Annotated in this window: 45 protein-coding genes (1 of these 45 only partly in view); 27 read left to right on the top strand and 18 right to left on the bottom strand. The window is 72.0% G+C overall.

The annotated features are described in order from the left end of the window. The 3 genes from AC0682_RS10345 to AC0682_RS10335 form a co-directional block, all read left to right on the top strand. On the top strand, positions 1-50 hold the 3' portion of the coding sequence (locus tag AC0682_RS10345; protein WP_478532149.1) for an HtaA domain-containing protein. Its footprint begins 1,450 nt before the window's first position; the window shows 50 of its 1,500 coding nt (coding positions 1,451-1,500); the start codon falls outside the window, past its left edge; the stop codon is at positions 48-50. Positions 51-135: 85 nt separating this feature from the next. Beyond that, complete coding sequence (locus AC0682_RS10340) at positions 136-1,839, top strand: HtaA domain-containing protein (RefSeq protein ID WP_478532148.1); 1,704 nt, start codon at positions 136-138, stop codon at positions 1,837-1,839. Between the two features lie 141 nt (positions 1,840-1,980). After that, entirely contained in the window at positions 1,981-2,697 is a 717-nt protein-coding gene (locus AC0682_RS10335) for a PhzF family phenazine biosynthesis protein (RefSeq protein ID WP_478532147.1), read from the top strand. Positions 2,698-2,735: 38 nt separating this feature from the next. Here AC0682_RS10335 and AC0682_RS10330 read toward each other — a convergent pair whose 3' ends face one another. Then, positions 2,736-3,401, bottom strand: coding sequence for a biliverdin-producing heme oxygenase (locus tag AC0682_RS10330; RefSeq protein WP_254812670.1), 666 nt, complete (start codon positions 3,399-3,401; stop codon positions 2,736-2,738). 206 nt (positions 3,402-3,607) lie between these two features. After that, the gene (map, locus tag AC0682_RS10325) at positions 3,608-4,465 is read right to left on the bottom strand and encodes a type I methionyl aminopeptidase (protein ID WP_254812671.1); all 858 of its coding nucleotides are present in this window, start codon (positions 4,463-4,465) and stop codon (positions 3,608-3,610) included. Positions 4,466-4,523: 58 nt separating this feature from the next. On the opposite strand from map, the gene AC0682_RS10320 reads away from it, so the two are divergent. After that, entirely contained in the window at positions 4,524-4,760 is a 237-nt protein-coding gene (locus AC0682_RS10320; RefSeq protein WP_478532146.1) for a hypothetical protein, read from the top strand. Positions 4,761-4,951: 191 nt separating this feature from the next. Here the strand turns inward: AC0682_RS10320 and AC0682_RS10315 are convergent, their stop codons facing one another. Then, on the bottom strand, positions 4,952-6,250 hold the full coding sequence (locus AC0682_RS10315) for an MFS transporter (protein ID WP_478532145.1): 1,299 nt from the start codon (positions 6,248-6,250) through the stop codon (positions 4,952-4,954). A 138-nt stretch (positions 6,251-6,388) separates the two neighbouring features. Between AC0682_RS10315 and npdG the strand changes: the two genes are divergently transcribed. From npdG to AC0682_RS10300, 3 genes are all read left to right on the top strand, one after another. Beyond that, positions 6,389-7,102, top strand: coding sequence for an NADPH-dependent F420 reductase (npdG, locus tag AC0682_RS10310; protein ID WP_478532144.1), 714 nt, complete (start codon positions 6,389-6,391; stop codon positions 7,100-7,102). Positions 7,103-7,329: 227 nt separating this feature from the next. Beyond that, entirely contained in the window at positions 7,330-7,512 is a 183-nt protein-coding gene (locus tag AC0682_RS10305; protein ID WP_478532143.1) for a hypothetical protein, read from the top strand. A gap of 142 nt (positions 7,513-7,654) precedes the next feature. Then, positions 7,655-8,764 (top strand): ABC transporter permease, encoded by a 1,110-nt coding sequence (locus tag AC0682_RS10300; RefSeq protein WP_478532142.1) that lies wholly within the window; start codon positions 7,655-7,657, stop codon positions 8,762-8,764. 33 nt (positions 8,765-8,797) lie between these two features. Here AC0682_RS10300 and AC0682_RS10295 read toward each other — a convergent pair whose 3' ends face one another. Next, positions 8,798-9,607 carry a site-2 protease family protein gene (locus tag AC0682_RS10295; protein WP_478532141.1) on the bottom strand — a complete coding sequence of 270 codons (810 nt, stop codon included), beginning with the start codon at positions 9,605-9,607 and terminating at the stop codon, positions 8,798-8,800. 146 nt (positions 9,608-9,753) lie between these two features. On the opposite strand from AC0682_RS10295, the gene AC0682_RS10290 reads away from it, so the two are divergent. Further along, positions 9,754-13,317: an AfsR/SARP family transcriptional regulator gene (locus tag AC0682_RS10290; RefSeq protein WP_478532139.1), complete on the top strand. Its 3,564-nt coding sequence runs from the start codon at positions 9,754-9,756 to the stop codon at positions 13,315-13,317. 73 nt (positions 13,318-13,390) lie between these two features. Here AC0682_RS10290 and AC0682_RS10285 read toward each other — a convergent pair whose 3' ends face one another. From AC0682_RS10285 to panB, 3 genes are all read right to left on the bottom strand, one after another. Then, complete coding sequence (locus AC0682_RS10285; RefSeq protein ID WP_478532138.1) at positions 13,391-14,257, bottom strand: ABC transporter permease; 867 nt, start codon at positions 14,255-14,257, stop codon at positions 13,391-13,393. Continuing rightward, on the bottom strand, positions 14,254-15,276 hold the full coding sequence (locus tag AC0682_RS10280) for an ATP-binding cassette domain-containing protein (protein ID WP_478532137.1): 1,023 nt from the start codon (positions 15,274-15,276) through the stop codon (positions 14,254-14,256). Before AC0682_RS10280 ends, AC0682_RS10285 begins: the two co-directional genes overlap by 4 nt. A gap of 178 nt (positions 15,277-15,454) precedes the next feature. Continuing rightward, positions 15,455-16,336: a 3-methyl-2-oxobutanoate hydroxymethyltransferase gene (gene panB / locus AC0682_RS10275; RefSeq protein WP_478532136.1), complete on the bottom strand. Its 882-nt coding sequence runs from the start codon at positions 16,334-16,336 to the stop codon at positions 15,455-15,457. A 182-nt stretch (positions 16,337-16,518) separates the two neighbouring features. Here panB and AC0682_RS10270 point away from each other — a divergent pair, with 182 nt between their 5' ends. From AC0682_RS10270 to AC0682_RS10260, 3 genes are all read left to right on the top strand, one after another. Next, complete coding sequence (locus tag AC0682_RS10270; protein ID WP_478532135.1) at positions 16,519-18,177, top strand: MFS transporter; 1,659 nt, start codon at positions 16,519-16,521, stop codon at positions 18,175-18,177. Positions 18,178-18,339: 162 nt separating this feature from the next. After that, a complete protein-coding gene (locus AC0682_RS10265; RefSeq protein WP_478532134.1) occupies positions 18,340-19,029 on the top strand; it encodes a TetR/AcrR family transcriptional regulator in 690 nt (229 codons plus the stop codon). A 198-nt stretch (positions 19,030-19,227) separates the two neighbouring features. Next, complete coding sequence (locus tag AC0682_RS10260; protein ID WP_478532133.1) at positions 19,228-20,253, top strand: endonuclease/exonuclease/phosphatase family protein; 1,026 nt, start codon at positions 19,228-19,230, stop codon at positions 20,251-20,253. A gap of 516 nt (positions 20,254-20,769) precedes the next feature. Here the strand turns inward: AC0682_RS10260 and AC0682_RS10255 are convergent. The 4 genes from AC0682_RS10255 to AC0682_RS10240 form a co-directional block, all read right to left on the bottom strand. Continuing rightward, positions 20,770-22,524, bottom strand: coding sequence for an NAD+ synthase (locus AC0682_RS10255; RefSeq protein ID WP_478532132.1), 1,755 nt, complete (start codon positions 22,522-22,524; stop codon positions 20,770-20,772). A 135-nt stretch (positions 22,525-22,659) separates the two neighbouring features. Beyond that, positions 22,660-24,246, bottom strand: coding sequence for a multicopper oxidase family protein (locus tag AC0682_RS10250; RefSeq protein WP_478532131.1), 1,587 nt, complete (start codon positions 24,244-24,246; stop codon positions 22,660-22,662). Positions 24,247-24,313: 67 nt separating this feature from the next. Further along, positions 24,314-24,757, bottom strand: a complete 444-nt coding sequence (locus tag AC0682_RS10245; protein WP_478532130.1) for a hypothetical protein — start codon at positions 24,755-24,757, stop codon at positions 24,314-24,316. A gap of 96 nt (positions 24,758-24,853) precedes the next feature. Further along, positions 24,854-25,279: a CBS domain-containing protein gene (locus AC0682_RS10240; protein ID WP_478532129.1), complete on the bottom strand. Its 426-nt coding sequence runs from the start codon at positions 25,277-25,279 to the stop codon at positions 24,854-24,856. 302 nt (positions 25,280-25,581) lie between these two features. On the opposite strand from AC0682_RS10240, the gene glnA reads away from it, so the two are divergent. The 3 genes from glnA to AC0682_RS10225 all read left to right on the top strand — a co-directional run bounded on the left by glnA (position 25,582) and on the right by AC0682_RS10225 (position 28,465). Continuing rightward, positions 25,582-26,943: a type I glutamate--ammonia ligase gene (gene glnA / locus AC0682_RS10235; RefSeq protein ID WP_254812672.1), complete on the top strand. Its 1,362-nt coding sequence runs from the start codon at positions 25,582-25,584 to the stop codon at positions 26,941-26,943. Between the two features lie 282 nt (positions 26,944-27,225). Beyond that, positions 27,226-27,642 carry a hypothetical protein gene (locus AC0682_RS10230; protein ID WP_478532128.1) on the top strand — a complete coding sequence of 139 codons (417 nt, stop codon included), beginning with the start codon at positions 27,226-27,228 and terminating at the stop codon, positions 27,640-27,642. Between the two features lie 148 nt (positions 27,643-27,790). Beyond that, positions 27,791-28,465, top strand: coding sequence for a hypothetical protein (locus AC0682_RS10225; protein WP_478532127.1), 675 nt, complete (start codon positions 27,791-27,793; stop codon positions 28,463-28,465). 91 nt (positions 28,466-28,556) lie between these two features. Here AC0682_RS10225 and AC0682_RS10220 read toward each other — a convergent pair whose 3' ends face one another. Continuing rightward, positions 28,557-28,853, bottom strand: coding sequence for a hypothetical protein (locus AC0682_RS10220; RefSeq protein WP_478532125.1), 297 nt, complete (start codon positions 28,851-28,853; stop codon positions 28,557-28,559). Positions 28,854-29,005: 152 nt separating this feature from the next. Continuing rightward, positions 29,006-29,344, bottom strand: a complete 339-nt coding sequence (locus tag AC0682_RS10215; RefSeq protein ID WP_478532319.1) for a hypothetical protein — start codon at positions 29,342-29,344, stop codon at positions 29,006-29,008. A 156-nt stretch (positions 29,345-29,500) separates the two neighbouring features. On the opposite strand from AC0682_RS10215, the gene AC0682_RS10210 reads away from it, so the two are divergent. The 3 genes from AC0682_RS10210 to AC0682_RS10200 all read left to right on the top strand — a co-directional run bounded on the left by AC0682_RS10210 (position 29,501) and on the right by AC0682_RS10200 (position 34,583). Continuing rightward, a complete protein-coding gene (locus AC0682_RS10210; protein ID WP_478532124.1) occupies positions 29,501-30,265 on the top strand; it encodes a GntR family transcriptional regulator in 765 nt (254 codons plus the stop codon). 448 nt (positions 30,266-30,713) lie between these two features. Next, positions 30,714-31,550, top strand: coding sequence for a putative protein N(5)-glutamine methyltransferase (locus AC0682_RS10205; RefSeq protein WP_478532123.1), 837 nt, complete (start codon positions 30,714-30,716; stop codon positions 31,548-31,550). 39 nt (positions 31,551-31,589) lie between these two features. Further along, positions 31,590-34,583 carry a bifunctional [glutamine synthetase] adenylyltransferase/[glutamine synthetase]-adenylyl-L-tyrosine phosphorylase gene (locus tag AC0682_RS10200; protein WP_478532121.1) on the top strand — a complete coding sequence of 998 codons (2,994 nt, stop codon included), beginning with the start codon at positions 31,590-31,592 and terminating at the stop codon, positions 34,581-34,583. A gap of 124 nt (positions 34,584-34,707) precedes the next feature. On the opposite strand, the gene AC0682_RS10195 is transcribed toward AC0682_RS10200, so the two are convergent. Beyond that, positions 34,708-35,676 carry a phosphatase PAP2 family protein gene (locus AC0682_RS10195; protein ID WP_478532119.1) on the bottom strand — a complete coding sequence of 323 codons (969 nt, stop codon included), beginning with the start codon at positions 35,674-35,676 and terminating at the stop codon, positions 34,708-34,710. Positions 35,677-35,773: 97 nt separating this feature from the next. Next, positions 35,774-36,817 (bottom strand): LacI family DNA-binding transcriptional regulator, encoded by a 1,044-nt coding sequence (locus tag AC0682_RS10190; protein WP_478532118.1) that lies wholly within the window; start codon positions 36,815-36,817, stop codon positions 35,774-35,776. A gap of 374 nt (positions 36,818-37,191) precedes the next feature. Between AC0682_RS10190 and AC0682_RS10185 the strand changes: the two genes are divergently transcribed. The 9 genes from AC0682_RS10185 to AC0682_RS10145 all read left to right on the top strand — a co-directional run bounded on the left by AC0682_RS10185 (position 37,192) and on the right by AC0682_RS10145 (position 54,081). After that, positions 37,192-38,463, top strand: coding sequence for an extracellular solute-binding protein (locus AC0682_RS10185; RefSeq protein ID WP_254812680.1), 1,272 nt, complete (start codon positions 37,192-37,194; stop codon positions 38,461-38,463). 19 nt (positions 38,464-38,482) lie between these two features. Further along, the gene (locus AC0682_RS10180; RefSeq protein WP_254812681.1) at positions 38,483-39,502 is read left to right on the top strand and encodes a carbohydrate ABC transporter permease; all 1,020 of its coding nucleotides are present in this window, start codon (positions 38,483-38,485) and stop codon (positions 39,500-39,502) included. Continuing rightward, complete coding sequence (locus AC0682_RS10175; protein WP_254812682.1) at positions 39,499-40,377, top strand: sugar ABC transporter permease; 879 nt, start codon at positions 39,499-39,501, stop codon at positions 40,375-40,377. The genes AC0682_RS10180 and AC0682_RS10175 overlap by 4 nt, the downstream gene beginning before the upstream one ends. A gap of 110 nt (positions 40,378-40,487) precedes the next feature. After that, on the top strand, positions 40,488-42,164 hold the full coding sequence (locus tag AC0682_RS10170) for a glycoside hydrolase family 13 protein (RefSeq protein ID WP_254812683.1): 1,677 nt from the start codon (positions 40,488-40,490) through the stop codon (positions 42,162-42,164). Further along, positions 42,149-43,210, top strand: a complete 1,062-nt coding sequence (locus AC0682_RS10165) for a LacI family DNA-binding transcriptional regulator (protein ID WP_478532116.1) — start codon at positions 42,149-42,151, stop codon at positions 43,208-43,210. Before AC0682_RS10170 ends, AC0682_RS10165 begins: the two co-directional genes overlap by 16 nt. A 445-nt stretch (positions 43,211-43,655) precedes the next feature. Further along, positions 43,656-45,392, top strand: a complete 1,737-nt coding sequence (locus AC0682_RS10160; protein WP_478532115.1) for a carbohydrate-binding module family 20 domain-containing protein — start codon at positions 43,656-43,658, stop codon at positions 45,390-45,392. Between the two features lie 82 nt (positions 45,393-45,474). Beyond that, positions 45,475-50,793 (top strand): pullulanase-type alpha-1,6-glucosidase, encoded by a 5,319-nt coding sequence (gene pulA, locus AC0682_RS10155; RefSeq protein WP_478532113.1) that lies wholly within the window; start codon positions 45,475-45,477, stop codon positions 50,791-50,793. A gap of 204 nt (positions 50,794-50,997) precedes the next feature. Continuing rightward, positions 50,998-53,214, top strand: coding sequence for an ATP-binding protein (locus AC0682_RS10150; RefSeq protein WP_478532112.1), 2,217 nt, complete (start codon positions 50,998-51,000; stop codon positions 53,212-53,214). Between the two features lie 162 nt (positions 53,215-53,376). Further along, positions 53,377-54,081, top strand: coding sequence for a DUF2470 domain-containing protein (locus AC0682_RS10145; protein WP_478532110.1), 705 nt, complete (start codon positions 53,377-53,379; stop codon positions 54,079-54,081). An 8-nt stretch (positions 54,082-54,089) separates the two neighbouring features. On the opposite strand, the gene AC0682_RS10140 is transcribed toward AC0682_RS10145, so the two are convergent. From AC0682_RS10140 to AC0682_RS10130, 3 genes are read right to left on the bottom strand one after another with little or no spacing between them, the layout of a single operon-like run. Further along, on the bottom strand, positions 54,090-54,824 hold the full coding sequence (locus tag AC0682_RS10140; protein ID WP_478532109.1) for a TetR/AcrR family transcriptional regulator: 735 nt from the start codon (positions 54,822-54,824) through the stop codon (positions 54,090-54,092). A 35-nt stretch (positions 54,825-54,859) separates the two neighbouring features. Next, on the bottom strand, positions 54,860-55,936 hold the full coding sequence (locus AC0682_RS10135) for a PDR/VanB family oxidoreductase (protein ID WP_478532108.1): 1,077 nt from the start codon (positions 55,934-55,936) through the stop codon (positions 54,860-54,862). Positions 55,937-55,939: 3 nt separating this feature from the next. Beyond that, positions 55,940-56,845, bottom strand: coding sequence for a metal-dependent hydrolase (locus AC0682_RS10130; protein WP_478532106.1), 906 nt, complete (start codon positions 56,843-56,845; stop codon positions 55,940-55,942). A 193-nt stretch (positions 56,846-57,038) separates the two neighbouring features. Here AC0682_RS10130 and AC0682_RS10125 point away from each other — a divergent pair, with 193 nt between their 5' ends. After that, on the top strand, positions 57,039-57,536 hold the full coding sequence (locus tag AC0682_RS10125) for a hypothetical protein (protein ID WP_478532105.1): 498 nt from the start codon (positions 57,039-57,041) through the stop codon (positions 57,534-57,536). Positions 57,537-57,671 lie beyond the last annotated feature (135 nt).

Here is a 57,671-nt window from a genome sequence, read left to right as displayed (position 1 = left end):
AGGCCGCCGAGGCCGCCACCACGGGCTCCGACGCCCCTCAGACCTCCTGACGCCCCCCATGAGCGCTTTACGGTTTCTCACCCCCGCCCCCCACGCCTCCCTTCCTCCCCCTGTTCCATTAGGAGAACCACCGACATGGCAGCAACTCGCCGCCCCATAGCCCTCGCGGCGGCCGTCGCCACGGCCGCGGCCCTGGGCGCCACCTTCGCTCTCCCCGCCTTCGCGAACGACGGAGCGCCCGCCGAGGCCCCGGCCGCGACCGGGGCCCCGCAGGCGATCCAGCTGGAGTCGGGCACCCTGGACTGGGGTGTCCGGGCGTCCTTCCGCTCGATGATCGACCGCATGGGCGGTACGGCCACCCTCGCCGACGGCGCCACCAAGAACGAGGACGGCACGTACAAGTTCCCCCTGCTCCAGGGTGAGTACGACCGCGGCACCCACAGCGTGACGACCGGCTTCAAGGGCAGCGTCCACTTCGAGGCCCACGGCGGCGTCCTCGACATCGAACTGGCCGACTTCAAGGTCGTCACCGCCGGCGAGAGCGGCAGGATCACCGTCGACGTGACCACCAAGTCGCCGGGCAAGGACGCGGTCGTCAGCGACGACCTGGAGATGGCCAAGCTGGACCTCACCGCCGTCGCGCCCTCGAACGGCGCCGACGGCATGAAGTTCGCGGGCGTCCCCGCCACCTTCACCAAGGAGGGGGCGGCGGTCTTCGGCTCCGCCTACAAGGAGGGCGATGCCATGGACCCCGCCACCCTGACGGTCAAGCAGGCCACGCCGACCGCGCCTCCCACCACCGCCCCGCCCACCACGCCCCCCGCGACCCCGCCGGCCACGCCCCCGGTGACCGGTGAGCCCACCGCGAAGCCCACGCCGACCGGGACGCCCGAGCCGACGCCCACCGGGACCGCCAAGCCGACCAGCGGCCCGGTCGTCGACGGCACGCTGGACTGGGGCGTCAAGGAGAGCTTCCGCTCGTACGTCGTCGGCCGTATCGCGCACGGCAGGATCGAGACGACCGACGGCGCCACCGCCAACGACAACGGCTACCGCTTCACCAAGGCGACAGGCCACCTCGACGCCGAGAAGAACAGCCTCAACGCCCGGTTCGAGGGCAAGGTGCGCTTCCTCGGCCACGAGACCGCGGGTGCCTACAAGCTGGACCTCTCCCTCAGCAACCTGAAGGTCGACGTCCAGGGCACCACCGGCAAGCTAGTCGCCGACGTCTCCACCAAGGACATGGCTTCCGGCAAGGCCAGCACCTACACCGGCCTGGCCTTCGCCGACCTGAAGGTGCCCGCGGGCGCCCTGGTCGCGAAGGAGGGCGTCGTGAACCTCAAGGACATCCCGGCGACCCTCACCGAGGACGGGTCCAAGGCCTTCAGCCGCATGTACCACAAGGGCGACGAGCTGGACGCCCTGACCGCCGCCGTCTCCCTCGACAAGGACGCGACGCTGCCTCCGGGCGGTTCGACGGAGTACAGGAACTGCGCCGAGGCCGAGGCGGCCGGCGTGACGCCCATCGAGAAGGGCGACCCTGGTTACGCGGCCCACCTCGACCGCGACGGTGACGGCATCGCCTGCGAGGCCGGCGAGTCCACCGGCGGCTCCGGTTCCGCGGGCGGCTCCACCACCGGCGGCGGCACGGTCGGCGGTTCGACCACCGGCGGTTCCACCGCGGGCGGTTCGGTCGGCGGCTCCGGCGCCCTGGCCTCCACCGGCTCGGACGTCCCGACCGGCCTCCTGATCGGCGCCTCCGGCCTCGTCGTGGCGGCCGGTGCCGGTGTCATGATCGCGGCGCGTCGCCGCCGTGACGCCGGCGACGCCATCGCCTGATCACCCAGCACCACCTGAAGCACCCGCACCACCCGCGGGGCCGTACCGGCAGCAGCGAGCTCGACCGGTACGGCCCCGCGGTCGTCGCCCTCGGCCTCCCCTCAACGCCCGTCCCGCCCCGGGTGATGCTTGAATGCGCACGTGAACCACGACGACGTACCCCGGGGCATCGACGTCCTGCGGGTGTTCTGCGGACCCGACGGACGCCACGGCAACGCCCTCGGTGTCGTACGCGACGGACGCAGCCACCCCGACGAGGCGTCCCGGCAGCGGCTGGCCCGGCAACTGGGCTTCAGTGAGACCGTGTTCGTCGACGACCCGGAGCGGGGCCGGGTGGACATCCACGCCCCGGGGCTGCGGCTGCCGTTCGCCGGACACCCGCTCGTCGGCGCCGCCTGGCTACTGGACCTGGAGATCCTGGAGCTGGCCGTCGGGGACGTCTTCGCCCGCCAGGACGGGGAGTTCACCTGGATCACCGCCCGCCCCGAATGGGCCCCGCCGCGCACGCTCCAGCAGTACGCGACGGCAGAGGAGGTGGAGGCGCTGCCGGGGCCGCCGCCCGGGGAGGGCTGGCTCTACGTCTGGGCCTGGGAGGACGAGGCGGCGGGGCGCGTACGGGCGCGGGCCTTCCCGAGGCGTGTCGATGAGCGCGGCGACAACCGCTCCGACGGGGCCGGGGCTCGCACCGGGGGGATCGTCGAGGACGAGGCCACGGGCGCGGCGGCCATGCTGCTGAGCGCACATCTCGGCCGGGCCCTGAACATCACACAAGGACGCGGCTCCCAGATCCTCACAGCTCCCGCGCCGGACGGCACGGTGGAGGTAGGGGGCCGCGTCCTGATGGCCGCCCGGGGCTGAACCAAGGGCGGCCGCGAGCCGTAGGAGCGGTGCGGGTACTACGCGCTGAGCGGGAACACCTCGCCCAGCTCCCGGAAGACCGCGGTGTTCAGCGCGAAGGCGCGCTTGCACTCCTCGATGATCCGCTGCTTCTCCAGGTCGTCCGCGTTCACCGCGTCCAGCAGCTCGCGGTAGTTCCGCTTGAAGGCCGCGGGGTTGCCGATCTCCTCGAAGACGTAGAACCGCACACCGTCGCCCTTGCGCTCGAAGCCCCAGGTCTTCTCCGCCTTGTCGCGGATGATCTGGCCGCCCGAGAGGTCGCCGAGGTAGCGGGTGTAGTGGTGCGCGATGTACCCGGCGGGCCAGGTGCGGGCGCACTCGGTGACCCGGGCGGCGTACGCGGCGGTGGCGGGCAGCGGCTCCAGGCCCTCGCGCCAGTCCTCCCCGCGCAGGTGGGCGAGGTCGCGCTCCAGCTCGGTGGAGCGCATCAGCTCGGACTGTATGAAGGGGCCCGCGACCGGATCGTTCCGCAGGGCCTCCGCGCCCTCCTCCAGTGCCCGGTAGACGAACCACAGCTGCTCGGTGTAGCGCGTGTACGCGTCCACGCCCAGCCGTCCGCCGAGCAGGTCACCCATGAAGGTCGAGGTCTCGGCCTCGGTGTGCTGTTCGTGCGACGCGGTGCGGATGAGCGTCGAGAAGGGAGTGACGGTGGCGGTTGCGTCCAAGGCGGGCCTCCGGGGCCGAGGGGACGGGAAGTCCAGAAACAGACGGAGATATCGGCAAGCGACCGCCGCGACGCTGCGGCGGTGCGTGCCAGTACGCCCGATCCTCCTACTTAGGTTTACCTAAGTCAACTGGTTCCCGACTGCTTGTCGGTAAAAAAATACGCGACAAAGGGGAGGGTGGCCCCCTCAAGGATGTTTTGTCCCGATTACGGCAGAGTGAGGATCTCCGCCCCGGTCTCCGTGACGACGAGCGTGTGCTCGAACTGCGCGGTCCGCTTCCGGTCCTTCGTCACCACGGTCCAGCCGTCCTCCCACATGTCGTACTCGTGGGTGCCCAGCGTCAGCATCGGCTCGATGGTGAACGTCATGCCGGGCTGCATCACGGTGGTGGCGTGCGGGCTGTCGTAGTGCGGGATGATCAGCCCGGAGTGGAACGAGGAGTTGATCCCGTGCCCGGTGAAGTCGCGCACGACGCCGTAGCCGAACCGCTTGGCGTACGACTCGATGACCCGGCCGATGACGTTGATCTGCCGCCCCGGCCTGACCGCCTTGATGGCCCGGTTCAGCGACTCCCGGGTGCGCTCGACGAGCAGCCGCGACTCCTCGTCCACGTCACCGCAGAGGTAGGTGGCGTTGTTGTCGCCGTGCACCCCGTTGATGTACGCGGTGACGTCGAGGTTCACGATGTCCCCGTCGCGCAGAACGGTGGAGTCGGGGATGCCGTGGCAGATGACCTCGTTCAGCGAGCTGCACAGCGACTTCGGGAAGCCCCGGTAGCCGAGGGTGGAGGGGTACGCGCCGTGGTCGATCATGAACTCGTGGGCGACCCGGTCCAGCTCGTCCGTGGTCACGCCGGGGGCGATGTGCTTGGCGGCCTCCTCCATCGCCCGGGCGGCGATGCGGCCGGCGATCCGCATCCGCTCGATGGTGTCGGCGTCCTGGATCTCCGGGCCGGTGTACGGCGTCGGGGCCGGCTTCCCCACGTACTCGGGGCGCCGGATGTTTCCGGGTACGGAACGGACGGGAGTGATCTCCCCTGGTACGAGAAGCGACTGGCCAGACATGCCAGCGAGTCTAACCAGCGGCCCCGGGGCACCATGGCGATAAGGAAAGGAGCTGTCGATGGCCCTGTTCAAGAAGCGCACGGTCGGCAAACCGGGCGAATGGTACTACTGCCTCCAGCACAAGAAGGTCGAGGAGGGCCCCGAGTGCCCCGCCCAGAACCGGTTCGGTCCCTACACATCCCGTGAGGCCGCCCAGCACGCCATGGACACGGCCAGGGAACGCAACCTGGAGTGGGACACGGACCCCAAGTGGCACGACGAGGACAAAGGCAGATCCAGCCCGTCCGACGACTGAGGCCGCACCCCCGCCCGTCCGGCGCCTGAGGCCCGCGCCGTCGGCCGTCCAACGCTAGAGGCCACGCCCCCGGCCCGCCCGGCGGACGAGGACGTCTTTCCCGGCCCTTCCGGCTTCCCAGCCCCTTCGGCGTGTGAGGAGCGGGGTACGGGGCGGAGCCCCGGGAGCCCGGCCGCCCGGCCGGCCCCGGGTCACGCCTCCACCCGGGCCTCCCGCCTGCGCACCGCATCCTCATCCGTCTCCGAGTCGTACCGCACCAGCTTCGGCAGCGCGGCCGTCAGCAGCGCCACCGACGCCACGCACGCCACCCCGCCCGTCCAGATCGCCGACCTGGTCCCGGTCCACCCCGCCATCGCCCCGGCCCGCACCTGCCCCAGCTGCGGGCCGACGCTGTACGACAGCACCTCGATGCCCGCCAGCCGCCCCCGCAGCTCCTCCGGAATGGTCTGGTTCCAGATGGTCGAGCGCCCCAGCCCGCTCAGCATGTCGCCCGCCCCGGCCACCCCCAGGCAGAGCAGCACCACCCACACGCTGGAGAACCAGCCCGCCGCGGCGATCGCCAGCCCCCACACCGCCGCCCCGAACACCACGAACAGCCCGTGCCGCCGCACCCGGGAGGTCCAGCCGCTGGTCAGCCCCAGGGCGAGCGAGCCGACCGAGCCCGCCGCGTACATCAGCCCCAGCGACCACTCCGCGTCCAGCTCGTCCGCCAGGAACGGGAAGATCGTGTTCGGGAAGGCGAAGAACATCGCCGCCAGGTCGATCGCGTACGTCCCCAGCAGCACCGGCCGGCTCCAGGCGTACCGGGCCCCCTCCACGATCCCTCGCAGCGACGGCTTGGCCGCGTCCCGGGCGGGCGGCGCGGGGGAGAGCCGCAGACAGAGCACCACGGAGGCGGCGAACGTGCACACCGTCACCGCGTACGCCGTGCCGTGACCGGCGTACGCCACCACCAGACCGGCCAGCGCCGGGCCCGCGATCGCCCCGATCTGCCAGCGCAGCGAGTTCAGGGCGGCCGCCGCCGTCTGCTGGGCGTGCGGCACGATCCGGGCCATCAGCGAGTCCAGCGCGGGCCGCTGGAGCCCGGCCAGTGCGGCGACCCCGCCGGCCACCACGTACAGCGGCCACAGCAGCGGTTGCGGCAGCAACGCGTTGACCAGCAGGATCGCGGCGAGAGCGCCCAGACCCGCCTCGGTGAGGAGGATGACCCGGCGACGGTCCACGGAGTCGGCGAGCGCCCCTCCGTACAGCCCGAAGACCACCAGCGGCACCAGCTCCACCGCCCCCATCGCCCCGACCGCGAGCGGCGAGCCGGTGAGGTGCTTGATCTGGAGCGGCAGCGCGATGAGCGCCATGAAGCTGCCGAAGTACGTGATCAGACCCTGGAGCCACAGCAGCCGGAAGTCGGGCGAGGAGCGCCACGGCGCCAGATCCGGCAGCAGGGCGCGGAGCCGGGACGGGGGAGGAGCGGGGGGAGCTTCGTCGGTCACGAGGGGCCATGATCGGTACAGCGGGCCACTCCGGGCAAACCGATTTTCGAACCGCCCGGGACCGCTCGGGACGGCTCCCGGCCACCCCGCCCCGCCCGGGAGGGCATACCCGCCCCTACCTGGCAGTAGGGTCGGCCCATGACTACACAGGACAGCAGCGGCAGCGCGCCCAGGCCCCCCGCCAAGGACCCCTGGGACCTTCCCGACGTCTCCGCCCTGAGCGTCGGCGTACTCGGCGGGACCGGCCCCCAGGGCCGTGGCCTCGCCTACCGCCTCGCCCGCGCCGGTCAGCGGGTCACCCTCGGCTCCCGGGACGCCGAACGCGCCGCCGGCGCCGCCGCCGAACTCGGCCACGGCGTCGAGGGCACGGACAACGCCGAGTGTGCGCGGCGCAGCGACATCGTGATCGTCGCCGTGCCGTGGGACGGCCACGCCAAGACCCTGGAGTCCCTGCGCGAGGAGCTGGCGGGCAAGCTCGTCATCGACTGCGTCAACCCGCTCGGCTTCGACAAGAAGGGCGCCTACGCCCTCAAGCCGGAGGAGGGCAGCGCCGCCGAGCAGGCCGCCGCCCTGCTGCCGGACTCCCGGGTCACCGCCGCCTTCCACCACCTCTCGGCGGTGCTGCTCCAGGACGAGTCGATCGAGGAGATCGACACCGACGTCCTGGTCCTGGGCGAGGCGCGGGCCGACACGGACATCGTGCAGGCGCTGGCGGGCCGCATCCCCGGGATGCGCGGCATCTTCGCCGGGCGGCTGCGCAACGCCCACCAGGTCGAGTCCCTGGTCGCGAACCTGATCTCGGTCAACCGCCGCTACAAGGCCCACGCCGGACTCCGCACCACCGACGTCTGACTCCGACGTCTGACTCCGACGTCTGACCCCGACGTCCGTCACCGGAATCCGACCCCGGCGTCCGATCCACCGGCGGCACCCGACCCACCGGTGCCGCGCGGTCCGGGCCCCGGGGGCACCCGAGGCGGGGCACAACGGGGCATGGGGGACACTGGACGGGACGGGTCGGGACTGCAGGTTCCCGACCGCCCGACCGCCCGACCGTTCACCGACAGGAGCCGACCCCCATGCCCCGCCTCGCTCTCTACGCCCTCGTCGTCTGCGTCCTCGCCGTCGTGGCGGCGGTGGTCTCCTTCGTCCAGGGCAGCCTGCTCGGGATCGTCTGGGTGCTGATCGCGGGGCTCTCGTCGAACATGGCCTGGTACTACGTACGCAGGCAGCGCACGCGGACCGCCGCCGACGCGGGCTGACCCTCCCCGCCGTACCCCTTCCCTCCGCCGTTCGGGTCGAAGGACCACCCTCACGGGCGCGTCCCGGAGACCGGCTGCCGCCCGGGGCCGACCATGTGACGGCCTCGCCACGGCCGTGGCGAGGACGACGAGGGAGGACCGCGTGGCAGACGCGAGGGACGACGGGTACGGCACCGGGACCGGCTCGACCGTACGGGCGGCGGGAGACGGAGGCCGGGGCTTCCTGGGGGAGGTGCGCGACGCCGTCTCCACCCGGTCCGCGCTCGTCATGCTCGGGGTGCTCCTGCTGCAACTCAGCTTCGCGCTCTCCTACATGGGCGCCTTCCACGCGCCCACGCCGCACAAGCTCCCGATCACGCTGGTCGCCCCGCCCGCCGTCGAACAGGACCTCGTGGCCCGGCTCGACGCGCTTCCCGGCGAACCCCTGCGGGTCACCCCGGTCGCGGACCGCGCCGAGGCACGGGCGCGGCTGCTGGACCGGCGCACCGACGCCGCCCTCGTCGTCGATCCGGCGAGCCGGACCGACACCCTGCTCATCGCGTCGGCGGGCGGCCCGTCGGCCACCACGGCCGCCACGGAGATCCTCCAGCAGGTCGCCCGCGCCCAGGACCGCACGATCGTCGTACGCGACCTCCGAGCCCCCTCGGCGGGCGACTCGCGGGGCCTGTCGTCCTTCTACCTCGTCCTCAGCTGGACCATCGGCGGCTACCTCGCCGCCTCGGCCCTGAACATGGCGGCCGGCTCCAAGAAGCCCACCCTGCGCCGCACCCTGGTCCGGCTCACCGCGATGCTCCCGTACGGCTTCGTCTCCGGCATCGGCGGCGCGCTCATCGTGGGCCCGGTGCTGGACTGCCTGCCGGGCGCCTTCTGGGAGCTGGTCGGGATCGGGACCCTGGTGGTGTTCGCCTCCGGTGCGGTGGGCGTCGCCCTCCAGTCGGTGGCCGGCACGGTCGGTCTCGGCCTGACCATCCTGATCTTCACGGTCCTGGGCAACCCCAGCTCCGGCGGGGTCTACCCGTCCTCGCTGCTGCCCCCGTTCTGGGCCGCGATCGGCCAGGCCCTGCCGCCGGGGGCCGGGACGACCGTGGTGCGCAACACCGTCTACTTCGACGGCAACGCCACCGCCGGCGCCCTGTGGATCCTCGGCGCCTGGGCGTTCGGCGGGGTGGTCGTCGCGATCCTCGCCGCCGCCCTGCGCGGGAAGCGGCGGCGCGAGGCCCGTACGGCGGGGCCGGTGGCGGCCGCGCACTGAGGAGCGGCCGCCCCGCACACCGGGGACCCGGGCTCACCCCACCGCGCAGCCCGGGTTCTGCTCGCCGAAGAACGCCCGCCAGAAGCGGTAGAGGTCGTAGCCGCAGTACCGCTGGAGGTCATCGACGCCCAGGAGGCCCAGCAGCGCGTCGATCCCGTCGAAGAAGGCGATGTTCACGCCGGGCATCCACAGGATCGCGAACACGGCGATCAGCCCGAACGGAGCGATCGGCTCCACCCGGCGCCGGACCCGGTACGACAGCCAGGGCTCGATCACCCCGTAGCCGTCGAGCCCCGGGATCGGCAGGGAGTTCAGGATCGCCGCCGTCACCTGGAGCATCGCCAGGAACGCCAGCGCGTACCGGAAGGCGAGCGGCACCCCGTCCAGCGCGTCCAGCCAGAAGGGGGCCGTGCAGACGATCGCGAACGCCACGTTCGTCAGCGGGCCCGCCGCCGAGATCAGGCTGTGCCGCCACCGGCCGCGGATACGGGCCCGCTCGATGAAGACCGCCCCGCCGGGCAGGCCGATCCCGCCCATGACCACGAAGAGGACCGGCAGCACGACGCTGAGCAGCGCGTGTGTGTACTTCAGCGGGTTGAGCGTCAGATAGCCCTTCGCCCCCACCGAGAGATCCCCGCTGTGGAGGGCGGTGCGGGCGTGGGCGTACTCGTGGAGGCAGAGCGAGACGATCCAGGCGCCGGTCACGAAGAGGAAGACGGCGAGGCCGGTGGCCCCGGCGAACCCCGTCCACACGGCCCAGCCCGCCACGGCGGTGACGGCGGCGATCCCGAGGAAGACCGGGCTGATCCTCCGGTCCCCGCGGGTGGCTGCGGTGGTGGTCATCGGCACACGACTCCTGGGGCTGGGGGAACGGCGGCGACATCGTACGTACGCCGACGCGTACGCCGACACGGCGGGAACGACGACGACCCGGCCAGGAGTTCCACCCGGTCAACACCGTGCCCCGGCCCGTCGCGGACAATGGGCCCGTGCGCTACTGCATCCTCGGCACCACCCGGGCACTCCGCGACGACGGTACGGCCGTCCCCCTCGGCGGGGCGCGGCTGCGCGCCCTGCTCGCCGTCCTCGCGCTGTACCCCGGCCGGACCGTCCCGGTGGGGCCCCTCGTGGACGAGGTGTGGGACGGCGACCCGCCGGCCGACGCCTCCGGGGCGCTCCAGGCCCTGGTCGGGCGGCTCAGGCGAGCCCTGGGCCGGAGCGCCGTCGAATCGGTGGAGGGCGGCTACCGGCTGGCCGCCGGGGCGGACGCGGTGGACCTGCACCGGTTCGAGCGGCTGACGGGGGAGGGGAGCCGGGCCCTGGGGCAGGGCGACGCGGCCCAGGCCCTCGCCCTCCTGGACGAGGCGCTCGCCCTCTGGACCGGTCCGCCGCTCGCCGACCTGCCCGACCGCGCGGCGCCCGCCACCCGGCTCGAATCCCGCAGGCTCGGCGCCCGGCGGGCGCGTCTGGAGGCGATGCGCGTCCTCGGGCGGGCGGACGAGGCGCTGTGGGAGCTGGCCGCCCTCGGTGCTGCCCACCCGCTCGACGAACCGCTCCAGGCCCTGCGCATCAGGGCCCTGCGGGACGCGGGCCGCACGGCCGAGGCGCTGGCGGCGTACGAGGAGGTCCGCACCGTTCTCTCCGAACGCCTGGGCACCGCCCCGGGCCCCGAGCTGCGCGGTCTGTACGGAGAACTCCTCCACCAGGAATCCGGCCCCGCCCCGGCCGCGTACGGATCTCCCCGCCGCGAGGCGCCCGGGCCCGAATCCGCCGCGTACGCCAGCGCCCGCCGCCAGGAGCCCGGGCCCGCCCCGGCCGTCGACACGCTCCCCGCCCCGGACGCCCACGCGACCCCCACGACCCCGCGGACGTCTCCGCCCACGCCCCCGTCCCCGACCGCACCTCCGCCCGCGCCCGGGCAGCGTCCCGCCCCCGCGAGCCCCGCGTCCCCGGCCCCGCCCGCCCCCGGCAACCTCCGCGCGCGGCTCACCAGCTTCGTCGGCCGGGACCCCGACATGGCCGCCCTGCGCGAGGACCTCACCCGGACCCGGCTCGTCACCCTTCTCGGCCCCGGCGGGGCGGGCAAGACGCGGCTGTCCCAGGAGGCGGCGGAGACCGTCGCGGAGGAGTGGCCCGACGGGGTCTGGCTGGTGGAGCTGGCCCCCGTGGACGACCCGGACGCCGTGCCCGAGGCCGTACTCGGCGCACTCGGCGCCCGGGAGACCGTGCTCCGGGGCGCGGGCGCGGAGGAACTGAGGGCCCTCTCCGAACACAGCACCGGCGACCCCCTCGTACGCCTCACCGAGTACTGCTCCCGGCGCCGCATGCTCCTCCTGCTGGACAACTGCGAACACGTCGTCGAGGCCGCAGCCGCCCTCACCGACCACCTCCTCACCCAGTGCCCGCGGCTCACCGTCCTCGCCACCAGCCGCGAACCCCTCGGTGTACCGGGCGAGTTCGTGCGGCCCGTCGAACCGCTGCCCGACCCGATGGCGCTGCGCCTCCTCGCCGAGCGCGGGGCGGCCGCCCGGCCCGGCTTCCGTACCGACGCCGACGAGGCCACCGCCGCCGCCTGCACCGAGATCTGCCGACGGCTCGACGGGCTGCCGCTCGCCATCGAGCTGGCCGCCGCCCGGCTGCGGATGCTCACCCCCCGCCAGATCGCGGAGCGCCTGGACGACCGCTTCCGCCTCCTCACCAACGGCAGCCGGACCGTGCTGCCCCGCCAGCAGACCCTGCGCGCGGTCGTCGACTGGTCCTGGGAGCTGCTGGACGAGGCCGAACGGGCCGTCCTGCGCCGCCTCGCCGTCTTCGCGGGCGGCTGCTCCCTCACCGCGGCCGAGGAGGTCTGCGCGCTGCCCGCCCCGGCCGACGGGGTCGCGGTCGACTCTCTCGACGTGGCCGCCCTGCTCGGCTCCCTGGTCGACAAGTCCCTGGTCGTCGCCGCGCCCGGCGAGGACGCGGAGATGCGCTACCGGCTGCTGGAGACCGTCGGGGAGTACGCGGCCGAGCGGCTGGCGGAGGCGGGGGAGCGGGCGGCGGTGGAGCGGCGTCACCTCGTCCACTACCGGGAGCTGGCCCGTGCGACCGGGCCGGCGGTGCGCGGGGCGGGGCAGCGCGTGGCCATCGCGGTCCTCCGCCGCGAGTACGAGAACCTGCGCACCGCGTTCCGCCGCGCCGTCGCCGCCCGGGACGAGCACGAGGCGCTCTGCCTCGTGCTCTCGCTCTCCTGGTACTGGATGCTGCGCGACCTTCGCTCGGACGCACGCCAGTGGGCCGAGGCCGCCTTGGCGCTCGGGCCGGACCCCTTCGCCCGGCCGGGGGTCCGGGCCCCGTCGCTGGCGGAGCCGGCGATCGACCGGCCGCCGCCGATGGACGAGGACCAGCTCGCGGAGGCGCGGCGCGGGGCCGCGCTGATCCAGGTGGCCAGCGTGGACGACGCGATCTCCGCCTGGTCGGACGCCGCTGGGCGTGAGCGGCTGGGGATCATCGCCGACACCTACCGGCCCGGGCAGCCGCAGACCTGCCGCCTGCCCGGTACGTTCTGGATGTACGCGGTCATGTTCACCGGGGACTTGGACCGCACGCGCGAGGCGCTCGACGAGACGGTCCGGGCCTCCCGCGCCTACGGCTACGAGTGGGAGCTGGCCGCCGCGCTCCAGGTGCGCGCCAACTTCATGGCCGGTCACTCCGGCCATGCGGACCTGGCGCGCGCCGACGCCGAGGAGAGCCTGGAGATCTTCACCCGGCTCGACGACGACTGGGGCACGGCCGAGGCGTTGGCGTCCCGGGGCGAGGCCAACGAACGGACCGGTTGCTTCCCCGAGGCCCTGGACGACTACGGCGCCGCCGTGGAGTACGCCCGGAAGATCGGCGCCAGCTCCCAGGTGGCGCTGTTGCGCGCCCGGTACGCCGGGCCGCTCGCCGAGCTGGGCCGGCTGCCGGAGGCCGAGGCCGTGCTGCGGGAGGTGTGCGAAGGAGACAGCCCCACGAACCCCGAGTCCGCGGCGATCGCCCGGATGCATCTGGCCTTCGTCCTCGGCGCGCAGGGCCGGGCGGCGGAGGCCCGCGAGCAGGTCGACCTGATCAGCGCCAACCTCACCTTCGGCGATGTCGCCGTCTTCGACGGGTTCGTCTACGGGATGCTGGCCTGGCTGGACAACCTGGAGGGCGGGTACGCCTCCGCCCTGGGCAACGCGCTGACGGCGCTGGGGTGTTCGCGGGAGCGGCTGTCGATGATGATCGCCCCGCAGATGCCCTCGGCCCATCTGACGGCGATCGCCCGCGCCCTGGGCGGGCTCGCCGCCATGGGCGGGGCCGAGTCCGGTGCGTACGCGGACGCCGCCCGGCTGCTGGGCCTCCAGGCGTCGCTGCTGCCGTCCGGCTACCTGCCGACCATGATCGAGCGCCGCACCCTGGCCGAGGCCGAGGAGACCGCCCGGGGCCACCTCGACGAGGGGGCGTACCGGCGGGCGTACGAGGAGGGCGGCGGCCTCACCCTCGACGAGGCCACCGCCCTGGCCAAGACGTACCGGCGGGACCCGGTGGCGTGAGAGCCCTCGGGGCCCGTCGGCGCGACGCCCCCGCCGGGGCTCCGGATCCGGCGGCGTGCCGGCCACCGGTCTCTCAGGTCTTCCTGCGGAACCTGGAGACCGCCAGCGGCGCCATCACCACCGTGATCCCGGCGGCCCAGGCGAGCGTCGCCCAGACCGGACCGGCGACCGGGCCGCCCATCATCAGCCCGCGCACCGCGTCCGCGAGGTTGGAGAGCGGGTTGTAGTCGGTGAACGTCTGGAGCCAGCCCGGCATGGTCTGCGTGGGGGCGAAGATGGACGAGCCGAACTGCAGCGGCATCAGCACGATCATCGCCGTTCCCTGAACGGCCTGGGCCGTCGGCAGGGACAGCCCGAGCAGGATGAAGATCCACATGATGGCGGCGCCGAACACGGCGGCCAGCGCGACCGCCCCGAGGAGACCGAGCACCGAGCCCTTCAGCTCCATGCCGAGGAGGAAGCCCATGGCCAGCAGGATGACCGTGGCGACCATCAGCCGCCCCAGCTCCACCACGATCTTGGCGATGAGCACCGATGACCGGGCGATCGGCATCGTCCGGAACCGGTCCATGACGCCCTTGCGGAAGTCGTCGTTGACCCCCGTGCCGACGGCCATGGAGATGTTCATGCCCATCATCGCGAGCAGCCCCGGAACGAGGTAGTTCAGGTAGTCCTGCCGGTTCCCGCCGAGGCTGGCGCCGATCGAGCCGCCGAAGACGTAGACGAAGAGCAGGATGAAGATGACCGGCATCAGAAGGACGTCGAACATCGACTCCGGGTCCTTCTTGATCTGGAGCAGGTTGCGCCGGGCCAGGGCCCCGATGTGCCGGAGGTCGGCCCGCAGCCCGATCCGGCCCTCCCCGGCCACCGCCGCCTTCGACGGCGCGGGGCCCGGGGATCCGGCGGGCGCGGGGGTCAGGGTCGGGGTGGTGCTGCTCATGCGGCGGCCTCCTGGGGAGCGGCGTCGGAGAGGGTGGATGCCGTGTCGCCGGTGATCGCGAGGAACACCTCGTCCAAGCTGGGCAGGGCGGTGGCGACATGGGCCAGCGAGAACCCTCGTGCGCCCAACAGGCCGATGACGGCGGTGAGTTGCTCGTCGCTGAGGATGGGGACGTAGAGCAGTTGCTCGTCCGGAACGGCCTGCGTCCCGGCGACGCCGTCGAGACCGGCCTCCCGGATCGCCTGGGCCATCGCGGCCAGCTCCGCCGGATCCGAGGGCCGGATGTGCAGGGTCCGGCCGCCGACCTTGGCCTTCAGCTCGTCGACCCCGCCGCTGGCGATGATCTTCCCCTTGTCGATGACCGTCAGCTCCTCGGCGAGCTGCTCGGCCTCCTCCATGTACTGCGTGGTCAGCAGGACGGTCGCGCCCTCGGCGACCATCCGCCGCACCTCGTCCCAGACCTCGTTGCGGGTGCGGGGGTCGAGCCCGGTGGTCGGCTCGTCCAGGTAGAGGACTGCGGGGCTGCCGATCATCGAGGCGGCCAGGTCGAGCCGCCGCCGCATGCCGCCGCTGTACTCCATGGCGGCCCGCTTGCCGGCCTCGGTGAGCGAGAACCGCTCCAGGAGTTCGTCGGCCCGGGCCCGCGCCTGCTTGCGGGGCAGGTCGAGCAGCCGCCCGATCATGTAGAGGTTCTCCCAGCCGGAGAGCTTCTCGTCGACCGAGGCGTACTGCCCGGTCAGGCCGATCCTGCGGCGCAGCTCGCGCGGCTGCCTCACCACGTCGAAACCGGCGACGACCGCACGTCCGGCGTCGGGGGTGATCAGCGTGGAGAGGCAGCGTACGAGGGTGGTCTTGCCCGCTCCGTTGGGGCCGAGCACGCCGAGGACGGTGCCTTCGCGGACGTCGAGGTCCACGCCGTCCAGTGCCTTGGTCTCGCCGTAGTGCTTGACCAGCCCCCGTACCTCGACGGCGTTCGTGCCGCTCCTGGGGTTCGTGTCGATGCGTTCCATGCCCACCATGGGACCAGCGCCCACCGACAGCTCACCGACATCCGGCCGACAGCCCCGCGACACGCGTTCCGACACGCGTTCCGATGCGCGTTCCGGGCGTGCGACAGCCCGCCGATGGGGGGGTGTCGGCGGGCTGTCGGTGGTGCGGGAAATGGTCGGTGCGTGCCCGTGGGGGCCGGTCAGCGTGTCAGTGGAACGTGTGCTCCGGCGCGGGGAACGTGCCGCCCGCGACATCCTCGGCGAACTCCTTCGCCGCGTCCCCGAGCACCTGGCGCAGGTTCGCGTACTGCTTGGTGAAGCGCGGCACCTTGCCACCGGTCAGCCCGACCATGTCCGTGTAGACGAGAACCTGCGCGTCGGTCCCGGCACCGGCGCCGATGCCGACGGTCGGGATGTGCAGCGCACGGGTGACCTCGGCGGCCAGCTCCTCGGGGACCAGCTCCAGCACGACGGCGAACGCGCCCGCGTCCTGGACCGCCTTGGCGTCGCGCATCAGCTGGTGGGCCGCCTCGTCGCCGCGGCCCTGCACCCGGTAGCCCATGGCGTTGACCGACTGGGGGGTCAGGCCGATGTGGCCCATGACCGGGATGCCCGCCTCGACCAGCAGCCGGATCTGCTCGTGGGACCGCTCGCCGCCCTCCAGCTTGACCGCGCCGACGCCCGCGTCCTTGATCAGCCGGGTGGCGCTGCGGAGCGCCTGGACGGGACCCTCCTGGTACGAGCCGAAGGGCAGGTCCGCCACGATGAGGGCGCGCTTGGTGCCCCGCACGACGGCGGCGGAGAGCACGGTCATCTCGTCCATCGTGACGGGCACGGTGGTCTCGTAGCCGAGGTGGCAGTTGCCCATGGAGTCCCCGACGAGCATCACCGGGATGCCGGCCTCGTCGAAGACGGAGGCGGTCATCGCGTCGTAGGCGGTGAGCATGGGCCACTTCTCGCCGCGCTCGGTGGCGGCGGCGATGTCGTGGACGGTGACGCGGCGGGTGGACTTCCCTCCGTACAGCGCCTTGCTGTTGCCGGGGGGTGTACCTGCGGGGGAGGACGGATTCTGTGCAGCCGAAAGCGACATGGCTGGTGAACTCCTTCGTCATCTCGAGGCGCCCTGACGGCGTCCCCGGACCTCTTCCATGGTGGCATCCCGCCGGGGCGAACGGGAAGTGGGCCCGCGCGACCCCGCCAGGTGGGCGGGCGTTGGGGAAGTCTTTAACAATACGAGACGGTCTCGTATCGAAATGAGGTTAGGCTCGCCCCATGCCTGAACCGTCACGTTCCCCCGCCACGCCCACGCCTTCCGGGCCCGCCGTCCCCGGGCCCGCCGAGCCCCGCGTGCCCGAGGCGATCCACCGCCGCCGGTGGTGGATCCTCACCGTCCTCATGTTCAGCCTGCTCATCGTGGTGCTGGACAACTCGATCCTGAACGTCGCGGTCAAGACGATCGCGAGCCCCGCCCCCACCGGCATCGGCGCCACCCAGAGCGAGCTGGAGTGGGCGATCAACTCCTACACGCTCGTCTTCGCCGGACTCCTCTTCACCGCGGGCCTGCTCGGCGACCGCATCGGCCGCAAGAAGGTCCTCCTCTTCGGCATCCTGGTCTTCGGCATCGGCTCCGCCCTCGCCGCCCTCTCCGCCACCCCCGGCCAGCTCATCACCTGGCGCGCCCTGATGGGCTTCGGCGCGGCCTTCGTGATGCCCGCCACGCTCGCCGTCCTGATGAACGTCTTCGAGCGCGACGAACAGCCCAAGGCCATCGGCATCTGGGCCGGCAGCGTCGGCCTCGGCATCGCGATCGGCCCGATCACCGGCGGACTGCTCCTGGAGCACTTCTGGTGGGGCTCGATCTTCCTGGTGAACGTCCCCGTGGTGGTGATCGCCCTCGTCGCCATGGCGGCCCTGGTCCCCGACTCCCGCGACCCGAAGCCCGGCAAGGTCGACCCGGGGGGCGTCGCGCTCTCCATCGTCGGCCTGGTCCTGCTGGTGTACGGCATCATCCGGGGCGGCGAGCTGGCCGACTTCACCGACACCACCGTGCTGCTCTCCATCATCGGCGGCGTGCTGGTGCTGGCCGGATTCGTCTGGCACGAGAAGCGCAGCAGCCACCCGGCGATGGACATCACGTACTTCCGCAAGCCCGCGTTCTCCGCCGCCGTCGCCGCGATAGCACTGGTCTTCTTCGCGCTCATGGGCGTGACGTTCTTCTCCGCCTTCTACCTCCAGAGCGTGCGCGGCTACAGCGCACTGCAGTCGGGCCTGCTGATCGTTCCGCTCGCCGCCGCCCAGATGATCTTCGCGCCCCGGGCCAGGCTGGTCGTGGACCGCTTCGGCGCCCGCGCGGTCTGCACGGCCGGCATGCTGCTGGTCACGGCGGGACTCGCGTCGTTCGCCCTGTTCGACGCCGGTACGCCGGTGTGGGCGCTGTGCCTGGTCTTCTTCGTCCAGGGCACCGGGATGGCGCACATCATGCCGCCCGTCACCGTGGCCGTGATGCAGGCGCTGCCCCGCGAGAAGGCCGGTTCCGGATCGGCCATCAACAACACCTTCCGCCAGGTCGGCGGCGCGCTCGGGATCGCGGTGCTCGGCTCGGTGCTCTCCACCGTCTACCGGGGCGGCATCGAGGGCCATCTCGGCGCGGTCCCCGCCGGGGCGAGGGCGGTGGCGGGGGAGTCCGTCGAGGCCACGCTCGGGGCTGCCGAGAGGCTCGGCCCGGTGGCCGGAAGGCCTCTGGTGACCGCCGCCCACGACGCCTTCATCGGCGCCATGCACGTGACCGCGCTCGGCTCGGCGGCCGTCGCCCTGATCGGAGCGGCCGTCGTCGCCCGGTACCTGCCGGGCCGACCCCCGGCGGCCCCGGAGGTCCCCGGCCCCGCCCAGGTCCCCGCCCCCCGACCGACGGAGGAGCCGGCGAAGAGCTGAGCGACGGCTGAGAACAGCCCTGGGACGGCTGCCCGGCAGCTGGCGGACTGCTGCCGGGCCGGGCCCCCGACCCCTGCCCCGCCCCGGTCGGCGAGAATCGGGGCGGGCGCGACGGTCGTACGGCGACGGTCGTACGAGGGCGACGGCGAGAGGCGGCATCAGGTGCGGGACCAGGACGGCGAGCGGGACGGCGAACAGGACGGGGCGCGGGGAGAGCGGCGGGACGGCGGGCGCCCCGGGTGCCCCCCGTCCCCCGACGACCAGGAGCCCCGCCGGGGCCGCCCCCGCAGCGCCGCGGCCGAACGGGCGATCCTGGACGCAGTGGTCGCCCTCCTGGAGGCGGGCCAGCCCCTGGCCGGGCTCTCCATCGAACGCATCGCCCGTACGGCGGGCGTCGGCAAGGCCACCATCTACCGCCGCTGGTCCGGCAAGGAGGAGCTGTTCGTCGACGTCGTACGGGACATGGAACCCGACGACCCGCAGGTCTCCGGCACCGAGGGCCTCGCCGACCTGCGCATCATGCTGGAGTCCCTGCGCAGCCGGGGCCTCGCCCAGCGCTCCTCGGCCCTGCTCCACAACATCTTCGCCCAGATGAAGAGCCACCCCAGGCTCTGGGACGCGTACTTCGGCACGGTCATCGCCCCCCGGCGCGCCGCGATGCTGGCGGCGGTGCGCCGGGCCGTCGCCGCCGGAGAGCTGCGCGACGACCTCGACGTGGAGCTGATCGACGACCTCTTCGTCGGCCCGGTGCTCGTCCGTACCGTCCACCGCCCGGAGGCCCCCCTCCCCGACGACCTCGTCGACCGCCTCATGACGGCGCTCCTCCAGGGGCTGGCCCCGCGACGAGTGTGATCGTTCTGTCACAAGCCCCCACCGCCGGGGCCGTACCGGAACCTCCCGTCCCGCTCCACTCGTCCTGCAGGCGTAGGGCCGTCGCCGGCGGACGGACGCCGGAGTCGGCGCGGGGACGTCGACGGCGGTGAAGGCGCCCCCATCACCTAGGGTCGGGGGCGCGGCGATGTGTACGGCAAGGCAGTGAGGACGAGCGCGATGGTGCAGGCGTACGGGGCGGACACGGGCAACGGCAGCGCGGAGCGGCCGCAGCCCGGAGAGAACCGCTTCCGGGGCCTTGTGGACAGGGCGAGGCGGGACCCGGGGATCTGGCGGCGCGGGATCGTGCTGGCCCTGTGCTCGGTGGTGCTGACGCTCGTGATGGTCTTCCACGCGCAGATCCCGAACCGGGTCGGCAACCTCGGCAGCCTCATCGAGACGTTCCTGCCGTGGATCGCGGTGTTCATTCCGGCGCTGCTGCTCCTGGCCCTGCTGCGGCGCTCCGCCACCGCGCTGATCGCCCTGCTGCTGCCCGCCGTGGTCTGGCTCAACACCTTCGGCGGCCTGATCACCGACAAGTCCGGCACCGGCGGCGACCTCACCGTGGCCACCCACAACGTCAACGCGGGCAACCCCGACCCCGCCGGCACCGCCCAGCAGGTCGCGGGCTCCGGGGCCGATGTCGTGGCCCTCCAGGAGCTGCCGGGCTCGCAGGTGGCCACCTACGAGAAGTCGCTCGCCGCCCGCTACCCGTACCACTCGGTCCAGGGCACCGTCGGGCTGTGGAGCAAGTACCCGCTCAGCAACACCAGGCCCGTCGACATCAAGATGGGCTGGACCCGGGCGATGCGCTCCACGGTCAAGGCGCCGCAGGGCGAGGTCGCGGTGTACGTGGCCCACCTGCCGTCGGTCCGGGTCAAGCTGCGCGCCGGGTTCACCGCCAACCAGCGCGACAGCAGCGCCGACGCCCTCGGCGAGGCCATCGCTGACGAGCCGGTCAAGCGGGTCGTCCTCCTCGGTGACCTCAACGGCACGATGAACGACCGCGCCCTCAAGGCGGTCACCTCGCAGATGCGCTCCACCCAGGGCGCGGCGGGCGACGGCTTCGGCTTCAGCTGGCCCGCCTCGTTCCCGATGGCCCGGATCGACCAGATCATGGTCAAGGGCGTCGAGCCGAAGTCCTCGTGGACCCTGGCCGCGACGGACAGCGACCATCTGCCGCTGGCGGCCCGCGTACAGCTGTGACCGCCCCGCGGGGCGCGTGCGGCGGTCAGTTCACGGCGTAAGCGCGGAGAGGTCCCGAAGACGGGAGGAAGCCGGCCGCCGCCCGGCGTCCAAGGCGGGGCGGCGGGCCTTCGTTCCGGAGGTACCCCCGCTCACCGGCCTCGGCTCCCGCCTGCCGCGCGGGAGGAACCGGCACGCCGGACGGACCCGAGGGAACACCGCCGCCTGGGCCCGCACGGGGCACCCCGGCCCGTCCGGCGTCGGAGGACAGCGGCGACCGCCGGTCGCCCCCGCACCCCCGCCCCGCCACCGCGGACCCGCCAGGGCCTGCCGTCGAACCTCGGCCTGCCGCGCGACGCCCGGCACGCACGCTCACGGCGTTGCCGAGATGCCCTGGTGACTCCCTACCACCCCAGGCTCTCCACCGCGACCGAGCGGGGGAGACCCCGTCCACGACCCCTCCGGCGCCTCGCGATCGCACGCACCGGCCGCCGCGCGGACGCCCTCCGGCCGACGACGGCAGCGGGACGACACGTCCTACGACGACTCCCGCCACCGATTCGTGATCGGCAGCCGCCGGTCCTTCCCGAACCCCTTCGGCGAGATCTTCGTCCCCGGCGGATACTGCCGCCGCTTGTATTCGGCGGTATCCACCATCCGCAGGGTCTTCGCCACCAGCTCCGCGTCGAACCCGGCCGCCACGATGGAATCGAGACCCTGATCCCGGTCCACGTACAGCTCCAGGACCGCGTCCAGCACCTCGTAGTCCGGCAGCGAGTCCGTGTCGACCTGCCCCGGCCGCAGCTCCGCGCTCGGCGGCTTGGTGATCGAGGCCTCGGGAATCGGCGGGACCTGCCCGCGCTCCTCCGCCGCCCGGTTGCGCCACTTCGCCAGCCGGAACACCGACGACTTGTAGACGTCCTTGATCGGCCCGTACGCCCCCACCGCGTCCCCGTACAGCGTGGAGTAACCGACCGCCAGCTCCGACTTGTTGCCCGGCGCCAGCACGATCTGCCCCTCCTGGTTGGAGATGGCCATCAGCGTCGTACCGCGCAGCCGAGCCTGGAGGTTCTCCTCCGCCAGCCCGGTGAGCCCCAGCGACTCCATGTACGCGTCGAACATCGGGGCGATCGGCACCGTACGGAAGTTGAGCCCGGTCCGCCGGGCCAGCTCGGCCGCGTCGTCCTTGGAGTGCTCCGAGGAGTACTTGGACGGCATCGAGACGCCGTACACGTTCTGGGCCCCCACCGCATCGCACGCGATGGCCGCGCAGAGCGCCGAGTCGATTCCGCCGGAGAGACCGATCAGCACACTGCTGAAACCGTTCTTCGCGGCGTACGCGCGGAGTCCCACGACCAGCGCCGAGTAGATCTCCTCCTCGTCCTCCAGCCGCTCCGCGTACCCGCCCGCGAGCTCCGGCTCGTAAGCGGCGACCGGCTCGTCCGACAGCACGACATGGTCGATCCGCAGCCCGTCGTCCACGACCCCCGAGGGCGCCACGGGTGAGGCCGCGGGCAGCTCCAGGTCGAGGATCACGCTGCCCTCGGAGAACTGGGGGGCACGGGCGATGACCTCGCCCTCCCGGTCGACGACGATGGAGTCACCGTCGAAGACCAGCTCGTCCTGGCCGCCGATCATCGCCAGGTAGGCCGTCGTGCACCCGGCCTCCCGGGCCCGCTTGCGGACCAGCTCCAGCCGGGTGTCGTCCTTGTCCCGTTCGTACGGAGAGGCGTTGATCGACAGCAGCAGCCCGGCCCCGGCGGCCCGGGCGGCCGGGACGCGCCCGCCGTCCTGCCAGAGGTCCTCGCAGATCGCGAGGGCCACGTCGACGCCGTGGACGCGGACGACGGGCATCGAGTCGCCCGGCACGAAGTACCGGAACTCGTCGAAGACGCCGTAGTTCGGCAGGTGGTGCTTGGCGAAGTTGAGGGCGATCCGGCCCCGGTGGAGCACGGCGGCCGCGTTGCGCGGGGACCCTGCGGGCTGCCCGTACCGCGCGGCGGCGTGCTCGGAGCGGTCCAGATAGCCGACGACGACCGGCAGCTCGCCGAAGCCCTCCGCGTCGAGCCGGGCGGCCAGCGCGCGCAGCGCCTGCCGGGAGGCCTCGACGAAGGACGACCGCAGGGCCAGGTCCTCGACGGGGTAGCCGGTCAGCACCATCTCGGGGAACGCCACGAGGTGGGCGCCCTGCTCGGCGGCGTGCCGGGTCCAGTGGACGATCGCCTCGGAGTTGCCGGCGAGGTCACCGACGGTCGAGTCGATCTGATTCAGTGCGAGGCGTAGTTGAGGCACGCCCGCCAGTGTAATCGTCTTTCTGACGCGATGTCCCGGCGGCCCAGGCAAAATCTCCCTCGGACCGCCGGAACCGCAGGTCAGACCGGTTGTGCGAACCGGTTGTGCACCCCGGCCCGCGCCGCGCCCCGAGGGCTAGCCGCGATACCCGAGGACCGTCATCATCCCGGCCTCCGCGTGGTAGACGTTGTGGCAGTGGACCATCCACAGCCCCGGGTTGTCGGCGTCGAAGTCCACCGTCAGCGACCGGTGCGGCAGCACGATCGCGGTGTCCTTGCGTGCCCCGGCGCCGTTCCCCGCCAGCGCGAAGGTGTGGCCGTGCAGATGGAGGGGGTGCCACATGGTCGTCGCGTTGTCGAAGACGACCCGCACCCGCTCCCCGGCCTCCACCGGCCGCCGGTGCTCCGCGCTGTACGGCTTCCCGTCGAAGGCCCAGTCGTACGCCTCCATCGAGCCCGTGAGCCGCATCCGGACGGTCCGGTCGGGCGTCCGCTCCTTCAGCGCCACCGACGGGTCCGGCACCAGCCGCCCCGCCTCGACGAGCTTCCCGTCCAGCTCCTTCGGCCGTACGGAGGCGGCGGGCGCGCCACCGCTCCCGGTCCGCAGCAGCGCGAGGGCGGACGCCTTCTTCCCCTCGGCCAGGGCAGTGAGCGGGAAGACCCCGTCCCCGGCGGTGACGAGGACGTCGTACCGCTCGCCCATCCCCAGCAGCAGCGCGTCCCCCGTGGTGTGCCGGACGGGGAAGCCGTCGGTGTGGGTGACGGTCAGCCGGTGGCCGCCGAGCGCGACCCGGAAGGCGGTGTCGCCGCCCGCGTTGATGATCCGCAGCCGGATACGGTCGCCGGGCCGCGCCCGGAAGGTCCCGGGGGCGTCGGCCACGCGTCCGTTGACGAGGTAGTACGGATAGGCGACGTCCCCGGCATCGCCACCGAGCAGCTCACTGCGCGCGCCCATCATCATCCGCGAGGGCCCGCCTTCGGCCGGATCGTCCTCACCGGACATGGTGTGCGCCCCGTGATCCATCCCGTCGTGCCCGCCGCCCATGCCGCCGGACAGCTCCTTGAGCACGGTATCCGGAGTGGAGCCCTCCACCCCGTCGACCCAGTCGTCCAGGACGACGACCCACTCCTTGTCGTACGAGAGCGGCTCCTTCGGGTCCTCCACGACGAGTGGCGCGTACAGCCCGCGGTCCTGCTGGACGCCGGAGTGGGGGTGGAACCAGTAGGTGCCCGGGTGGGGCACGGTGAACCGGTAGCGGAAGTCGGCCCCCGGCGCGATGGCCCGCTGGGTGAGCCCGGGGACGCCGTCCATGTCGTTGCGCAGGGCGAGGCCGTGCCAGTGCAGGGAGGTCGGCTGGGGGAGGTGGTTGGCCAGGGTGAGGTCGAGGGTCTCCCCGGCGGTCACCCGCACCTCACGCCCGGGCAGCCGGTCCCCGTACGCCCAGGAGGCGACGGTCGTGCCGCCGCCCAGATCGAGCCGGGTACGGGTGGCGGTGAGGGAGACCTTCCGTACGGGGCCGGAGCCGCGCGCCTTCTCGGCCGCCGCGACCTCCTTGCCGTCGGGGGAGACGTACGTACCGGAGCCCTGGGCACCGGCCGGGGCGTCGGAGCCGCTGTGGCCGCCTCCGTGGCCGCCGCCGTCGGAGCAGGCGGCGAGGGCTCCCGTACCGGCGACGGCGAGAGCGGCGCCGAGCACGGCGCGTCGGGTGGGCTGTGTGGACATGCTGAATACACCTCTGGGGAACTGCTGGGTTGCTTCGGGTGGAAAGGGCGGAGGTGAGCGCCCACTCCTACATACGCAGCACCGAGACGGTGGCGAGCACCGATATCGGGGGCGGCGGAGCGGCCCGCGGCACCCGCGGGAGGAGCCCCGTCCCCACCGGCGTACCGAGCCTCCGCCCGCCCCCGCGCGCCCCGAACAGCCAGAGCCCGACGAGGGCGAGCCCCCAGGCGCCGAGGACGGCGAGACAGACGGAGAGCGGGTCCATGCCGCTCATGGGGAAGTCGGGTGGCCCGGGGGCGCGGTGGTGCCCGGCACCGACGGAGGCGCCGTCGACCCCGACTGCGGACACGGCGGCATGCGCGGACACGGCGGCATGCTCGGCCGGGGCGGCATGCTCGGCCGGATGACCGACGGTGTGCATGGTGAAGATGCCGAAGAGCAGCGCGGCGAACAGCAGCAGCCGCCCGCACATCGCGCTCCCGCTCCGGGATCCGCCGACCGTACGCACCATGAGGTGCAGCCTACCCCGGGAGGGTATGTGGGGCGGAACGGGCGGTGGCCCGGCACCCCACGACACAGGGACACCGGGCCACGCGACCACACAGGCTCAGCCCCGCGAGTACACCTTCTCCGCCCAGGCGGCGATCTGCTCCTCGGTGAGGTGCTGGGCGAGGTCGGCCTCGCTGATCATGCCGACGAGCTTCTTGTTCTCGACGACGGGGAGCCGTCGGATGCGGTGGTTCTGCATCTCCTCCAGGACCGCGTTCACGTCCGCGTCCGCCTCGATCCAGCGGGGCGTGCCCTGGGCGAGGTCCCCGGCGGTCACCTTCGACGGGTCGTGGCCCTTGGCCACACAGCCGACGACGATGTCGCGGTCGGTGATGATGCCGACCATCCGGTCCGAGTCACCGTTGGCGGAGACGGGCAGCGCGCCCACGTTGTGCTCACGCATCAGCTGCGCCGCGCGGTCGAGCGTCTCGTGGGCGGGGATCCAGCGGGCCCCGCTGTGCATGATGTCTTTGGCGGTCGTCATGGGGGATTTCCTCCTGCGTGCCGATGGCACTGCCGTACGGCCCCGAGCGCAACCCATCGTCTTCGCGCGGCCCGGAGCACGCGACCGCAATCGCCCGTTCGGGTGCGTGGGTACGAGGCACGGGGGCCGCCCAACGGCCCGCCGCGGCCCCCGTGCGGCAGGGCCGCCGACCGTATCGGGTGGCCGGGTGCTCCGTCTCACACCGTGTGCGTAATCTGGGGGAAATCCCGGGTCGCGATACTGAAGTGTCCCCCTACCCCGGGCGGTGGTGCACGGACCGTCTGAACTGCAAGGATGTGGCAATGGACAAGCAGCAGGAATTCGTCCTCAGGACCCTTGAGGAGCGCGACATCCGCTTCGTGCGGCTGTGGTTCACCGACGTCCTGGGATTCCTCAAGTCCGTCGCCGTGGCCCCGGCCGAACTGGAGCAGGCCTTCGACGAGGGCATCGGGTTCGACGGCTCGGCGATCGAGGGCTTCGCCCGGGTGTACGAATCGGACATGATCGCCAAGCCGGACCCGGCGACGTTCCAGATCCTGCCGTGGCGTGCGGAAGCGCCGGGCACGGCGCGGATGTTCTGCGACATCCTGATGCCGGACGGCTCCCCGTCGTTCGCGGACCCGCGGTACGTGCTCAAGCGCATCCTCGCCAAGACCTCCGACCTCGGCTTCACGTTCTACACGCACCCCGAGATCGAGTTCTTCCTGCTCAAGAACAAGCCGGTGGACGGCTCGCGCCCCACCCCGGCGGACAGCTCGGGCTACTTCGACCACACCCCGCAGAACGTCGGCATGGACTTCCGTCGCCAGGCGATCACGATGCTCGAATCGATGGGCATCTCGGTGGAGTTCAGCCACCACGAGGGCGCGCCCGGCCAGCAGGAGATCGACCTGCGGTACGCGGACGCGCTGTCGACGGCGGACAACATCATGACGTTCCGTCTGGTGATGAAGCAGGTGGCGCTGGAGCAGGGCGTGCAGGCCTCGTTCATGCCGAAGCCCTTCTCGGAGTACCCGGGTTCGGGCATGCACACCCACCTCTCCCTCTTCGAGGGCGACCGCAACGCGTTCTACGAGTCGGGCGCGGAGTACCAACTCTCCAAGGTGGGCCGCTCGTTCATCGCGGGTCTGCTGAAGCACGCGGCGGAGATCTCGGCCGTCACCAACCAGTGGGTCAACTCCTACAAGCGCATCTGGGGCGGCTCGACCCGAGCGGCCGGCGCGGGCGGCGAGGCCCCCTCGTACATCTGCTGGGGCCACAACAACCGCTCCGCCCTCATCCGCGTCCCCATGTACAAGCCCGGCAAGACCGGCTCGGCCCGCGTCGAGGTCCGCTCCATCGACTCCGGGGCCAACCCGTACCTGACCTACGCGGTCCTCCTCGCCGCCGGCCTCAAGGGCATCGAGGAGGGCTACGAACTCCCGGCCGGCGCCGACGACGACGTCTGGGCCCTCTCCGACGCCGAGCGCCGCGCGATGGGCATCGAACCGCTCCCGCAGAACCTGGGCGAGGCGATCTCCCTGATGGAGAAGAGCGAGTTGGTCGCCGAAACCCTGGGCGAGCACGTCTTCGACTTCTTCCTCCGCAACAAGAAGCAGGAGTGGGAGGAGTACCGCAGCGAGGTCACGGCCTTCGAGCTGAAGGCGCTGCTGCCGGTGCTGTAGTCGCAGGTCAGCGGCTTGGGTGACGGAAGGCGGGCGGGTCGCTCGGTTCAACGGGGGCGACCCGCCCGCAGTCATGGTCAGCTCTGGGCCGTGTAGGGGCCGTCAGGCCCGGACGGGCGGCCCGGGTACACCTCGTCCATCGCCGCGCGAGCCCGCCCCTTGCTGCTGGGAAGCAGGATGGGTGCAGGTCCGCGGAGCGAACCCGGGGTCGGTGCGCCCGAGACGTCGGGTGCGCCGCCAACGGTAGGCTGCGTCGTCAATCGCGATCACCCGAGGGGCCTCATGCAGCTCTCACCGACGCCACTCAACCGTCTGGCGAACAGTTGCCTCGGCGTCGTTCCGGCGGTTGCCGGGATCGCCTATGCGGTGCAAGCCGATCACGGGGTGCTCCGGCTCGCGGCCGGTCTGGCCGTGATCGCCTTCTCCGTGTTGGCAGTACGGGGGTACCGCCTCGGCGTGACGTGCGAGCACGCGCGGATGTCGGTCCGTGGCTACCTGCGTACAAGGGTGATCGACCGGGAGCGCATCTCGGAGGTGACGGACTTCCCCGCGGTGAGGTGGACGGCCCCCTCCGGACGCCAGCGATGGACTCCGCTCATGGCGTTCAGGACGAGCCCCGGCGAATTCCCGGCAACCCGTCTCCGCAAGGAGCGCGCCGTCAGCAAACTGCGACGGTGGGCCAGGCGGGGGCAGGGCTGATGAGGGTGGTGACCGTGACCGTTGAGGGCGGCCGGAGCCGCGCTCCTCGTACCCGCCTGTGCCCGCCCGTGCGCGATAGTCGGGGCATGGTGTCACCGTCCGGCCTCCCCGGTCTCCGTCGAGCCGACGCCGGTGCTCGGGGCCCCGCGTGAACCTCACCGAAGTCCACCGTCGGGTGCTGGCCGATGTGTTGGACGTGGGCGCTGACCATGCCCTCGTCCTCGCCGGTGGCTGTGCCGTACAGGCTCATGGGCTGGTCGACCGACCCGGTCGGGACGTGGACGTGGCCACCGAGAGTCCTGCGGCCATGAAAGGCATCGCGGCCGCCGTGCGTGCCGGACTGTGGCAACGCGGTTGGCAAGTAGCGAAGCTGGACGTCGACCTGGTGTCGGCGCAGCTGATCGTCACCGATCCGGTCGGTGGTGCGGCATGTGAACTGGGGCTGCGCAAAGAGGTGTTGTGGCGGCCTCCCGTACGGACTCCGCTCGGGCCGGCGCTCTCGCTCGAAGATGTCGTGGGCACCCAGGTCCGTGCGCTGGCCTCCCTCGGACTCGTACTCGACCTGGTCGATGTGCGAGCGGCCGTCGGCAATCGGAGTTACGTCGAGTTGGAGGAGCTGGGGCGGCGGCATGCCCCCGACTCCTTCGACCTGGTCGAGCTCCAGGCGCGGCTGGAGGGGGCCGACTGGGTCGATGACGCCGAGTTCGCCGCGTACGGGCTCGGTGAAGGAGACGTCCCCGTACTGCGGTCGTGGGCGCAGGCGTGGGCCAACGACATCGCCGAGCGGCTCCTGGAGGAGGGGACGCCGCCGCCCGAGGGGTGAGGCCCGGGCCCGCGCCCGGTGAAGGCGGTCGCGGGCCCGGGGGTGCTGTACCAGGGGCGTCCCCTCGGCGAGAGGCCGTACACCGTACGCGCTACACCGGGGGCGTTCCCGGCGGGGAAGGGGCCGGGGGCGGGTCGGGGAGCGGGGGGCCCGGGTTCGGTGGGGGCTGCGGAGGGCCCTCCCTGTGCTTGCCCTCGGGGCGGACCTCGCGGGGCGGCAGGCCGTAGACGCCCAGCGGCGGGAAGAGGTCCACGCGGCGCGGGTAGTCCCCCTCCGCGCACTCCGCGCAGAGCAGGTCCCGGCCGGCCTCCGTGTGCCGGGCGGCCGTCACCGGCGCGTTCCAACAGGCCTCGCAGGTACGGACGTCCGTCGCGGACAGGGCGATCATCGGTGCCTCCCGGGCGGGGCCGGTAAGGCGTGATGGATGGCGGTCGTACGCATGTGGTGCCTCCGTCTCGGGGGAGTGGGTGAGCCGTGACTCGGGGAGCGGGTGAGCCGGGCTCAGGGAGTGGACGGGCCGCGCCGCTCAGCGGCCGGGCCCTACGCGCGGGTCTCGCGCCACGCGCGGACGAGCTTCGCGGCCGTGGGGCAGACCGTGCCCGCCCGGCAGGCGCCGCACGTCGTCGTGTGGGCGAGCAGATCGCGGTAGGCCGCGTCGGGAGCGTCGGTCGTGGTCACAGTCGCCTCTCTGCTGATCTCGGCCCAGACGAACTCGGCGGTGCGGGTGAGCGTGTGTCCGAAGTGATCGGCCGTGGCCAGGGCGGCGAGGACCGCCGCGTGCTCGGTCCCCGTCAACTCGGTGGGGAGGTCGGCCTCGACGCGGATACCGGCTGCGGTGTCGACCACGCGCGGTTCGATGCCGATGGCCGCGGTGAGCATGCCGGTCAGTGCCGCTGCCCGCGCTTGTGCTGAGTGCACAGTTCTCCCCTGTGAACGGATGTCACTCCATGCAATGCTGAATATTCAGCTTCAACCTGATGGGTTAGCTTTGTCAATATCGAGCCCTGAACGCCGCACCCTCACGGAGCCGCCGAAATGCCTCGCGATACCCCGTACTTGCAGGTGGCCGACAAGATCCGCACCCGGGTGATGGCGGGTGAGTGGAGTGTCGGCGACAAGCTGCCGTCCCGCGCCCGGTTCGCCGAGGAGTACGGCGTCGGCCAGTCCGTCGCCCAGCGCGCGATGGAGCGCCTGATCATCGAGGGCATCCTCGAAGGCCGTGCCGGATCGGGCACCTACGTCCGCAAGGCCCGCCAGCGCCTCCGGATGGTCCGCTCACGCCTCCGCCAGGACCGTGCCGGCTCCCCGTTCCGCGACGGCCTGAAGGATCAGGGTTCGGACGGCACCTGGGAGTGCAACAGCCGGGCGCGCGTCCCCGCCACCGAGGACATCGCCGCACGGCTGGCGATCGAACCGGGCGACCTCTGCGTCATGACGCACTACGAGTTCCTCGCGGACGGGCAGCCCGCCCAACTCGCCACCAGCTGGGAGCCGATGGCCATCACCGGCGGCACGCCCATCCTGCTCCCCGAGATGGGACCGCGGGGCAAGATCGGCGTCGTCGCCCGTATGCGCTCCATCGACGTCAACATCTCCACCGCCCTCGAAATGCCGCGCCCGGCCCGCGCCACCCGCGAGCAGGCCAACTTCCTCGGCATCTCCGTGGGCGAACTGGTCACTCAGCTGGAGCGCATCTACTTCGATGCCGACGGCCGTCCGGTGGAGACCGCCGACATCATCGTGCCGGACATCCGCTGGGAGATCGCGTACGAGATCGACGTCGACGACTCCCGGTTCTGAGCGGTCCCGGGGCGGCTGCCGAGCCGTTCCGGGGTGGTTCCGAGCTGATCGGAGGCGGTCGGCCGGCGCGGTCGGCCGCCTCGGCCGTCATGCGCACGGCCGGGTCGGGCAGCAGCGTCGCCACCCCGACCGGGACCGGACCGCCGGTGGCGAGTCCGGCAGTTCGCGCGGCGGACCCGGAAGGGGCCGAGCCGCTTCAGACGGGGCACAGTCTGCATCCTGCCCGGCCCCAAGCCCCTCCCGCCGCCGATGCGCGTGTCCCGCCCTGTTGTAGGGTTGCCGCACCCCGCAACCGGGGCACCGCCCCCCGCTGAGGGGCCGACCTGGGAGGTGAGACCCATTACCGCTGGATCAGTCTGGGTGCTCACCCCGTACGGTCGCGTCGGACGGCCGGTTTAGCGAGCGATCGCGGAGCGCCCATCGGCATTCCCGAAAGGCTTTCGCCCGCATGGTGCTTCCCTCCTTCCTCAGTTCCCTCTCCACCACCGCCGATGTCCTGCGCCGCGCCGGCTGCGTCTTCGCCGAGGACGAGGCCGCGCTGCTCCATGAAGCCGCCGCCTCCCCGGACGAGCTGGCCCTGCTGGTCGAGCGCCGTGCCGACGGGCTGCCGCTCGAACACGTGCTGGGCTGGGCCGAGTTCTGCGGTCGGCGGTTCGCCGTGGATGCCGGGGTCTTCGTGCCGCGGCGGCGTACGGAGTTCCTGGTGGCGCAGGCCGCCGCGCTCGCGCCCCCGCGGGCTGTCGTCGTCGATCTCTGTTGCGGTACGGGGGCCCTCGGGGTCTCCCTGGCCGGGGTGGTGGACCACGTCGAGCTGCACGCCTGTGATGTCGAGCCCGCCGCCGTACGGTGTGCCCGGCGGAACCTGGGTGGGCTCGGGGTGGTCCATGAGGGGGATCTGTTCGGGCCTCTGCCGCCTCGCCTGGCCGGGCGGGTCGACGTGCTGCTCGCCAACGTGCCGTACGTACCGAGCGCCGATGTGGAGCTGCTGCCCGCCGAGGCCCGGGTCTATGAGCCGCGCGTCGCCCTGGACGGGGGCGGGGACGGGCTCGACGTCATGCGGCGCGTCGCCTCGGACGCGCCCCGGTGGCTCGCACCCGGCGGGAGCCTGCTCGTGGAGGCGAGCGAACGGCAGCGGGACGCGGCGGTGGAGGTCCTGCGGGGCGCCGGGCTGAGCCCGCGGGTCGTGGTGTGCGAGGAGCTGTACGCCACCGTCGTCATCGGTACGGCGGGGGCGCGGGCCTCGGCGGGCCGTGGCCGCGTCCCGAATCCGGCCGGGCAGGACTAGGCTCGGTGGAGATCGGATCGGGCGGCGGGAGAGGGTGCGATGACGACGGTGCCGGGGCGGAGAAGCAGCACGTTCACCAGGCTGCTGCGGCACGGATTCACCGACCCGTCCGCCGCCGAGCGGCTGCTGGAGCTGGACGACCTCGCCTCCGTGCGGTCCGATCCGGTCCTCTTCGAGGCGCTCGGCGCCACCGCCGACCCCGATCTGGCCCTGCGCGGCCTCGTCCGGCTCGTGGAGGCCGGGGAGGAGGGCGAGCGGCGGGTGCTGCTCGACACCCTCATCACCGCCAAACCCCTGCGCGACCGGCTCCTCGGGGTGCTCGGGGCGTCCGAGGCGCTCGGTGACCACCTGGCCCGGCACCCGCGCGACTGGCAGGCGCTCGTCACGTACGAGGCGAGCGACCTGCACCCCGGGGTCGCCGAGTTCGAGCGGGGGCTCGCCGACGCCGTCGACGCGGACTCGCTCCGCGTCGCCTACCGCCGCTGCCTGCTCACCCTGGCCGCCCGGGACGTCTGCGGGACCACCGGCATCGCCCAGACCGCCGCCGAACTGGCCGACCTCGCGACCGCCACCCTCCGTGCCGCCCTCGCCATCGCCCGGACGGCCGCACCCGAGGACGCCGCGCAGTGCCGGCTCGCCGTCATCGCGATGGGCAAGTGCGGCGGGCAGGAGCTGAACTACGTCTCCGACGTCGACGTCATCTTCGTGGCCGAGGCCCGCGACGGCGTGGAGGAGCACAAGGCGCTCCAGGCGGCCACCCGGGTGGCCGCGCACATGATGCGGCTCTGCTCCGAGACCACCGCCGAGGGCACGATCTGGGAGGTCGACGCCAACCTCCGGCCCGAGGGCCGCAACGGGCCCCTCGTACGGACCCTCAGCTCCCACCTCGCCTACTACCAGCGGTGGGCGAAGACCTGGGAGTTCCAGGCGCTCCTGAAGGCGCGCGCGGTCGCCGGGGATCCGGAGCTGGGTGCGGACTACGTCGACGCCGTCTCCCCGCTCGTCTGGCAGGCCGCCGACCGGGAGAACTTCGTCCCCGACGTGCAGCAGATGCGCCGCCGCGTCGTCGACAACATCCCCGCCGACCGGATAGACCGTGAGCTCAAGCTCGGGCCCGGCGGGCTGCGGGACGTCGAATTCGCCGTGCAGCTCCTCCAGTTGGTGCACGGGCGCAGTGACGCGTCGCTGCGCAGCGGGACCACCCTGGAGGCCCTGCGTGCGCTGGCCGAGGGCGGGTACGTGGGGCGCGCGGACGCCGCCCAGCTCGACGAGGCGTACCGCTTCCTGCGCTCCATGGAGCACCGCATCCAGCTCCACAGGCTGCGCCGCACCCATCTGGTCCCCGACGGCGAGGCGGATCTGCGGCGGCTGGGGCGGTCGCTCGGGATGCGGACCGACCCGGTCGCGGAGCTGAACAAGGCGTGGCGGCGGCACGCGTCCGTGGTCCGGCGGCTGCACGAGAAGATCTTCTACCGGCCGCTGCTGGACGCCGTCGCCCAGCTGGCCCCCGGCGAGTCCCGGCTCAGCGCAGAGGCCGCCGCGATCCGGCTGGAGGCGCTGGGGTACGCCGACCCGGCGTCCGCCCTGCGCCATCTGGAGGCCCTCTCCTCCGGGGTCTCCCGCAAGGCGGCGATCCAGCGCACGCTGCTGCCGGTGCTGCTGGGCTGGTTCGCGGACTCGGCCGACCCGGACGCCGGGCTGCTGGGCTTCCGCAAGGTGTCCGACGCGCTGGGCAAGACTCCGTGGTACCTGCGGCTCCTGCGGGACGAGGGTGCGGCGGCGGAGAACCTCGCCCGGGTCCTCTCCGCCGGCCGCCTCGCCCCCGACCTGCTCCTGCGGGCCCCGGAGGCGGTGGCGATCCTGGGTGACCCGGGGGGGCTGACCCCCCGCACCCGGGAGCACCTGGAGCAGGAGGTACTGGCCGCGGTGGGGCGTGCGGACGGGGCGGAGTCGGCGGTGGCGGTGGTGCGCGGGGTGCGGCGGCGGGAGCTGTTCCGTACGACGGCCGCCGACATCATCGGCTCGTACGGTACGGAGGACAGCCCGGCCGAGCAGGATCTCGGGGCCCTCGTCGACCGCGTCGGCTCCGCCGTCACCGACCTCAACGCCGCCACCATCGCGGGCGCGCTTCGGGCCGTCGTACGGGAGCGGTGGGGCGACACCCTGCCGACCCGGTTCGCCGTCATCGGGATGGGGCGCTTCGGCGGCCACGAGCTGGGTTACGGCTCCGACGCGGATGTCCTCTTCGTGCACCGGCCGCGCGAGGGCGTGAGCGACGAGGAGGCGAGCAAGGCGGCCGACGCCGTCGTGGGGGAGATGCGGCGGCTGCTGCAACTGCCCACCGCCGACCCGCCGTTGCTCATCGATGCCGATCTGCGTCCTGAGGGGAGGACCGGGCCGCTGGTGCGGACGCTGAAGTCGTACGAGGCCTACTACCGGCGCTGGTCGCTGGTCTGGGAGAGCCAGGCGCTGCTGCGGGCCGACCACATGGCGGGCGACGCGGAGCTGGGGGCCGAGTTCATCGAGCTGGTGGATCCGCTGCGGTATCCGGCGGAGGGGCTCGGTGAGGACGCCGTACGCGAGATCCGCCGACTCAAGGCGCGGATGGAGTCCGAGCGGATGCCGCGGGGCGCCGACCCCACGCTCCACGTGAAGCTCGGGCGGGGCGGGCTGAGCGACGTCGAGTGGACCGTCCAGCTCATGCAGATGCAGCACGGGTGGGCCGAGCCGGGGCTGCGGACGACCCGCACGCGGGAGGCACTGGCCGCCGCGTGCGCGGCCGAGCTGATCCCGGGCGAGGACGCGGAGATGCTGGACGAGGCGTGGGTGCTGGCCACGCGCGTGCGGAACGCGGTGATGCTGGTGCGGGGGCGGCCGGGCGACACGTTCCCGTCCGACTCCCGCGAGCTGGCCGCGGTGGGGCGGTACCTGGGGTACGAGCCCGGGCATGTGGGGGACATGCTGGACGACTACCGGCGGATCACGCGGCGGGCTCGGGGAGTGATGGAGGAGCGGTTCTACGGGGCGGGATGAGTCCGGGGAGGGCGTGCGGACCGGGGGCGCCCCGATGCGCGAGGCACCGGCGCGGTCGCCCCGGAACAGGCGCTGACCGGGCTGACGGCCTCGGAGGGGCGCACCTCGCACCCCCCCGTACCGACTACGGTCTCCGTGCTCCCGCGGGCTCCGGGTCCCCGGAAGGCTCGCCCGAGGGCTTTCCGGAAGGTCCCTCCGACGGCTCCCCGGACGGGGTGCCCGACGGCTCCCCCGCCCGTTCCTCCGACGGTCGTGGCAGCCGTGCCGCCCGTACCCCCGTCAGTCGCCCGCCCTGTTTCGACGGCACCCACTTCGGCAGGTGGTGCGGCAGCGAGCCGTACCAGACGCGGGAGACCCCGTAGCCGAACGCCAGGCAGACCATGCCGCCCACCGCGTCCAGCCAGAAGTGGTTGGCGGTGGCCACGATGACGACCAGCGTCAGCGTCGGGTAGAGCAGGCCCAGAATGCGGGCCCAGGGGGCCGAGGCCAGGGCGAAGATGGTCAGGCCGCACCAGAGGGACCAGCCGATGTGCATCGACGGCATCGCCGCGTACTGGTTCGACATGTTCTTGAAGTTGCCCGAGGCCATCGAGCCCCAGGTCTCGTGCACGAGCACGGTGTCGATGAAGTTCGCGCCGTTCATCAGACGCGGTGGTGCCAGCGGGTAGAGGTAGTAGCCGAGCAGGGCCACCGCCGTCGTCGCGAAGAGGACCAGCCGCGTCGCCGCGTAACGGCCCGGGTGGCGGCGGAAGAGCCAGACGAGGACGCCGATGGTCACGACGAAGTGCAGCGTCGCGTAGTAGTAGTTCATCGACACGATCAGCCACGTCACGGAATTGACCGCGTGATTGACCGTTTCCTCGAACGCGAGGCCCAGGGACTTCTCCGCCGACCAGATCCAGTCCGCGTTCCGCAGGGCCTGGGCCTTCTGCTCGGGGACGGCGTTGCGCACGAGCGAGTACAGCCAGTAACTGACCGCGATGAGCAGGATCTCGAACCAGAGCCGGGGCCGACCGGGCGATCGCAGGGAACGGAAACGGTCCGACCAGCCGGTCTTCCCGTCTTCCAGCGCTGTCACATGCGTTTCACCCATAGGCAGAGAGTCTTCCATAGAGATTCCCCTGCCCTCGATCATCCTCCGGTCGGGTTCCCGTCGCACATCCTGCGTCTCAAGGACGAGGGCATCGGCCTCAAGGACGAGACGGGGACCCTGAGCCGCCTCCGGGGCCCGAGGCCGTCGTCCCGCGGACCACCAGCTCCGGCATGAAGACGAACTCGCTGTGCGGGGCCGGGGTCCCGCCGATCTCCTCCAGCAGGGTGCGGACCGCGGCCTGGCCCATCGCCGTCACCGGCTGCCGGATGGTGGTGAGCGGCGGATCGGTGAACGCTATGAGCGGTGAATCGTCGTAGCCGACGACGGAGAGGTCCCGGGGGACCTCCCGGGAGAGCCGGCGGGCCGCCCGGATCGCCCCGAGCGCCATCATGTCGCTCGCGCAGACGACCGCCGTGCAGCCGCGTTCCATCAGGGCGGAGGCGGCGGCCTGGCCGCCCTCCAGGGTGTACAGGGAGTGCTGGACCAGCTCCTCGATCTCCTCCGGGGCCAGACCCAGCTGCTCCCGCATCGTGGCGTGGAAGCCCTCGATCTTGCGGAGCACCGGCACGAACCGCTTGGGGCCGACCGCCAGTCCGATACGGGTGTGGCCCAGGGCCACCAGATGCGTCACGGCCAGTCGCATCGCCGCCCGGTCGTCGGGGGAGATGAAGGGGGCCTGCACCTTGGCGGAGAAGCCGTTGACGAGGACGAAGGGGACACCCTTGCCGCGCAGTTGCTCGTAGCGCTGCATGTCGGCCGAGGTGTCGGCGTGCAGCCCGGAGACGAAGATGATGCCCGAGACGCCCCGGTCCACCAGCATTTCGGTGAGTTCGTCCTCGGTGGAGCCGCCGGGGGTCTGGGTGGCCAGCACCGGGGTGTACCCCTGCCGCGTCAGCGCCTGGCCGATGACCTGGGCCAACGCCGGGAAGATGGGGTTCTCCAGCTCGGGGGTGATCAGTCCGACCAGGCCCGCGCTGCGCCGACGCAGCCGTACGGGGCGTTCGTAGCCGAGGACGTCGAGCGCCGCGAGGACGGATTCGCGGGTGGTAGCCGCGACCCCGGGCTTGCCGTTCAGGACTCGGCTGACCGTCGCTTCGCTGACCCCCGCCTGAGTTGCGATATCGGCAAGCCGTGCGGTCATGTCAGTGGACTGTACCGGGCGCGTGTCGGATTGCCCACTGTGCGGCATCGAGGGGGCGGGCCTCCGGCTGCGGAGCCGTGGTGCCGTGCTGCCGCGGCAGGGTTCCCGGCAAGGCCTTGCAAGCTCTTGCGGAGGCGCCGTTGCGGGGTGCGATCGGATCGTCGCACTGCGGGTGTGCCGTGCGTGGCCTGCCCCTGCCAGGATTCCACGGCTGCCGTCAAGGGGCTTGACGGCAACCTTGAGGACACGCGAATGTAACGATCAACAGGGCTTGCAGAAATCTTCCGCAAAGTCTTTCGGCGCTCTTTCATCCTTGTTACGTTCACGTCGACCCGGCGCCGCGACGGAGCGGTACGGCAGTTGAAGGAGTTCAGATGCGACGTGGCATAACGGCCACCGCCCTGGTCGCGGCCCTGGCGCTCGCGGCGACCGCGTGCGGCGGTGGCGACAAGTCCGACGGCGGTTCGAGCTCGGGCGAGCTCTCCGGCACCGTCACCTGGTGGGACACCTCCAGCGTCGGCAGCGAGGACAAGGTCTTCAAGAAGCTGGCCGAAGGCTTCGAGAAGAAGCACCCGAAGGTCGACGTCAAGTACGTCAGCGTCCCCTTCGGTGACGCGCAGAACAACTTCAAGAACGCGGCCCAGTCCGGCAAGGCCGCGCCCGACGTGATCCGCTCCGAGGTCGCCTGGACCCCGGACTTCGCCTCCCTGGGCTACCTGGCCCCGCTGGACGGCACCGCCGCCCTGAAGAAGCAGGACGACTTCCTGCCGCAGGCCGTCGCCTCCACCAAGTACGAGGACAAGACCTACGCCGTCCCGCAGGTCATCGACTCCATGGGCATCTTCTACAACAAGAAGCTGCTGGAGAAGGCCGGCGTCCAGCCGCCGGCCAACCTGGACGAGCTGAAGAGCTCCGCCAAGAAGATCAAGGACAAGACCGGCAAGACCGGCCTCTACCTGCGCGGCGACGACCCGTACTTCTTCCTCTCCTTCCTCTACGGCGAGGGCGGCGACCTGGTCGACGCCAAGACCAAGACCATCACCGTGGACAAGCCCGAGGGCGTCAACGCGTTCAAGGCGGTCAAGGCCCTGGTCGACGACGGCACCGCGAAGACGGATGCCTCCGACGGCTGGGAGAACATGATGCAGGCGTTCAAGAACGGCGACGTCGCGATGATGATCAACGGCCCCTGGGCCGTCGCCGACACGCTGACCGGCAAGGAGTTCACGGACAAGGACAACCTGGGCATCGCCACGGTCCCGGCCGGCTCCGCCGCGCACGGCGCCCCCCAGGGCGGTCACAACCTCGCCGTCTACGCCGGTTCGAAGAACCTGGCAGCCTCCTACGCCTTCGTCGAGTACATGACGTCCGTGGAGGCCCAGGCCACCGCCGCCGGCGAGCTGGGCCTGCTGCCGACGCGCACCTCCGCCTACGCCAAGAAGGAGGCCGTCAACAGCGAGATCGTCGGCTTCTTCAAGCCGGTCGTCGAGACCGCCGTCGAGCGCCCCTGGATCCCCGAGGGCGGCAGCCTCTTCGCCCCGCTCGGCGTCGAGTACACCAAGGTCCTCACCGGTCAGACCACGCCGGAGAAGGCCGCCAAGACCGTCGGCGACGAGTACCGCAAGCTCCTGAAGGACTGGAAGTAACAGGAAGGTTGGCCGACTGATGGCTGTCCACACCAGCCAGTCGGTGGTGAAGGCCGCGGGCGGGAACACCGCCCGCGGCCGGAGCCGCGGTACTGGCACCCCACCACCGGCCCCCGGCCGTATCCGGCGCGGCCTGTCGACCCACTGGTACGCCTGGACCATGGTCGCCCCGGTCGTCGTCGTGATCAGCGTGATCATCGGCTACCCGCTGCTGCGCGGGATCTACCTGTCGATGACGGACGCCGACGAGCGCAACGTCGCCCGCTCCATCGGCGTCAACGAACTGCCCGCCACCTACGAGTTCGTCGGCCTGGACAACTACGTCGACGCGCTGACCGGCTCGCAGTTCCTCGGCACGCTCGGCTGGACGCTGGTGTGGACGGTCGCCTGCGTGAGCATCACGTTCGCGTTCGGCATGGCGCTGGCCAACCTCCTCAACCGGAGGATCGCCGGCCGCTCCGCCTACCGCATGGCCCTCATCCTGCCCTGGGCCATCCCCGGCTTCGTCTCCGTCTTCGCGTGGCGCTTCCTCTACAACGAGGAGCGCGGCCTGCTCAACAAGATCCTCGGCGGCGCCGGCTTCGACGCCGTCCCCTGGCTGAACGACCCGACCGTCGCCAAGCTCGCGGTCATCGCCGTCAACGTCTGGCTCGGTATCCCCTTCATGATGGTCGCCCTGCTCGGCGGGTTGCAGTCCATCCCCTCGGAGCAGTACGAGGCCGCCGAGATGGACGGCGCCACCGCCTGGCAGCGCTTCCGCCACATCACGCTCCCCGGACTGCGCCCGGTCTCCACCACGGTGGTCCTGCTCTCCACCATCTGGACCTTCAACATGTTCCCGGTGATCTTCCTGCTCACCCGCGGCGGACCCGGTGAGGCCACCCAGATCCTCGTCACCCAGGCGTACAAGTTCTCCTTCGAGATCAGCCCGCGCGACTACGCCCAGTCCTCCACCTGGGGCGTGCTGATCCTCGTACTCCTGATGCTCTTCGCCGTGATCTACCGGCGAGTCCTCCGCTCTCAGGGAGACAACTGGTGACCACCGCGACCGAAACCCCCGGCCGGCACGCCGTACGCAAGGTCCGGCTGCGCGGCGAGCGCTCCCCGCTCGCCTCGATCGGACTCCACCTCACCCTGATCGTGGCCTCGGTGATCGCGGTCTTCCCGGTGCTGTGGGTCCTGCTGACCTCGCTCAAGCCCGCCAAGTACGCCACCACCACGGACTTCTTCCGCGAGACCACGTTCGTCAACTACACGAACCTGATCCGCGACACCGAGTTCCTCCGCTGGTTCGCCAACTCCGCGATCATCGCCGGGCTCTCCACCGTCATCGGCGTCTTCGTCGCCGCCACCACCGGCTACGCCGTCAGCCGCTTCCGCTTCCCCGGCAAGCGCGGGCTGATGTGGACGCTGCTGATCACCCAGATGTTCCCGGTCGCCGTCCTCATCGTGCCGATCTACAACATCATGGCGAACCTGGGACTGCTCAACCAGCCGGCCGGTCTCGTCATCACCTACCTCACCATCTCGGTGCCCTTCTGCGCCTGGATGATGAAGGGCTTCTTCGACACCATCCCGCGCGAGATCGACGAGTCGGGCGAGGTCGACGGCCTCACCCCGTTCGGCACCTTCTGGCGCCTGATCCTGCCGCTGGCCAAGCCGGGCCTCGCGGTCACCGCCTTCTACTCCTTCATCACCGCCTGGGGCGAAGTGGCGTACGCCTCCGCCTTCCTGGTCGGTGACGAGAACCTGACGCTCGCCGGCGGGCTCCAGAAGTTCGTCAACCAGTACGGCGCCCAGTGGGGCCCGATGACCGCGGCCTCCGTGCTCATCGCCATCCCGGCCGCCCTGGTCTTCCTGTTCGCGCAGAGGCACCTGGTCACCGGCATGTCCGCCGGAGCCGTCAAGGGCTGACACCGCCAGGACGCCACCACCCGCACGCACCACCGCATTCGTCACGGCGGCGCCGGAAACCCCGACCCGGTCACCGGCGCCGCTCCCCACCCAGACACCCCAGGGACGACATGACCCAGCACCTCGCTGCCCCCTCCACCGGCACGTCCGACGACGCCCCGGGCCACCGCACCGGCTGGTGGCAGGACGCGGTGATCTACCAGGTCTATCCGCGGAGCTTCGCCGACGGCAACGGCGACGGCATGGGCGACCTCGCCGGAGTCACCGCCCGCCTGCCCTACCTGCGGGACCTCGGCGTCGACGCGGTGTGGCTCTCCCCCTTCTACGCCTCCCCGCAGGCCGACGCCGGGTACGACGTCGCGGACTACCGGGCCATCGACCCCATGTTCGGCACCCTGCTGGACGCCGACGAACTGATCCGCCAGGCGCACGCCCTGGGCCTGCGCATCATCGTCGACCTGGTCCCCAACCACTCCTCCGACCAGCACGAGTGGTTCAAGCGCGCCCTGGCCGAGGGCCCCGGCTCCGCCCTGCGCGAGCGCTACCACTTCCGCCCCGGCAAGGGCGCGAACGGCGAACTCCCGCCCAACGACTGGGAGTCCATCTTCGGCGGCCCCGCCTGGACCCGCACGGTCAACCCGGACGGCACCCCCGGCGACTGGTACCTCCACCTCTTCGCCCCCGAGCAGCCCGACTTCAACTGGGAGCACCCGGCCGTCGCGGACGAGTTCCGCTCCATCCTGCGCTTCTGGCTCGACATGGGCGTCGACGGCTTCCGGGTCGACGTCGCCCACGGCCTGGTCAAGGCCGAGGGGCTGCCCGACCTCGGCGCCCACGACCAGCTCAAGCTGCTCGGCAACGACGTGATGCCCTTCTTCGACCAGGACGGCGTCCACGCGATCTACCGCAGCTGGCGCACCATCCTCGACGAGTACCCCGGCGACCGGATCATGGTGGCGGAGGCCTGGACCCCGACGGTCGAGCGCACCGCCAACTACGTGCGCCCCGACGAGATGCACCAGGCGTTCAACTTCCAGTACCTGGGCACCGACTGGGAGGCCGGAAAGCTCCGCGAGGTCATCGACGTCTCGCTCGCGGCGATGCGCCCGGTCGGCGCCCCCACCACCTGGGTGCTCTCCAACCACGACGTCACCCGGCACGCCACCCGGTTCGCCAACCCGCCGGGGCTCGGCACCCAGATCCGTACCCCGGGCGACCGTGGACTCGGCCTGCGTCGGGCCCGCGCCGCCACCCTCCTGATGCTCGCCCTGCCCGGCTCCGCCTACGTCTACCAGGGCGAGGAGCTGGGCCTGCCCGACGTCACCGACCTGCCCGACGAGGCCCGCCAGGACCCCTCGTTCTTCCGCGCCGAGGGCCAGGACGGCTACCGCGACGGCTGCCGCGTCCCGATCCCGTGGACCCGCGAGGGCACCTCGTACGGGTTCGGCGCGGGCGGCAGCTGGCTTCCGCAGCCCGCCGGCTGGGGCGAGCTGTCCGTGCAGGCGCAGACCGGCGTGGAGGGCTCCACCCTGGAGCTGTACCGCGCCGCCATCGCCGCCCGCCGGGAGCACCCGGGGCTCGGCGCGGGCACCGACGTCGAGTGGCTGGACGGCCCCGAGGGCGTCCTCGTCCTCGCCCGCCCCGGCTTCGTCTGCACCGTCAACACCACCGGCGCCCCGGTCCGCATCGCCGCCCGCGGCCGGGTGCTGCTCGCCAGCTCCCCGGTCACCGTCGACGGCGCCGAGGCCCAGCTCCCCGCCGACACCACGGTGTGGTGGACGGTGTGACACTGCCCGCACCCAGGACCGGCGCCGCGCCCCGGCTCTCCGACATCGCCGGGCAGGCGGCGGTGAGCGAGGCGACGGTCAGCCGGGTCCTGAACGGGAAGCAGGGCGTCGCGGACACCACGCGTCAGCGGGTGCTCGCGGCGCTCGACATCCTGGGCTACGAGCGGCCGCTGCGGCTGCGCCGGCGCAGCGCCGGACTGATCGGCCTGGTGACACCCGAACTCACCAACCCGATCTTCCCGGCGTTCGCCCAGTCCGTGGAACAGGTGCTGGCCGGGCACGGCTACACACCCGTCCTCTGCACCCAGCTCCCGGGCGGGGCGACCGAGGACGAGCTGGTCGAGCAGCTCGTGGAGCGCGGCGTCGGCGGGATCGTCTTCCTCTCCGGGCTGCACGCCGACACCTCGGCCGACCCGGCCCGGTATGCCGCGCTCACCGAGCGCGGAGTGCCGTTCGTCCTGATCAACGGTTACAACGAGCGGATCAGCGCCCCGTTCGTCTCGCCCGATGACAACGCTGCCGTCCGCATGGCCGTCGGCCATCTCGCGGACCTCGGCCACCGCCGGATCGGCCTGGCCGTCGGCCCGCAGCGGTACGTCCCCTCGCGCCGCAAGAGGGACGGGTTCGTGGAGGCGGCGATCTCTCTGCTCTCCCTGGGCCGGGCGGAGGCGGAAGAACTCGTCTGCTCCACGCTGTTCAGCGTCGAGGGCGGCCAGGTGGCGGCGGGCGCCCTGCTGGACGCGGGGTGCACCGGAATCATCTGCGGCAGCGACCTGATGGCCCTGGGCGTCGTGCGCGCCGCCCGGGGGAGAGGGCTCGACGTCCCGCGTGACGTCTCGGTCGTCGGCTTCGACGACTCTCAGCTCATCGCCTTCACCGACCCGCCGCTGACCACCGTGCGCCAGCCCGTGCAGGCGATGGCGGCAGCGGCGGTGGGGGCCCTGCTTGAGGAGATCGGCGGGAGCCCGGTGCAGCGCACCGAGTACGTCTTCCAGCCGGAGCTGGTGGTACGGGGCTCGACGGCGGCGGTCCGCACGGAGAGCTGACCACCGCGGGGTGGGCAAGAAGAGGGACACGTTCAGGAGAGGCACCAGGAGTCGGCCCAGGGAGGGCCGGCGGGGAGTTTCAGCGACTCCGGGTGCCTCTCCTTGTCGTGACCGGCCCGGCCGGCCGGGCGCGTGGAGTGCGGGGCACCGCGAGGCGCGCCAGACCCCTCGGCCGACCGGACCGGAGTCGGATGAAACGTAACAGGCCCGCAATATCTTGCGAAAGACCTTGCAGCAAGAAAACTCGAAGAAAAATGGCTTGTTTCGTGGATGTGAGCGGGGGATGTCCAAAGGGTTGACCGGCGCCTGGTGGCCTCGTACGGTCTGGTCCGCAGCAAGGTTTGCAGTCTTGCAGCAAGAACCTTCAGGAGCCTTGAGGGCATGGCGCGTTGCCGACTGAGGCTGCACCGTCACCCGCGTTTCCCCCACCCGCAGGAGGAAAGACATGGCACGCAGACCCCTGTCTGCCGCGCTCGCCCTCGTGGCCGGCGCCGCTGCCGCCCTGGTCATCCCCACCGGATTCGGCACCGCGTCCCCCGCGCAGGCCGCCGCTCCGGGCGACAAGGACGTCACGGCCGTGCTGTTCGAGTGGAAGTTCGCCTCCATAGCCAAGGCCTGCACGGACTCCCTGGGTCCGGCAGGCTACGGCTACGTCCAGGTCTCGCCGCCCCAGGAGCACATCCAGGGCAGCCAGTGGTGGACGTCCTACCAACCCGTCAGCTACAGGATCGCCGGACGCCTCGGCGACCGGGCCGCCTTCTCGGCCATGGTCAACACGTGTCACGCGGCCGGGGTGAAGGTCGTGGTGGACTCCGTGATCAACCACATGGCGGCAGGCAACGGCACCGGCACCGGCGGATCGTCGTACACCAAGTACAACTACCCGGGCCTGTACTCCGGCAACGACATGGACGACTGCCGGGCGGAGATCACCGACTACCGGGACCGGGCGAACGTCCAGAACTGCGAACTGCTCGGCCTCGCGGACCTGGACACCGGCGAGGAGCACGTCCGCGGCAGGATCGCCGGCTACCTCAACGACCTGCTCTCTCTCGGCGTCGACGGCTTCCGCATCGACGCGGCCAAGCACATGCCCGCCGCCGACCTCGCCGACATCAAGTCCCGGCTCACCAACCCGAACGCCTACTGGAAGCACGAGGCGATCCACGGAGCCGGTGAGGCCGTCTCGCCCTCGGAGTACCTGGGCAGCGGAGACGTCCAGGAGTTCCGTTACGGGCGGAGCCTGAAGCAGGTCTTCCTCAACGAGGACCTGGCCCACCTGAAGAACTTCGGCGAGGCCTGGGGCTTCATGGAGTCCGGGAAGTCCGGCGTCTTCGTCGACAACCACGACACCGAGCGCGAGGGCGACACCCTCAACTACAGACACGGCTCCGTCTACACCCTGGCCAACGTCTTCATGCTGGCCTGGCCCTACGGCTCCCCGGACGTCCACTCCGGCTACGAGTTCAGCAACCACGACGCCGGACCGCCGAACGGCGGCCAGGTGAACGCCTGCTACAGCGACGGCTGGAAGTGCCAGCACGACTGGCGCGAGATCTCCTCCATGGTCGGCTTCCGCAACGCGGCGCGCGGCCAGGCCGTCACCGACTGGTGGGACAACGGGGGCGACCAGATCGCCTTCGGCCGGGGGAACAAGGCGTACGTGGCCATCAACCACGAGGGCTCCTCGCTGACCCGGACCTTCCAGACCTCGCTGCCCGCCGGTGACTACTGCGACGTGCAGTCCGGCAAGGGCGTCACGGTGAACGGCTCCGGCCAGTTCACCGCCACCCTGGGCGCCGGGACCGCCGTCGCCCTGCACACAGGCGCCCGTACGTGTTCCGGGGGCGGTGGCTCCACCCCCGACCCGGGCCCGGGCAACGGCTCCTCCGGTGCCTCCTTCGGCGTCCACGCCACCACCCAGCTCGGCCAGAACATCCACGTCACCGGCGACCAGGCGGCCCTCGGCAACTGGAACCCGGCCAGTGCGCCGAAGCTCGACCCGGCCGCGTACCCCGTCTGGAAGCTGGAGGTGAACCTGCCCGCCGGGACCACGTTCGCGTACAAGTACGTCCGCAAGGACGCCGCCGGCAACGTCACCTGGGAGAGCGGTGCCAACCGCACCGCCACCGTCCCGTCCTCCGGAAAGGTCACGCTCACCGCCGACGTGTGGCGTAGCTGACCCGTATGCCCCAGTGGGCCGGAGGCGCTGCCTCCGGCCCACTGCCAACCCTCCTGAACACCAGCCGAGGAGCAACCCTCTCGTGTCCAGAACCACTCTCAGGCGAGGGGTGATCGCCGCGCTCTGCGTGGCGCTGCTGCCCGTCGTCCCGGCGGCCACCGCCGCCGCAACGCCCCGACCGCCCGCCCCGCCCTCCGACGCGAGGCTGGCGAAGGAGGCGGCCCGGCACGACCTCACGCGCGAGCAGTTCTACTTCGTGCTGCCGGACCGGTTCGCCAACGGATCCACCGCCAACGACCGCGGCGGGCTGAAGGGCTCGCGCCTGGAGCACGGCTTCGACCCCACCGACAAGGGGTTCTACCAGGGCGGCGACCTCAAGGGCCTGACCCAGAAGCTGGACTACATCAAGGGTCTCGGCACCACCGCGATCTGGCTCGCCCCGATCTTCAAGAACCGCCCGGTCCAGGGCACCGGCAAGGACGCCTCGGCCGGCTACCACGGCTACTGGATCACGGACTTCACCCAGGTCGACCCGCACTTCGGCACCAACGCCGACCTGACGAAGCTGATCGACAAGGCCCACGCCAAGGGCATGAAGGTCTTCTTCGACGTCATCACCAACCACACCGCCGACACCGTCGACTACGCGGAGAAGGCCTACGGCTACAAGCCGAAGGGCGCCTTCCCCTACCTCGACCGGGACGGCCGCCCCTTCGACGACCGGGAGGGCGTGAAGAAGGTCGACCGGGACTCCTTCCCCTACACCCCGGTCCAGGCCCCCGGCGCGGAGAGGAAGGTGCCGTCCTGGCTCAACGACCCGACCATGTACCACAACCGGGGCGACTCGACCTGGGCGGGCGAGTCCAACGAGTACGGCGACTTCTTCGGCCTCGACGACCTGTGGACCGAGCGTCCCGAGGTCGTGAAGGGCATGCAGGAGATCTACGAGAAGTGGGTCCGCGACTTCCGTATCGACGGGTTCCGCATCGACACCGTCAAACACGTCGACCTGGACTTCTGGACCCAGTGGGCCACCGCGCTCGACGCGTACGCGGCCAAGCAGGGCCGGAAGAACTTCTTCATGTTCGGTGAGGTCTACTCCGCCGACCCGGCGATCACCTCGCCGTACGTCACCCGGGGCCGCCTCGACTCGACGTTGGACTTCCCCTTCCAGGAGGCCGCCCGGCAGTTCGCCTCCCAGGGCGCTCCGGCCGACCGGCTCTCCTCCGTGTACGCCAACGACTACCGCTACACCACGGACAAGGCCAACGCCTACGAGCAGGTCAGCTTCCTCGGCAACCACGACATGGGCCGTATCGGGGCCTTCCTCAAGCAGGACAACCCGAACGCCGACGACGCGGAGCTGCTGAAGCGGGCCCGCCTCGCCAACGAGCTGATGTTCCTCGGGCGCGGCAACCCGGTGATCTACTACGGCGACGAGCAGGGCTTCACCGGAGCGGGCGGCGACAAGGACTCCCGCCAGACCCTCTTCGCCTCGAAGACCGCCGACTACCTGGACGACGACCAGATCGGCACCGACCGCACCCACGCCTCGGACGCGTACGACACCACCCACCCCGTCTACCGCTCCATCGCCGGGCTCTCGAAGCTCACCAAGGAGCACCCGGCGCTGCGGGACGGCGTGCAGAGCGAGCGGTACGCGGACGGGTCCGTGTACGCCACCTCGCGCATCGAGACGGAGCGGCCGTACGAATACCTCGTCGCCTCCAACAACGCGACCACCCCCAAGACGGTCCAGCTCGCCACCGAGTCGGCCGGGATGGACTTCCGTACGCTCTACGGCGGTTCCGGCACGGTCCGCAGCGGTACGGACCGGAAGGTCACCGTCACCGTGCCCGCGCTCTCCAGCATCGTGCTGCGCGCGCAGAAGCCGGTCGGCGCCCCCGCCACCAGGCCCTCGATCACCCTGAAGGCCCCGGCCGCCGGTGCCACCGGCACCGTCGAGATCGACGCCGACGTGGACGGCGGGCAGCTCAACCGGGTCGTCTTCGCCGCCCAGGTGGGCAGCGGGAAGTGGCAGACGCTCGGTTCGGCCGACCACGCCCCGTACCGGGTCACGCAGTATCTCGACGAGACCGTCACGGCCGGAACGCCCCTGCGCTACAAGGCCGTTGTCGTCGACCGGCTGGGCCGCACCTCCAGCGCCCTCGCCGCCACCACCGCCGGGCAGACCCCGCCGAAGCCGAAGCCCGTCGCCGTGGAGCGGGACCGGGCCGTCGTCCACTACCAGCGCCCCGACGGCGACTACGACGGCTGGCAGCTGAAGTCCGGTGAGAAGACCGCCGAGTTCATCGGGCGGAGCGCGTACGGCGCGTTCGCCTGGCTCGACCTGGAGAAGGGCACGGACTCCGTCCCGTACACCGTCGAGAGGAACGGCACGGCGGACGGCCCGCAGCGGACCGTCGACCTCTCCGTCACCGGGCAGGTCTGGATCGAGCAGGGCAAGGACGGGCAGGCGGTCGAAGCCCCCGGGAGCCCGCCGCAGGACACCATGAAGGCGGTCCTCAACTACCACCGCGCCGACGGCGACTACGACGGCTGGGGTCTGCACACCTGGACCGGCGCCAAGGAGCCCACCGACTGGGCCAAGCCGCTGATGCCGGTGAAGAAGGACACCTACGGGGTCACCTTCGAGGTGCCGCTCACCGACGGGGCCAGCTCGCTCAGTTACATCCTGCACAAGGGCGACGAGAAGGACCTCCCCAGCGACCAGTCCCTCGACCTTGCCACCTACGGCCACGAAGTCTGGCTGATCGGCGGCAGGCCGGGCTACCTCCTCCCGCAGCTCGCAGGCGCCGCGGCCCCCGACCTCACCAGGGCCGAGGCCCAGTGGATCGACGCGGACACCGTCGTCTGGAAGGTGAAGGCGACCGACGCCACCAGCCAGCAGCTCGTGTACGCGAAGAAGGGCGGCATCTCCGTCGTCGACGGGGCGCTCTCCGACGAGGGCCGGTGGCTGCGTCTGGACCAGGCCGCGCTGAGCGACGCCCAGAAGGCGAAGTTCCCGCATCTGAAGGAGTATCCGGCCTTCAGCATCGACCCGCGTGACCGCGACCGTGTCCGTGAGTCCCTGCGCGGTCAGCTCATCGCCACCCAGCGCGCCGCGAACGGTGCTCTCCTCGCCGCGACCGGCGTACAGACGGCCGGAGTTCTCGACGACCTGTACGGGAAGCACGCGGCCGGCGCCGAACTCGGCCCGGTCTTCCGGAAGTCGGTGCCGACGCTCTCCGTGTGGGCACCGACCGCCGAGACCGTGGCCCTCGAACTCGACGGCCGTACGCACCCGATGAAGCGCGACGAGAGCACCGGCGTCTGGTCGGTCACCGGAAAGAGGGACTGGCGGGGCAAGCCCTACCGGTACGTGGTCACCGTCTGGGCACCCACCGTCCAGAAGGTGGTCACCAACAAGGTCACCGACCCCTACTCCACCGCCCTGACCGCCGACTCCGCCCGCAGCCTCGTCGTCGACCTCACCGACCCGAAGCTGGCGCCGAGCGGCTGGGCCGGGTTGAAGAAGCCCGCCGCCGCCCCGCTGCGGGACGCCCAGATCCAGGAGTTGCACGTCCGGGACTTCTCCATCACCGACCGCACCGCCCAGCACCCCGGTGAGTACCGGGCCTTCACCGACACCCGCTCCCAGGGCATGCGGCACCTGAAGAAGCTCGCGGACGCCGGCACCAACTACGTCCACCTGCTGCCCGTCTTCGACATCGGGACCATCCCCGAGAAGAAGAAGGACCAGGCCGTGCCCGCCTGCGACCTCCACGTCTACGCCCCCGACTCTCAGGAGCAGCAGGCCTGTGTGGGCAAGGCCGCGGCCAAGGACGGCTTCAACTGGGGCTACGACCCGTTCCACTACACCGTTCCCGAAGGTTCCTACGCCTCCGACCCCGACGGCACCACGCGCACGGTCGAGTTCCGGCAGATGGTCCAGGGCCTCAACCGGGCCGGACTGCGCACGGTCATGGATGTCGTCTACAACCACACCGTCGCCTCCGGCCAGGACGACAAGTCCGTGCTCGACCGCATCGTGCCCGGCTACTACCAGCGGCTCCTGGAGGACGGCACCGTCGCCACCTCCACCTGCTGCGCCAACACCGCACCCGAGAACACCATGATGGGCAAGCTCGTCGTGGACTCGGTCGTCACCTGGGCCAAGGAGTACAAGGTCGACGGCTTCCGCTTCGACCTGATGGGCCACCACCCCAAGGAGAACATCCTCGCGGTCCGCAGGGCGCTCGACTCCCTCACGCCCGCCAAGGACGGCGTTGACGGGAAGAAGATCATCCTGTACGGGGAGGGGTGGAACTTCGGGGAGATCGCCGATGACGCCCGTTTCGTCCAGGCCACCCAGAAGAACATGGCCGGCACCGGCATCGCCACCTTCTCCGACCGGGCCCGTGACGCGGTGCGCGGCGGCGGCCCCTTCGACGAGGACCCCGGCGTCCAGGGCTTCGCCTCCGGCCTCTACACCGACCCCAACTCCTCACCCGCCAACGGCACCCGCACCGAGCAGAAGGCCCGGTTGCTGCACTACCAGGACCTGATCAAGGTCGGCCTCTCCGGCAACCTGGCCGACTACACCTTCACCGACACCTCCGGCCGTACGGTCAAGGGCTCGGACGTCGACTACAACGGGTCGCCCGCGGGCTACGCGGCCGCCCCCGGCGAAGCGCTCGCCTACTCGGACGCCCACGACAACGAGACGCTCTTCGACACCCTCGCCTTCAAGCTCCCGACGGGGACGTCCGCCGCCGAGCGGGCCCGGGCCCATGTGGTCGCCATGGCCGCCTCCGTCCTCTCCCAGGGGCCCTCGCTCTCCCAGGCGGGCACCGACCGGCTGCGCTCCAAGTCGCTGGACCGCAACTCCTACGACAGCGGCGACTGGTTCAACGCCCTGCACTGGGACTGCCGTGACGGCAACGGCTTCGGCCGGGGGCTGCCGCCCGCCGCCGACAACGCGGACAAGTGGTCGTACGCCAAGCCGCTGCTGACGGCCTCCGCCACGATCGCGCCCGACTGCGCCCAGATCGACGGAGCTTCGGCCGCCTACCGCGACCTGCTCACCATCCGTACCACCGAGAAGGAGTTCTCCCTCGCCACCACCGCCCAGGTGCAGGCCGCCCTGTCCTTCCCGCTCTCCGGACCGGACGAGACCCCCGGCGTGATCACCATGCGCCTGGGCAGGCTCGCCGTGGTCCTCAACGCCACCCCGGAGTCGGCGACGCAGAAGCTCGCCGCCCCGGAGGGGAAGACGTACGCCCTGCACCCGGTCCAGGCCAAGGGGGCGGATCTTACGGTCAAACGAGCCACATACGAGGGGAAATCGGCCAGTTTCACCGTCCCGGGACGTACGGCGGCGGTCTTCGTCCTTCGCTGACTCCCACCGGCACTACGGTGACGGCAGACGTCGGCGAAGGAGCCGCGACAGCCGTCCTGGTCCACCCGGCCGGTCCCGTTTTCCCCGTCGAGACTTCACTCGTCGCGGGGAGGCGGGACCGGCCCGGTTCTGCGGCAGGAGCCCCGCCCCGGGGCGGTCGGCCCCACCGGCGCCCTCTGCCCCAGCGTGCCGGACGGTGTGACGATGACCCAGGTGGGATTCCTTCCCGACGAGACGAGCAGCTTCGTCGGGAGGCGGGCCGAACTGGCCCGGCTGGGAACCGCGTTGGCCGCGCGGCGGATGACCACCCTGATCGGCCCCGGCGGCGTCGGCAAGACCCGGCTCGCCGTCCGGGCCGCCCGCGCCGCCGCCGACCGCTACCCCGACGGCGCCTGGTGGGCCGACCTCTCCCCGCTCTACGACGACGCCCTGCTGCTCCCCACCGTCTCGGACGCGGTCGGGCTCGCCGACCACACCCTGCGGATGCCCGTCGAGGCGCTCTGCGAATGGCTCAGCGACAAACGCCTCCTGCTCGTCCTCGACTCCGCCGAACACCTCCGCGGCCCCTGCTCGCATCTGCTGGCCGAGCTGATCACCACCTCGCCCGGCCTGACCGTCCTGGTCACCAGCAGGCAGCCGCTCGCCACCCGGGGCGAGTACGTCGTCCGCGTCCAGCCGCTCCCGGTCGACGGCGCCCCCGACGCGCTCCGGCTCTTCGAGGACCGGCTGCGCGCCGCCGACCCGCACGCGGACCTGGAGGCGCCGGGGGACCGGGCGGCCGCCGCGGACATCTGCCGCCGCCTCGAAGGCATCCCGCTCGCCATCGAACTGGCTGCCGCGGGCATCGGCCGCCACACCGTGGCCCAGCTCGCCACCCGGATCGGCACCCGCTTCGACGCCCCGCCCGACGCCGATGAACTCACCGCCTCCCGGCTCGACCTCCTCGCCGACGACTCCCTCTGGCCCCGCCGCCACCGCACCCTGCGCACCACGATCGGCTGGAGCCACGAGCTGTGCACCCCGCTGGAACGCCTCCTGTGGGCCCGGCTGACCGTGCTCCGTACGGATTTCGACGAGGAGACCGCCCGCGAGGTCTGCACCGGGGGGCCGCTCACCCCGGACGCGGTGGACCGGGCGCTCCAGGGGCTCGTCGCCCAGTCCGTCGTCCAGCGCGACGGCGCCCGCTACCGGATGCTCGACACCCTGCGCGAGTACGGCCGCATGTGGCTCATCGAGCTGGGTGAGGAGGGGGCCGCCGCCGACCGGCACGCGAGAAGCTTCCTCGGCCTCGCCCGCCGCGCCCACGACGGGTGGACCGGACCGGACCAGATCTCCTGGTACCACAGGATCTCCGACACCCGTCTGGACCTGTGCGCCGCGCTGGACCACCTGCTCGCCCGCGATGTGGCGGCGGCCCAGGAGATGGCGGGCCGGGTCGGCTTCTTCTGGGCCTGCTGCGGCCATCTGTCGGAGGCGCGCGGCTACGCCCAGCGGGCCCTGGAGGCGGGCCCGGTGGAGGGCTCGCACCGCACCCGGCTGCAGTGGGTGCTCGGTGTCGCGGCGCTGCTCCAGGGGGACTTCGCCACCGCCGAGAAGTACGGGGCGCTCTGCACGGCCATCGCGCTCCACGACCGGGACGACGAGGGCATGCTCGGCGCCACCTACCTCTCGGGCCTCACCCGGCTGATGACCGGGGAGCCGGCGGCGGCGCTGGAGGCGGCGGAGCGGGTGCTACGGATGACGGAGCCGGGGAGGGCGGGGGAGGAGCGCCCGGAGATGTCACCGGGGGAGGGGGTCTCCGGCGGGCCGGGCCCGTCCGGAGAACCGGGGGCGCCCGGGGTGCCCGGAGGGGCGGGGGAGCCGGGGGAGCCGGGGGAGCCCGAAGGGCGCGGAGACTCCGCCCACCGGCTGCGCTGCCGCCTCATCACCGTCTTCGCGCTCACCGCGCTGGGTCGACTCACCGAGTCCCTGCGCGCCGCCACCGCGCTGCGTCGCTCCTGCGAGCGGGGCGGGGAGTACTGGACCCGCTCCTACGCCGACTACCAGCTCGCCCTGATCGCCCTCCTCCAGGGGCGCCCGGAGGACTCGGCCACGCACGCCCGGGCCATGCTCGCGGGCAAGCACCGGCTCCGCGACAGCTTCGGCATCGCGCTGGGCCTGGACATCCTGGCCGCCGCCATCGCCGCCCAGGGAGCGGGGGCCCAGGCGGCCAGGGTGTACGGCACCGGCCATGCCTACTGGCGGATGGTCGGCCACCCGCAGCGCGGCACCCCGGAGCTGGGCGCGATCCGCGAGACCTGCGAGCTCCAGGCCCGGGCGGCGGTGGGCGACGAGGCGTACCGGCGTGCCTTCGAGCGCGGGCAGGCGGACAACGCGGAGGTCGGTCTCGCCGCCGCGCTCCGCAGCGAGCTTCAGCTGTGAAGGCTCCGGGCGGTCTTCCGCCGTGACCGGGGGCGTGCGTCCGGAGGTGTGAAGCGGAAGGAGGGATTCTGACGGCGGACTACCCCGACCCGTGCATCGTGAGTTAGGTTAGGCATACCTAAGTAACCGCTTGGGTTTCCTGATCGCCTCTGGAGACATCGGATGCGTCCTTTCAGCGCCCGTGCCACGCAGCCGACCCGCGCCGAGCGCGTCCGGTCGATCCTCGTCGTCGCCCACTCGATGACGGTGGTGAGCGACGGCGTGCACACCGAGGTCCGCCGCCTGGACGGCACGGGGGCGATGGGCCACATCCACCTGCACGCCCCCACCGAGGGCGGCCACGTCCCGGCCGGTGAGCGGGTCCCGGCCCGCCTGGAGTTCACGGACATCGCCCCCACCCCCGTACGCGACCGGCTGCGCGCCCGGGTCACGGTGACCGGGCTGCTGGCATCGCCGTACAGCACGGACGCCGGGGACTCCACCTGCATGGAGTTCGGTCAGGCGGTCCTGGAGGACGCCGAGGGCCGCACGTTCGTCACGCTGGAGGAGTTGGAGCGGGCGGAGGCGGACCCGGTCGCCGCGTGCGAGGCGGGCATGCTGACCCACCTGTTCGACGACCACAGGGAGTTGGTACCCCTGCTGCTGCGCCTCGTCCGCCCCGTCCCGGAGCGGGACATGGTGCGAGCCCTGCCGCTGGCCCTGGACCGGTACGGAGTGACCCTGCGCCTGGAGTACCCGCGCGGCCACCGCGACGTACGGCTGCCGTTCCCCAAGCCCGTCAGCGAGACCGGCCAGGCGGGCCCGCAGGTCCACGCCCTCCTGGCCGCCGCCCGCCGCGTCTCGCACCGCAACGGGCTGCCCGCCTGACGGGTCCGTCAGTCCGCTGTGTGCGGCAGCCGCTGTTCCGGGACGGCCCCTGTGGCGGGGGCGAGCGCGGAGAGCCGGGCCAGCAGATCCCCGAACGGACCCTCCGCCGGCTCCTGGGCGAGCGCCCGCAGTGTGATGCCCGCCATCTCCTGGTCGTAGGCGGCGCTGACGGCGGCCAGCGCCGCGAAGTCGTGCACGAGCTGCAACTCCAGCTCCGCGCGCGGGATGCGCCGCCCGTCCAGCCAGATCAGCGCGGTCGACTCGGCCAGCGAGACCCAGGAGCGGACCACCAACTCCAGCCGCGCGGGCGGCTCTTCCACTCCCAGATGGGTGAGGATCTGCTCGTACGCGGCCTGCCGCACCCCGTCGATCAGGGCGTTGGCCGCCGAGGAGCCGGCCGCCGGACCGCCGCGCATCAGCGCGGAGAACCCCGGGCCGTGCTCGTCGACGAAGTCGAAGAACCGGCCCATCACCCGCAACAGCCGTGCTCCCAGGGGCCCTTCGGGCGGCTCCAGGAAACGGGCGGCCAGCTCGTCGGCCGCCCGCCGCAACGCAGCCTCGTACAGGCTCTGCTTGCCCGGGAAGTAGTGGTAGACCAGCGGCCGTGAGATGCCCGCGGCGGCGGCGATCTCGTCGATCGACACATCCTCGGGTGAGCGTCGGCTGAACAAGTCCAGCGCGACCCCGATCAGTTGCCGCCTGCGCTCGTCGACGCCCATCCTGCGCCGTACCCCGGTCGTCATCCGGACAGCCTAACCGGGGTGAGCGCCGAAGCCCCCTACAGGTCCAGCACCAGCCGTCCGTCCCGGCAGCGCGAGACGCAGATCAGCATGGAGTCCTCGCGTTCGTCGTCGGTCAGCAGCTCGTCGCGGTGGTCGATCTCGCCCTCCAGGACACGCTGTTGGCAGGTCCCGCAGAAGCCCTGCTCGCAGGAGTAGGCGACATGGGGCAGCTCCTGGCGGACGGCCGCCAGCACCGACTGCCCGGCCGCCACCCGCACAGTCCTCCCGGTGCGGTGCAGCTCCACCTCGAAGGGGCCGGAGTCCCCGGGGGCGGAACTCGTCGCGGAGAACCGCTCCAGATGCAGGACGCACCCCCCGGGGAGCGCGGCGGCGACTGCGTCCATCAGAGGTTCGGGGCCGCAGCAGTAGACGGCCGTGCCCGGGACGATGTCCGCCAGTACGGCGGCGGCGTCCGGATGCCCCGCCTCGTCCTGCGCGACCACGGTCACCCGCCCGTCCTCGGTGCCGAGCTTCTCGACCTCCTCCAGGAACGGCATCGATCCCCGGGACCGGCCCCCGTACACCAGGCGCCAGTCGGCCCCGCGCGTGGCCAGCGAGCGCAGCATCGGCAGGATCGGGGTGATCCCGATGCCGCCCGCGACGAAGACGTACGCCTCCGCCTCCACCAGCGGGAACCGGTTGCGCGGCCCGCGCACCTCGATCTCCGTGCCCTCCCGGAGCTGCTCGTGCACCTCCCGCGAACCGCCCCGCCCGTCCGCCACCAGCCGGGTCGCCACCGTGTACGTACCCGGGTCGTCCGGATCACCGCAGAGCGAGTACTGCCGCACCAGCCCGGAGGGCAGCACCAGGTCCAGATGCGCCCCGGGCTGCCAACGCGGCAACCCGGCGCCCTCCAGCCGCAGTTGTACGACCCCGTCGGCGACGGTGGTCCGTTCGGCGATCCGCAGCCGCCGCGCGGCGGTCGCCCGCCGCCGGGAATGCCCGGATACCGGCTCGGGCAGCGCGGGCATCGGCCAGAGCGGTGACCGGGCGATCCGGCGGCGCAGCGCCCGCCGGGTGAGCAGGGCGGCACCGGCGACGACGGCGACGGTGCGCAGGCGGGGCAGGGCCATGGGTCAGGGTGCTCCCGTCGTACGGGCCTCGGCGGCGAGCGCCGCGGGCGATTGGGCGAGGTAGGCGACGGCCTGGGCCGTACTGCCCTCCTGGGAGGGGTGATAGGACCGGCTCAGGTAGCTGGGCACGGACCGCAGGATCGCGCCCGTGCTGGGCAGCGTCCCTTCCTTCCCGCGGGTGTGGAACGCCTTGAAGGTGGCCTTGCCGTCCAGCAGGCTCGGGTCGTTCTCCATGAAGAACCGGGTCCCGCGCTGCCAGAGGAAGACCAGCGCCGAGAAGGCCGCCGCCCAGGTCCGCACCCGCCTGCGGTAGCCGCCGTCGACGTGCATGAACACCTCGAACGCCACCGACCGGTGCTCCACCTCCTCCGCCCCGTGCCAGCGCAGCAGGTCCAGCATGGTCGGGTCGGCGCCCTTGCGGTCCAGCGCCTCGGCGTTGAGGACCCAGTCCCCGAGGAAGGCCGTGTAGTGCTCGATGGCCGCGATCATCGCCACCCGCTCCATCAGCCACCACTGCGAGGGCCGCCCCGGCGGCAGAGTCCGGTCCCCCAGCAGCTTCTCGAAGAGCCAGTCGACCTGCGCGGTGTACGGGGTCGGGTCGAGCCCCAGCTCCCGCAGATGCGGCAGCACATCGTCGTGCGCCTGTGAGTGCACGGCCTCCTGTCCGATGAACCCGATGACGTCCTCGCGGAGTTGCTCGTCATGGATGAAGGGCAGGACCTGCCGGTAGACATGGATGAACCAGCGTTCCCCCGCCGGGAGCAGCAGATGGAGCACGTTGATGGTGTGCGTGGTGAACGGGTCGCCCGGCACCCAGTGCAGGGGGGTCTTCTCCCAGGCGAAGGAGACCTTCCGGGCCTTGAGCGCCGTCCGTTCCGACGCGACCGCCGCTGGCTGCGTGTTAGACATGGTGTCAATGTACTGACGGGTACCTCGGGGGACCAGAGGCGTGCACGGATTTCCCGGAGCCGGTGGGGGAGCCCCGGACCGTGGTGGTCGTGGTTCCGGGCCGTCGTGGTCAGGGCCCGGGGCGCGGACGTCCTGTGTCGCGAGCCTGGGCATCGCCCGTACCTGAGACCGCTTTTGGGTGCAGGATGGGCCGATGGCGACAGAACCGGAACGGCGATGCGGAGTCGGCCCCCGGGCCGCGGGCACCCTCCTGGCAGCGCTGCTGCTCCTGACCGGGTGCAGTGCGGACGGTGAGCAGGAAGCGGCCGGCGGTGCCGGGAAGGACCCTTCCTCGGCACCGCCGACCGCGACGGGAACGCTGGAGCAGCTGGCCGGGAAGGCCGGCTGCGAGCCCAAGGTGCAGACCGACGCCGATGAGCTGCGTCAGGCCCACTGCACCACGTCGGCCGGGCGCTATGTGCTGACCACCTTCGCCACCGACCGCGGTCAGCGCGAGTGGATCAACGAGGCCAAGGACTACGGCGGGTCGTATCTCGTCGGCCGCCGCTGGGTCGCCGCCGGTGAGGCGGAGGTGGTCGCGGCGCTGCGCGGCCGGCTCGGGGGGACGGTGGAGACCGCCTCGCCGCACCACTCGGGGGAGAGTGGTGATGGGGGGAACGAGGAGGAGCACTCCGGTCACCACGGGAGCTGACCGCGCAGGTTCAGGGGGACGGGCGCTGCCGGGCGTCGGCGGGCGCCCGGCAGCGGGGGGGGGGGGGGGGGGGGGGGGGGGGGGGGGGGGGGGGGGGGGGGTGGGGGGGGGGGGGGTGGGGAGGGGCCTGGCTAC

It is taken from the genome of Streptomyces sp. NPDC043746 (assembly GCF_056436485.1).
Note: the sequence above shows the minus strand (reverse complement) of the source record. Positions and strands in the feature narration are given on the sequence as shown.

What these genes read in the sequence shown, in the direction of transcription:
- AC0682_RS10340 (WP_478532148.1), top strand. Translation starts at nt 136, where the DNA reads ATGGCAGCAACTCGCCGCCCCATAGCCCTCGCGGCGGCCGTCGCCACG.
- map (WP_254812671.1), bottom strand. Translation starts at nt 4,465, where the DNA reads ATGTCTGGCCAGTCGCTTCTCGTACCAGGGGAGATCACTCCCGTCCGT.
- AC0682_RS10320 (WP_478532146.1), top strand. Translation starts at nt 4,524, where the DNA reads ATGGCCCTGTTCAAGAAGCGCACGGTCGGCAAACCGGGCGAATGGTAC.
- npdG (WP_478532144.1), top strand. Translation starts at nt 6,389, where the DNA reads ATGACTACACAGGACAGCAGCGGCAGCGCGCCCAGGCCCCCCGCCAAG.
- AC0682_RS10305 (WP_478532143.1), top strand. Translation starts at nt 7,330, where the DNA reads ATGCCCCGCCTCGCTCTCTACGCCCTCGTCGTCTGCGTCCTCGCCGTC.
- AC0682_RS10295 (WP_478532141.1), bottom strand. Translation starts at nt 9,607, where the DNA reads ATGACCACCACCGCAGCCACCCGCGGGGACCGGAGGATCAGCCCGGTC.
- AC0682_RS10285 (WP_478532138.1), bottom strand. Translation starts at nt 14,257, where the DNA reads ATGAGCAGCACCACCCCGACCCTGACCCCCGCGCCCGCCGGATCCCCG.
- AC0682_RS10280 (WP_478532137.1), bottom strand. Translation starts at nt 15,276, where the DNA reads ATGGTGGGCATGGAACGCATCGACACGAACCCCAGGAGCGGCACGAAC.
- panB (WP_478532136.1), bottom strand. Translation starts at nt 16,336, where the DNA reads ATGTCGCTTTCGGCTGCACAGAATCCGTCCTCCCCCGCAGGTACACCC.
- AC0682_RS10270 (WP_478532135.1), top strand. Translation starts at nt 16,519, where the DNA reads ATGCCTGAACCGTCACGTTCCCCCGCCACGCCCACGCCTTCCGGGCCC.
- AC0682_RS10260 (WP_478532133.1), top strand. Translation starts at nt 19,228, where the DNA reads ATGGTGCAGGCGTACGGGGCGGACACGGGCAACGGCAGCGCGGAGCGG.
- AC0682_RS10250 (WP_478532131.1), bottom strand. Translation starts at nt 24,246, where the DNA reads ATGTCCACACAGCCCACCCGACGCGCCGTGCTCGGCGCCGCTCTCGCC.
- AC0682_RS10245 (WP_478532130.1), bottom strand. Translation starts at nt 24,757, where the DNA reads ATGGTGCGTACGGTCGGCGGATCCCGGAGCGGGAGCGCGATGTGCGGG.
- AC0682_RS10240 (WP_478532129.1), bottom strand. Translation starts at nt 25,279, where the DNA reads ATGACGACCGCCAAAGACATCATGCACAGCGGGGCCCGCTGGATCCCC.
- glnA (WP_254812672.1), top strand. Translation starts at nt 25,582, where the DNA reads ATGGACAAGCAGCAGGAATTCGTCCTCAGGACCCTTGAGGAGCGCGAC.
- AC0682_RS10230 (WP_478532128.1), top strand. Translation starts at nt 27,226, where the DNA reads ATGCAGCTCTCACCGACGCCACTCAACCGTCTGGCGAACAGTTGCCTC.
- AC0682_RS10220 (WP_478532125.1), bottom strand. Translation starts at nt 28,853, where the DNA reads ATGATCGCCCTGTCCGCGACGGACGTCCGTACCTGCGAGGCCTGTTGG.
- AC0682_RS10215 (WP_478532319.1), bottom strand. Translation starts at nt 29,344, where the DNA reads ATGCTCACCGCGGCCATCGGCATCGAACCGCGCGTGGTCGACACCGCA.
- AC0682_RS10210 (WP_478532124.1), top strand. Translation starts at nt 29,501, where the DNA reads ATGCCTCGCGATACCCCGTACTTGCAGGTGGCCGACAAGATCCGCACC.
- AC0682_RS10205 (WP_478532123.1), top strand. Translation starts at nt 30,714, where the DNA reads ATGGTGCTTCCCTCCTTCCTCAGTTCCCTCTCCACCACCGCCGATGTC.
- AC0682_RS10200 (WP_478532121.1), top strand. Translation starts at nt 31,590, where the DNA reads ATGACGACGGTGCCGGGGCGGAGAAGCAGCACGTTCACCAGGCTGCTG.
- AC0682_RS10195 (WP_478532119.1), bottom strand. Translation starts at nt 35,676, where the DNA reads ATGGGTGAAACGCATGTGACAGCGCTGGAAGACGGGAAGACCGGCTGG.
- AC0682_RS10190 (WP_478532118.1), bottom strand. Translation starts at nt 36,817, where the DNA reads ATGACCGCACGGCTTGCCGATATCGCAACTCAGGCGGGGGTCAGCGAA.
- AC0682_RS10185 (WP_254812680.1), top strand. Translation starts at nt 37,192, where the DNA reads ATGCGACGTGGCATAACGGCCACCGCCCTGGTCGCGGCCCTGGCGCTC.
- AC0682_RS10180 (WP_254812681.1), top strand. Translation starts at nt 38,483, where the DNA reads ATGGCTGTCCACACCAGCCAGTCGGTGGTGAAGGCCGCGGGCGGGAAC.
- AC0682_RS10170 (WP_254812683.1), top strand. Translation starts at nt 40,488, where the DNA reads ATGACCCAGCACCTCGCTGCCCCCTCCACCGGCACGTCCGACGACGCC.
- AC0682_RS10160 (WP_478532115.1), top strand. Translation starts at nt 43,656, where the DNA reads ATGGCACGCAGACCCCTGTCTGCCGCGCTCGCCCTCGTGGCCGGCGCC.
- AC0682_RS10150 (WP_478532112.1), top strand. Translation starts at nt 50,998, where the DNA reads ATGACCCAGGTGGGATTCCTTCCCGACGAGACGAGCAGCTTCGTCGGG.
- AC0682_RS10145 (WP_478532110.1), top strand. Translation starts at nt 53,377, where the DNA reads ATGCGTCCTTTCAGCGCCCGTGCCACGCAGCCGACCCGCGCCGAGCGC.
- AC0682_RS10140 (WP_478532109.1), bottom strand. Translation starts at nt 54,824, where the DNA reads ATGACGACCGGGGTACGGCGCAGGATGGGCGTCGACGAGCGCAGGCGG.
- AC0682_RS10135 (WP_478532108.1), bottom strand. Translation starts at nt 55,936, where the DNA reads ATGGCCCTGCCCCGCCTGCGCACCGTCGCCGTCGTCGCCGGTGCCGCC.
- AC0682_RS10130 (WP_478532106.1), bottom strand. Translation starts at nt 56,845, where the DNA reads ATGTCTAACACGCAGCCAGCGGCGGTCGCGTCGGAACGGACGGCGCTC.
- AC0682_RS10125 (WP_478532105.1), top strand. Translation starts at nt 57,039, where the DNA reads ATGGCGACAGAACCGGAACGGCGATGCGGAGTCGGCCCCCGGGCCGCG.